65 protein-coding genes and 1 tRNA gene (2 of these 66 only partly in view) are annotated in these 57,671 nt (G+C 36.3%); 55 read left to right on the top strand and 11 right to left on the bottom strand.

Annotated elements, in window-relative coordinates:
* On the top strand, positions 1-428 hold the 3' portion of the coding sequence (locus M1D66_RS05735) for a phosphatidylserine decarboxylase (protein ID WP_242555047.1). 361 nt of this gene lie to the left of the window's left edge; 428 of the gene's 789 nt are visible here — the last part of the coding sequence; its start codon lies beyond the left edge, outside the window; its stop codon occupies positions 426-428.
* A 185-nt stretch (positions 429-613) separates the two neighbouring features.
* Here M1D66_RS05735 and sda read toward each other — a convergent pair whose 3' ends face one another.
* On the bottom strand, positions 614-769 hold the full coding sequence (sda, locus tag M1D66_RS05740; protein WP_000850094.1) for a sporulation histidine kinase inhibitor Sda: 156 nt from the start codon (positions 767-769) through the stop codon (positions 614-616).
* Positions 770-1,015: 246 nt separating this feature from the next.
* On the opposite strand from sda, the gene M1D66_RS05745 reads away from it, so the two are divergent.
* The 8 genes from M1D66_RS05745 (at position 1,016) to M1D66_RS05780 (ending at position 6,151) form a co-directional block, all read left to right on the top strand.
* Entirely contained in the window at positions 1,016-1,528 is a 513-nt protein-coding gene (locus M1D66_RS05745) for a YqeG family HAD IIIA-type phosphatase (RefSeq protein ID WP_000765314.1), read from the top strand.
* 3 nt (positions 1,529-1,531) lie between these two features.
* Positions 1,532-2,638 carry a ribosome biogenesis GTPase YqeH gene (gene yqeH, locus M1D66_RS05750; RefSeq protein ID WP_000140799.1) on the top strand — a complete coding sequence of 369 codons (1,107 nt, stop codon included), beginning with the start codon at positions 1,532-1,534 and terminating at the stop codon, positions 2,636-2,638.
* Positions 2,639-2,653: 15 nt separating this feature from the next.
* A complete protein-coding gene (aroE, locus tag M1D66_RS05755; protein WP_000812076.1) occupies positions 2,654-3,487 on the top strand; it encodes a shikimate dehydrogenase in 834 nt (277 codons plus the stop codon).
* A 5-nt stretch (positions 3,488-3,492) separates the two neighbouring features.
* A complete protein-coding gene (gene yhbY, locus M1D66_RS05760) occupies positions 3,493-3,786 on the top strand; it encodes a ribosome assembly RNA-binding protein YhbY (protein ID WP_000955224.1) in 294 nt (97 codons plus the stop codon).
* 137 nt (positions 3,787-3,923) lie between these two features.
* Positions 3,924-4,493, top strand: coding sequence for a nicotinate-nucleotide adenylyltransferase (gene nadD / locus M1D66_RS05765; protein ID WP_001226048.1), 570 nt, complete (start codon positions 3,924-3,926; stop codon positions 4,491-4,493).
* Positions 4,483-5,052, top strand: coding sequence for a bis(5'-nucleosyl)-tetraphosphatase (symmetrical) YqeK (gene yqeK, locus M1D66_RS05770; protein ID WP_144596910.1), 570 nt, complete (start codon positions 4,483-4,485; stop codon positions 5,050-5,052). The genes nadD and yqeK overlap by 11 nt, the downstream gene beginning before the upstream one ends.
* Positions 5,049-5,405, top strand: a complete 357-nt coding sequence (gene rsfS, locus M1D66_RS05775; protein WP_000998173.1) for a ribosome silencing factor — start codon at positions 5,049-5,051, stop codon at positions 5,403-5,405. Before yqeK ends, rsfS begins: the two co-directional genes overlap by 4 nt.
* Complete coding sequence (locus tag M1D66_RS05780) at positions 5,402-6,151, top strand: class I SAM-dependent methyltransferase (RefSeq protein ID WP_000873069.1); 750 nt, start codon at positions 5,402-5,404, stop codon at positions 6,149-6,151. The genes rsfS and M1D66_RS05780 overlap by 4 nt, the downstream gene beginning before the upstream one ends.
* Before the next feature lie 173 nt (positions 6,152-6,324).
* Here the strand turns inward: M1D66_RS05780 and comER are convergent, their stop codons facing one another.
* The gene (gene comER / locus M1D66_RS05785; protein WP_001020554.1) at positions 6,325-7,152 is read right to left on the bottom strand and encodes a late competence protein ComER; all 828 of its coding nucleotides are present in this window, start codon (positions 7,150-7,152) and stop codon (positions 6,325-6,327) included.
* 77 nt (positions 7,153-7,229) lie between these two features.
* Between comER and M1D66_RS05790 the strand changes: the two genes are divergently transcribed.
* The 3 genes from M1D66_RS05790 to M1D66_RS05800 all read left to right on the top strand — a co-directional run bounded on the left by M1D66_RS05790 (position 7,230) and on the right by M1D66_RS05800 (position 10,786).
* A complete protein-coding gene (locus M1D66_RS05790) occupies positions 7,230-7,829 on the top strand; it encodes a helix-hairpin-helix domain-containing protein (protein ID WP_000989937.1) in 600 nt (199 codons plus the stop codon).
* 63 nt (positions 7,830-7,892) lie between these two features.
* Positions 7,893-8,450 (top strand): ComE operon protein 2, encoded by a 558-nt coding sequence (locus M1D66_RS05795; protein WP_000439769.1) that lies wholly within the window; start codon positions 7,893-7,895, stop codon positions 8,448-8,450.
* 14 nt (positions 8,451-8,464) lie between these two features.
* Complete coding sequence (locus M1D66_RS05800) at positions 8,465-10,786, top strand: DNA internalization-related competence protein ComEC/Rec2 (RefSeq protein ID WP_144596908.1); 2,322 nt, start codon at positions 8,465-8,467, stop codon at positions 10,784-10,786.
* A 31-nt stretch (positions 10,787-10,817) separates the two neighbouring features.
* Here M1D66_RS05800 and M1D66_RS05805 read toward each other — a convergent pair whose 3' ends face one another.
* Complete coding sequence (locus M1D66_RS05805) at positions 10,818-10,952, bottom strand: YqzM family protein (protein WP_000997609.1); 135 nt, start codon at positions 10,950-10,952, stop codon at positions 10,818-10,820.
* Positions 10,953-11,298: 346 nt separating this feature from the next.
* Here M1D66_RS05805 and holA point away from each other — a divergent pair, with 346 nt between their 5' ends.
* Positions 11,299-12,309 carry a DNA polymerase III subunit delta gene (gene holA, locus M1D66_RS05810; protein ID WP_001279916.1) on the top strand — a complete coding sequence of 337 codons (1,011 nt, stop codon included), beginning with the start codon at positions 11,299-11,301 and terminating at the stop codon, positions 12,307-12,309.
* Positions 12,310-12,392: 83 nt separating this feature from the next.
* On the opposite strand, the gene rpsT is transcribed toward holA, so the two are convergent.
* Positions 12,393-12,650 carry a 30S ribosomal protein S20 gene (rpsT, locus tag M1D66_RS05815; RefSeq protein ID WP_001274011.1) on the bottom strand — a complete coding sequence of 86 codons (258 nt, stop codon included), beginning with the start codon at positions 12,648-12,650 and terminating at the stop codon, positions 12,393-12,395.
* A 180-nt stretch (positions 12,651-12,830) separates the two neighbouring features.
* Between rpsT and gpr the strand changes: the two genes are divergently transcribed.
* From gpr to M1D66_RS05885, 14 genes are all read left to right on the top strand, one after another.
* The gene (gene gpr / locus M1D66_RS05820; protein ID WP_000662618.1) at positions 12,831-13,934 is read left to right on the top strand and encodes a GPR endopeptidase; all 1,104 of its coding nucleotides are present in this window, start codon (positions 12,831-12,833) and stop codon (positions 13,932-13,934) included.
* Positions 13,931-14,296 carry a YqxA family protein gene (locus tag M1D66_RS05825; RefSeq protein ID WP_086386128.1) on the top strand — a complete coding sequence of 122 codons (366 nt, stop codon included), beginning with the start codon at positions 13,931-13,933 and terminating at the stop codon, positions 14,294-14,296. The genes gpr and M1D66_RS05825 overlap by 4 nt, the downstream gene beginning before the upstream one ends.
* 210 nt (positions 14,297-14,506) lie before the next feature.
* On the top strand, positions 14,507-16,330 hold the full coding sequence (gene lepA, locus M1D66_RS05830; protein WP_001030949.1) for an elongation factor 4: 1,824 nt from the start codon (positions 14,507-14,509) through the stop codon (positions 16,328-16,330).
* A 130-nt stretch (positions 16,331-16,460) separates the two neighbouring features.
* Positions 16,461-16,835, top strand: a complete 375-nt coding sequence (locus tag M1D66_RS05835; protein WP_001293539.1) for a winged helix-turn-helix transcriptional regulator — start codon at positions 16,461-16,463, stop codon at positions 16,833-16,835.
* 51 nt (positions 16,836-16,886) lie between these two features.
* Positions 16,887-18,026, top strand: a complete 1,140-nt coding sequence (gene hemW, locus M1D66_RS05840; RefSeq protein ID WP_000249433.1) for a radical SAM family heme chaperone HemW — start codon at positions 16,887-16,889, stop codon at positions 18,024-18,026.
* A 133-nt stretch (positions 18,027-18,159) separates the two neighbouring features.
* Positions 18,160-19,176 (top strand): heat-inducible transcriptional repressor HrcA, encoded by a 1,017-nt coding sequence (hrcA, locus tag M1D66_RS05845; RefSeq protein ID WP_000954941.1) that lies wholly within the window; start codon positions 18,160-18,162, stop codon positions 19,174-19,176.
* Positions 19,177-19,290: 114 nt separating this feature from the next.
* Positions 19,291-19,857, top strand: coding sequence for a nucleotide exchange factor GrpE (grpE, locus tag M1D66_RS05850; RefSeq protein ID WP_000392711.1), 567 nt, complete (start codon positions 19,291-19,293; stop codon positions 19,855-19,857).
* A gap of 26 nt (positions 19,858-19,883) precedes the next feature.
* Positions 19,884-21,719 (top strand): chaperone protein DnaK, encoded by a 1,836-nt coding sequence (gene dnaK, locus M1D66_RS05855; RefSeq protein WP_000034700.1) that lies wholly within the window; start codon positions 19,884-19,886, stop codon positions 21,717-21,719.
* Positions 21,720-21,923: 204 nt separating this feature from the next.
* Positions 21,924-23,039, top strand: coding sequence for a chaperone protein DnaJ (gene dnaJ, locus M1D66_RS05860; protein WP_000043947.1), 1,116 nt, complete (start codon positions 21,924-21,926; stop codon positions 23,037-23,039).
* A 28-nt stretch (positions 23,040-23,067) separates the two neighbouring features.
* Positions 23,068-24,006 (top strand): 50S ribosomal protein L11 methyltransferase, encoded by a 939-nt coding sequence (gene prmA / locus M1D66_RS05865; RefSeq protein WP_000872101.1) that lies wholly within the window; start codon positions 23,068-23,070, stop codon positions 24,004-24,006.
* Positions 24,007-24,150: 144 nt separating this feature from the next.
* On the top strand, positions 24,151-24,900 hold the full coding sequence (locus M1D66_RS05870; protein WP_121868074.1) for a 16S rRNA (uracil(1498)-N(3))-methyltransferase: 750 nt from the start codon (positions 24,151-24,153) through the stop codon (positions 24,898-24,900).
* A 6-nt stretch (positions 24,901-24,906) separates the two neighbouring features.
* Entirely contained in the window at positions 24,907-26,259 is a 1,353-nt protein-coding gene (gene mtaB / locus M1D66_RS05875) for a tRNA (N(6)-L-threonylcarbamoyladenosine(37)-C(2))-methylthiotransferase MtaB (RefSeq protein ID WP_000108679.1), read from the top strand.
* Between the two features lie 320 nt (positions 26,260-26,579).
* Complete coding sequence (gene rpsU / locus M1D66_RS05880) at positions 26,580-26,753, top strand: 30S ribosomal protein S21 (protein ID WP_000048061.1); 174 nt, start codon at positions 26,580-26,582, stop codon at positions 26,751-26,753.
* Between the two features lie 15 nt (positions 26,754-26,768).
* A complete protein-coding gene (locus tag M1D66_RS05885; protein WP_000054562.1) occupies positions 26,769-27,212 on the top strand; it encodes a GatB/YqeY domain-containing protein in 444 nt (147 codons plus the stop codon).
* A 135-nt stretch (positions 27,213-27,347) separates the two neighbouring features.
* Here the strand turns inward: M1D66_RS05885 and M1D66_RS05890 are convergent, their stop codons facing one another.
* Positions 27,348-27,974: a DUF4253 domain-containing protein gene (locus M1D66_RS05890; protein WP_242283163.1), complete on the bottom strand. Its 627-nt coding sequence runs from the start codon at positions 27,972-27,974 to the stop codon at positions 27,348-27,350.
* A 425-nt stretch (positions 27,975-28,399) separates the two neighbouring features.
* Between M1D66_RS05890 and yqfC the strand changes: the two genes are divergently transcribed.
* From yqfC to M1D66_RS05985, 19 genes are all read left to right on the top strand, one after another.
* Positions 28,400-28,693 carry a sporulation protein YqfC gene (gene yqfC, locus M1D66_RS05895; protein ID WP_000732269.1) on the top strand — a complete coding sequence of 98 codons (294 nt, stop codon included), beginning with the start codon at positions 28,400-28,402 and terminating at the stop codon, positions 28,691-28,693.
* A gap of 161 nt (positions 28,694-28,854) precedes the next feature.
* Positions 28,855-30,054 (top strand): sporulation protein YqfD, encoded by a 1,200-nt coding sequence (gene yqfD / locus M1D66_RS05900; RefSeq protein ID WP_000792498.1) that lies wholly within the window; start codon positions 28,855-28,857, stop codon positions 30,052-30,054.
* Positions 30,055-30,057: 3 nt separating this feature from the next.
* The gene (locus M1D66_RS05905; protein WP_000840501.1) at positions 30,058-31,017 is read left to right on the top strand and encodes a PhoH family protein; all 960 of its coding nucleotides are present in this window, start codon (positions 30,058-30,060) and stop codon (positions 31,015-31,017) included.
* A gap of 194 nt (positions 31,018-31,211) precedes the next feature.
* Positions 31,212-33,356 (top strand): HD family phosphohydrolase, encoded by a 2,145-nt coding sequence (locus M1D66_RS05910; protein ID WP_000091509.1) that lies wholly within the window; start codon positions 31,212-31,214, stop codon positions 33,354-33,356.
* Positions 33,353-33,823, top strand: coding sequence for an rRNA maturation RNase YbeY (gene ybeY, locus M1D66_RS05915; protein WP_000054684.1), 471 nt, complete (start codon positions 33,353-33,355; stop codon positions 33,821-33,823). The genes M1D66_RS05910 and ybeY overlap by 4 nt, the downstream gene beginning before the upstream one ends.
* Complete coding sequence (locus tag M1D66_RS05920; RefSeq protein WP_000715466.1) at positions 33,820-34,173, top strand: diacylglycerol kinase family protein; 354 nt, start codon at positions 33,820-33,822, stop codon at positions 34,171-34,173. Before ybeY ends, M1D66_RS05920 begins: the two co-directional genes overlap by 4 nt.
* Before the next feature lie 99 nt (positions 34,174-34,272).
* Positions 34,273-34,671 carry a cytidine deaminase gene (locus M1D66_RS05925; RefSeq protein WP_001086285.1) on the top strand — a complete coding sequence of 133 codons (399 nt, stop codon included), beginning with the start codon at positions 34,273-34,275 and terminating at the stop codon, positions 34,669-34,671.
* Positions 34,664-35,569, top strand: coding sequence for a GTPase Era (gene era / locus M1D66_RS05930; protein WP_001080230.1), 906 nt, complete (start codon positions 34,664-34,666; stop codon positions 35,567-35,569). Before M1D66_RS05925 ends, era begins: the two co-directional genes overlap by 8 nt.
* A 176-nt stretch (positions 35,570-35,745) precedes the next feature.
* On the top strand, positions 35,746-35,889 hold the full coding sequence (locus tag M1D66_RS05935; RefSeq protein ID WP_000883924.1) for a YqzL family protein: 144 nt from the start codon (positions 35,746-35,748) through the stop codon (positions 35,887-35,889).
* 33 nt (positions 35,890-35,922) lie between these two features.
* Positions 35,923-36,669, top strand: a complete 747-nt coding sequence (recO, locus tag M1D66_RS05940; RefSeq protein ID WP_000487015.1) for a DNA repair protein RecO — start codon at positions 35,923-35,925, stop codon at positions 36,667-36,669.
* Between the two features lie 107 nt (positions 36,670-36,776).
* Positions 36,777-37,409, top strand: coding sequence for a transcriptional regulator CcpN (ccpN, locus tag M1D66_RS05945; RefSeq protein WP_000583756.1), 633 nt, complete (start codon positions 36,777-36,779; stop codon positions 37,407-37,409).
* A 29-nt stretch (positions 37,410-37,438) separates the two neighbouring features.
* Positions 37,439-38,251, top strand: coding sequence for a pyruvate, water dikinase regulatory protein (locus M1D66_RS05950; protein ID WP_000368944.1), 813 nt, complete (start codon positions 37,439-37,441; stop codon positions 38,249-38,251).
* A 367-nt stretch (positions 38,252-38,618) separates the two neighbouring features.
* Positions 38,619-38,750, top strand: a complete 132-nt coding sequence (locus tag M1D66_RS05955; RefSeq protein ID WP_002024806.1) for a hypothetical protein — start codon at positions 38,619-38,621, stop codon at positions 38,748-38,750.
* Positions 38,751-38,886: 136 nt separating this feature from the next.
* A complete protein-coding gene (locus M1D66_RS05960; protein WP_000479733.1) occupies positions 38,887-39,030 on the top strand; it encodes a hypothetical protein in 144 nt (47 codons plus the stop codon).
* Between the two features lie 81 nt (positions 39,031-39,111).
* On the top strand, positions 39,112-40,908 hold the full coding sequence (dnaG, locus tag M1D66_RS05965; protein WP_000528223.1) for a DNA primase: 1,797 nt from the start codon (positions 39,112-39,114) through the stop codon (positions 40,906-40,908).
* Positions 40,909-40,967: 59 nt separating this feature from the next.
* The gene (rpoD, locus tag M1D66_RS05970) at positions 40,968-42,095 is read left to right on the top strand and encodes an RNA polymerase sigma factor RpoD (protein WP_000764065.1); all 1,128 of its coding nucleotides are present in this window, start codon (positions 40,968-40,970) and stop codon (positions 42,093-42,095) included.
* A 387-nt stretch (positions 42,096-42,482) separates the two neighbouring features.
* A complete protein-coding gene (gene cccA, locus M1D66_RS05975) occupies positions 42,483-42,839 on the top strand; it encodes a cytochrome c550 (RefSeq protein WP_000828141.1) in 357 nt (118 codons plus the stop codon).
* Between the two features lie 165 nt (positions 42,840-43,004).
* Complete coding sequence (locus M1D66_RS05980) at positions 43,005-43,712, top strand: tRNA (adenine(22)-N(1))-methyltransferase (protein ID WP_001006542.1); 708 nt, start codon at positions 43,005-43,007, stop codon at positions 43,710-43,712.
* Complete coding sequence (locus M1D66_RS05985; RefSeq protein ID WP_242555048.1) at positions 43,709-44,830, top strand: Nif3-like dinuclear metal center hexameric protein; 1,122 nt, start codon at positions 43,709-43,711, stop codon at positions 44,828-44,830. Before M1D66_RS05980 ends, M1D66_RS05985 begins: the two co-directional genes overlap by 4 nt.
* Before the next feature lie 40 nt (positions 44,831-44,870).
* Here the strand turns inward: M1D66_RS05985 and M1D66_RS05990 are convergent, their stop codons facing one another.
* Positions 44,871-45,821: a 4-hydroxy-3-methylbut-2-enyl diphosphate reductase gene (locus tag M1D66_RS05990; RefSeq protein WP_000706662.1), complete on the bottom strand. Its 951-nt coding sequence runs from the start codon at positions 45,819-45,821 to the stop codon at positions 44,871-44,873.
* Between the two features lie 89 nt (positions 45,822-45,910).
* On the bottom strand, positions 45,911-46,645 hold the full coding sequence (vrrA, locus tag M1D66_RS05995) for a VrrA/YqfQ family protein (protein ID WP_000484166.1): 735 nt from the start codon (positions 46,643-46,645) through the stop codon (positions 45,911-45,913).
* Between the two features lie 181 nt (positions 46,646-46,826).
* On the opposite strand from vrrA, the gene M1D66_RS06000 reads away from it, so the two are divergent.
* Both M1D66_RS06000 and M1D66_RS06005 read left to right on the top strand, forming a co-directional pair.
* Positions 46,827-48,137, top strand: coding sequence for a DEAD/DEAH box helicase (locus tag M1D66_RS06000; protein ID WP_000194017.1), 1,311 nt, complete (start codon positions 46,827-46,829; stop codon positions 48,135-48,137).
* Positions 48,138-48,305: 168 nt separating this feature from the next.
* The gene (locus M1D66_RS06005) at positions 48,306-49,202 is read left to right on the top strand and encodes a deoxyribonuclease IV (RefSeq protein WP_242555049.1); all 897 of its coding nucleotides are present in this window, start codon (positions 48,306-48,308) and stop codon (positions 49,200-49,202) included.
* 19 nt (positions 49,203-49,221) lie between these two features.
* Here the strand turns inward: M1D66_RS06005 and M1D66_RS06010 are convergent, their stop codons facing one another.
* Positions 49,222-49,476 (bottom strand): DUF2624 domain-containing protein, encoded by a 255-nt coding sequence (locus M1D66_RS06010; protein WP_001048954.1) that lies wholly within the window; start codon positions 49,474-49,476, stop codon positions 49,222-49,224.
* Between the two features lie 148 nt (positions 49,477-49,624).
* Here M1D66_RS06010 and M1D66_RS06015 point away from each other — a divergent pair, with 148 nt between their 5' ends.
* The 4 genes from M1D66_RS06015 to M1D66_RS06030 all read left to right on the top strand — a co-directional run bounded on the left by M1D66_RS06015 (position 49,625) and on the right by M1D66_RS06030 (position 52,714).
* Positions 49,625-50,503, top strand: coding sequence for a YitT family protein (locus M1D66_RS06015; RefSeq protein WP_242555050.1), 879 nt, complete (start codon positions 49,625-49,627; stop codon positions 50,501-50,503).
* Between the two features lie 180 nt (positions 50,504-50,683).
* Positions 50,684-51,454 carry a metal ABC transporter ATP-binding protein gene (locus tag M1D66_RS06020; RefSeq protein ID WP_001059661.1) on the top strand — a complete coding sequence of 257 codons (771 nt, stop codon included), beginning with the start codon at positions 50,684-50,686 and terminating at the stop codon, positions 51,452-51,454.
* Positions 51,454-52,287, top strand: coding sequence for a metal ABC transporter permease (locus M1D66_RS06025; protein WP_000613815.1), 834 nt, complete (start codon positions 51,454-51,456; stop codon positions 52,285-52,287). The genes M1D66_RS06020 and M1D66_RS06025 overlap by 1 nt, the downstream gene beginning before the upstream one ends.
* Positions 52,288-52,300: 13 nt before the next feature.
* Positions 52,301-52,714, top strand: a complete 414-nt coding sequence (locus M1D66_RS06030) for a Fur family transcriptional regulator (protein ID WP_001054516.1) — start codon at positions 52,301-52,303, stop codon at positions 52,712-52,714.
* 79 nt (positions 52,715-52,793) lie between these two features.
* Here M1D66_RS06030 and ispG read toward each other — a convergent pair whose 3' ends face one another.
* The 3 genes from ispG to yqgB form a co-directional block, all read right to left on the bottom strand.
* Positions 52,794-53,897, bottom strand: a complete 1,104-nt coding sequence (ispG, locus tag M1D66_RS06035; RefSeq protein ID WP_153577907.1) for a flavodoxin-dependent (E)-4-hydroxy-3-methylbut-2-enyl-diphosphate synthase — start codon at positions 53,895-53,897, stop codon at positions 52,794-52,796.
* A 164-nt stretch (positions 53,898-54,061) separates the two neighbouring features.
* Complete coding sequence (yqfZ, locus tag M1D66_RS06040) at positions 54,062-54,427, bottom strand: protein YqfZ (RefSeq protein WP_000825414.1); 366 nt, start codon at positions 54,425-54,427, stop codon at positions 54,062-54,064.
* Between the two features lie 73 nt (positions 54,428-54,500).
* A complete protein-coding gene (gene yqgB / locus M1D66_RS06045) occupies positions 54,501-55,259 on the bottom strand; it encodes a protein YqgB (protein ID WP_000021897.1) in 759 nt (252 codons plus the stop codon).
* 241 nt (positions 55,260-55,500) lie between these two features.
* On the opposite strand from yqgB, the gene M1D66_RS06050 reads away from it, so the two are divergent.
* The 3 genes from M1D66_RS06050 to M1D66_RS06060 all read left to right on the top strand — a co-directional run.
* A tRNA-Ile gene (locus M1D66_RS06050) sits at positions 55,501-55,574 on the top strand.
* A 221-nt stretch (positions 55,575-55,795) separates the two neighbouring features.
* Entirely contained in the window at positions 55,796-56,407 is a 612-nt protein-coding gene (gene sodA / locus M1D66_RS06055; RefSeq protein WP_001052031.1) for a superoxide dismutase [Mn], read from the top strand.
* 116 nt (positions 56,408-56,523) lie between these two features.
* Positions 56,524-57,671 carry the 5' portion of an MFS transporter gene (locus tag M1D66_RS06060; RefSeq protein WP_000871384.1) on the top strand. 130 nt of this gene lie beyond the right edge of the window, so the window shows 1,148 of its 1,278 coding nt (coding positions 1-1,148); its start codon is at positions 56,524-56,526; the stop codon falls past the right edge of the window.

A 57,671-nucleotide genomic window follows, 5' to 3' on the forward strand; every position in this document is an offset into this window, starting at 1 on the left:
CGCGATATGCAGGCGGTACATATATGGTAATTTATTTGAGTCCAAGTCATTATCATCGCATTCATAGTCCGCTTTCTGGTTCTGTGACTGAAAGATTTGTACTCGGTAGAAAATCATATCCGGTAAATGCAGCTGGTATGGAATACGGGAAAGAACCACTGTCAAAAAATTATCGTTCTGTTACAGAAGTAAGCAGTGATGGCGAGCATATGGCTCTTGTAAAAGTAGGGGCCATGTTTGTTAATAGTATTGAGCTTTTGCATGAGAGAGACACTGTTCAAAAAGGTGAAGAAATGGCATACTTTACATTTGGTTCAACAGTTGTGTTATTGTTTGAAAAAGATATGATAGAAGTAGTGCAGGAATTAAAGAGTGGACAAGAGCTTCGTCTTGGTGAAAAAATAGCTACTCGCTTAGCTCATAAATAAAGAAAAGCTTTTATAACCGTAAGTAAGAGTTATGGGCAAAGATACTTAATGATGAAATCCCCTAGATGGGAGTACTTGTTTATTCGAGAGCCATCGTAGGATGGCTCTTTTTACAGGGCATCCAATAAATTATCCTTTAACTGGTTAATTGGTAAGGGCTGATTAAACTTTCACTTTATATGTAATCAAGATGATTTGACAAGCTTGTCCTCTAATGAGCGTCTAATGATTTCTTGTTTTATAAGTAAAATGAAGTCGGGATTTAATTTTAGTTCTTTTGCTTTATAATAAGACTCAGTGAGTAACTCAGTGGATAACTGTTCCATATGTTTTGTTTTCAAGGTGAGTCACCTCCTAATAATATAAGGATTGATTCGTTGATGCATTTAATGTACCAAAAAAATATGACAGTCACAAACGAGTGGTTATCCACATACCTAGGTGGATAAAGTGTGTATAGTTTGTTAGTAAATTCCAAATTAACTGAAAAATTAATGTGGAAAATGTGTACAATTTTATCCACAGGTTATATATCGAAAAATGTTGTCGAAAAATTTTATGAAAAATCCTCAAAGAGGTGAAAGAAATTGAAACTATTTTTACCAAATGAATATGTGAAAAATGTATATCATGTTCAACCAGAAGATTTAAAAAAACGTGGGATTAAAGGCGTTATTACTGACTTAGATAACACTTTAATTGAATGGGATCGTCCCAATGCAACACCGCAACTTGAAAAATGGTTCTTGGAAATGAAAGAGCAAGGCATTCAAGTAACGGTCGTTTCAAATAATAATGAGCAACGTGTAAAAGATTTTGCTGATCCATTAGGTATTCCATTTATTCATAGTGCACGTAAACCATTTGTTCGCGCATTTAAGCGTGCGATACAAGAGATGCGTTTGCAGCCAGATGAAGTTGTAGTAATTGGAGATCAGTTACTGACGGACGTGCTTGGTGGCAACCGAGTAGGCCTTCATACAATTTTAGTTGTACCGGTAGCACAAACGGACGGATTAGTAACGCGCTTTAATCGAAAAATTGAACGAAGAATTATGAAAAATATGAAGAAAAAAGGTTTAATTAACTGGGAGGAATAAAGTTTGACTGAAACAATTAAATGTATTGGTTGCGGTGTAGAAATTCAAACAGAAAATAAAAACGAAGTGGGGTATGCTCCTGCCTCATCTTTAGAGAAAGAACAAGTTATTTGTCAACGTTGTTTTCGCTTGAAGCATTACAATGAAATTCAAGATGTATCGTTAACAGATGATGACTTCCTACGCATTTTAAATGGAATTGGAAAATCAGATGCATTAGTAGTCAAAATTGTAGATATTTTTGATTTTAATGGTAGCTGGTTACCTGGCTTACATCGTTTCGTAGGGAATAATAAAGTATTACTTGTTGGAAATAAAGCTGATTTAATTCCAAAGTCAGTAAAACATGATAAAGTAAAACATTGGATGCGCTATAGTGCAAAGCAGCTAGGATTAAAACCAGAAGATGTCTTTTTAATTAGTGCAGCGAAGGGACAAGGAATCGCTGAACTAGCAGATGCTATTGAGTATTATCGCGGCGGCAAAGATGTTTATGTTGTTGGATGTACGAATGTAGGGAAATCGACATTTATTAATCGTATGATTAAAGAATTTAGTGATGAGACTGAAAATGTAATTACAACATCTCATTTCCCAGGAACAACACTTGATTTAATTGATATTCCATTGGACGAAGAGTCTTCTTTATATGATACGCCAGGTATTATTAACCACCACCAAATGGCTCATTATGTTGGAAAGCAAAGCTTAAAGCTTATTACACCAACAAAAGAAATTAAGCCGATGGTATTCCAATTAAATGAAGAACAAACGTTATTCTTTAGTGGATTGGCACGTTTTGATTATGTAAGTGGTGGTCGTCGTGCATTTACTTGTCACTTCTCGAATCGCTTAACAATCCATCGTACAAAGCTTGAGAAAGCAGATGAATTATATAAAAATCATGCCGGGGATTTACTAAGCCCACCAACGCCAGAAGAATTAGCAAATATGCCTGAGCTAGTGAAATACGAATTTAATATTCGTGAACCTAAAACGGATGTTGTATTCTCTGGATTAGGATGGGTTACTGTGAACGAACCAGGAGCAAAAATTGTTGCACACGTACCAAAAGGAGTAAGTGTTTCACTACGTAAATCTTTAATTTAATATGGAGAGGGATTTATGAAACAATTATATGGTGTAATCGGAAATCCAATTGGACATTCATTATCACCCGTTATGCATAACGATGCATTTGAACACTTGAATATGGATGCCCATTATCATGCGTTCCTTGTTGAAGAGGAATTGCTAGGGGAAGCAGTAAGAGGTTTAAAAGCATTAGGTATTTCAGGATTTAATGTAACAACTCCGCACAAGGTTGCTATTATGGAGTATTTGGATGAGATTGACCCATTGGCAAGGAAAATCGGTGCAGTAAATACAGTGGTTCATAAGGATGGAAGATTAATTGGCTATAACACAGACGGGATTGGTTTTGTTCGAGCGCTGCAGTCAATTAGTAATGAACCACTTCAAGGGAAACGTATTTTGTTACTTGGTTCAGGTGGTGCCAGCCGAGCTATTTATTTTTCTCTTGCTGATGTAGGTGTAAAAGAGATTGATGTAGCCAATCGTACAGTAGATAAGGCGAAGGAACTTATTGCTGCACGTACGGCCGATGTTAATTCTGTTGCTTTGTCGTTAGAAAAAGCGACAGAAGAACAAGGAAATTATGATATTATCATTCAGACGACAACGATAGGTATGCATCCACACGTAGAACATACGCCATTACAAATTTGTTCGTTAAAAAAAGGAACGATTGTATCAGATATAATTTATAATCCATTTGAAACGAAAATTTTATGTGAGGCAAAAGAGCAAGGTGCAATCATTCAAAATGGTATTGATATGTTTGTTTATCAAGGAGCACTTGCATTTGAAATGTGGACAGGACGCACGCCAAATATCGAGAGAATGAAACAATTAGTTATAGAAAAGCTTGGAGGCTAACATATATGTTAACAGGAAAACAAAAAAGATTTTTACGTGCACAAGCACATCATTTAACACCAATTTTTCAAGTAGGAAAAGGCGGAGTAAATGAAAATATGATTAAACAAATCGCAGATACTTTAGAAGCTCGTGAGTTATTTAAAGTAAGTGTATTACAAAACTGTGAATTTGATCGCCGTGAGGTTGCGGAAGAACTTGCAAAAGGTGCACGTGCTGAAATCGTTCAAGTAATTGGAAGCACAATCGTTTTATACAAAGAATCAAGAGAAAATAAACAAATTAAGCTTCCTCGATAAAAAGACTAGCATGCGCTATTTTTATCGTTTATGCGTAATGATGTAGAGAGCGAAACCAATTGAACTTTTATTAATAGCAACTCTCTTCATTCCTAACCGAGGAGAGTTGCTGTATGTAAAAGGAAGGGGCGTTTCTTTTGAGAAAAATTGGCATCATTGGCGGTACATTTGATCCGCCTCACTATGGACATTTGCTAATTGCAAATGAAGTATATCACGCTTTGAACTTGGAAGAAGTATGGTTCTTGCCAAACCAGATTCCGCCACATAAACAAGGGCGGAATATTACAAGTGTAGAAAGTCGTTTACATATGTTAGAGCTCGCGACTGAGGCAGAAGAGCACTTTTCTATTTGTTTAGAAGAGCTAAGTAGGAAGGGCCCATCTTATACGTATGACACTATGTTACAATTGACGAAGAAGTATCCGGATGTGCAGTTTCACTTTATTATTGGTGGGGATATGGTTGAGTATTTACCGAAGTGGTATAACATTGAAGCTTTACTTAATCTTGTAACGTTTGTTGGAGTTGCAAGACCTGGGTATACATTGCATACACCATATAAGATTACTACAGTGGAAATTCCGGAATTTGCAGTTTCTTCATCCTTATTACGTGAGAGATATAAGGAGAAGAAAACGTGTAAATATTTACTTCCTGAAAAAGTACAGGTATATATCGAGAGGAATGGGTTGTATGAATCCTGAGAATGCACTGCATATTGTCAAACAACGAATGCATGAAAAACGTTATATACACACAATTGGTGTAATGGAGACAGCGATTGAGCTTGCTAAGTTATACGGTGTGGACGAGAAAAAAGCAGAGATGGCAGCTATATTCCATGATTATGCGAAATGTAGAGCAATTTCAGAGATGGAAGAAATTATTAAACGTGAAGATTTGCCGAAAGACTTACTTTGCTATAACAAAGAGTTATGGCATGCACCTGTTGGGGCATACTTAGTAGAAAAAGAAGTAGGCATTACGGATTCTGAAATTTTGCAAGCTATTACATATCATACAAGTGGTCATGAGAATATGACGATGTTAGATAAAGTGATTTATGTAGCTGATTACATTGAACCTGGGCGAAAGTTTCCAGGAGTGGAAGAGGCTCGTAAACTCGCATATACGGATATAAATCAAGCTTTATTATTTGCGTTAAAGAGAACAATTCAATTTTTAATGGAAAAAAATCAGACGATTTATCCATTAACATTCCAAACATACAATGCAGTTATCAAGGAGGAAATGAGTAAATGAACGATAAAGATTTATTAGTATTAGCGGCAAAAGCAGCTGATGATAAGAGAGCAGAAGATATGGTTGTCCTAAATATGCAAGGTATTTCACCAATTGCAGATTATTTCATTATTTGTCACGGAAATTCAGACAAACAAGTGCAAGCAATTGCACGTGAAATTAAATCAAAAGCACATGAGTTCCAAATCGACGTACAACGTATGGAAGGGTTTGACGAAGCACGTTGGGTATTAGTTGATCTTGGAGATGTAGTTGCTCATGTATTCCATAAAGATGAGCGTAATCACTATAATTTAGAGCGTCTATGGGGCGATGTGCCGCGTGAAGATATTACAGAAGAGTTAGGCCAATGAAATACGAACAATTTGCATTGTTGTACGACGAACTAATGAATGATGTCCCTTATGATAAATGGGTGGAATTTACAGAGGAAAGCCTGCAGCAGGCAGATATGAAAGAGGCAAAAATTCTTGATGTAGCATGCGGTACGGGTAATGTAACCCTGCCGCTTGTGCAAAAGGGTTACGATTTAATAGGTGTCGATCTTTCAGAAGAAATGTTAACAGTCGCTCAGCAAAAACTAGGAGGAGAGGGATACTTTATTCCTTTTTATCAACAAGACATGCGAGAGCTTGATGTTCCAGGTGAGTTTGATTGTGTAACCATCTTTTGTGATTCATTAAATTATGTATTGCAAGAAGATGGAGTACAAGAAACATTTAGAAGAGTATTTCACCATTTACGTCAAGATGGTTTGTTTTTATTTGATGTACATTCTTTATATAAAATACATCATGTATTTCAAAATGAAACGTATACAGTGAATGGAGAAGAAATATCTCTTATTTGGAATTGCTTCCCTGGTGAAGAATCAAATAGTGTAGAGCATGATTTAACATTCTTTGTTCAAGATCCAGAAGAAGATGTGTACCATCGGTTTGACGAATGTCACGTGCAACGTGCATATCAAGTGGAAGAGTTAACGAAATGGCTTGAAGAAGCAGGTTTTACAGTGCTTCGTGTAACAGGTGATTTTGAGCGACTTGAAGTTACAGAACAAACAGAGCGTATTTTCTTCATGGCGAAGAAAAACGGATAAAAACAAAAGCAACCGAGAAGGTTGCTTTTGTTTTATAAAGAAGATGTATTTTTAGTTCTAGCATAATCTGAAGATTATATGAGTAAAGTGCGGGAATAGTAGTTGAAGTGAAAATGTATTGTAAAAAAAGTAAGTATTTATAAAAAGGATTTGGAATGAAAATGACGTATTTATTATGTGTGTTTATTGAATTGCTGATCAACGCATTCTAAATCTTCATCAAATTTTTCATGTGTTCGCTCGATTAACTTATGGAACATATCTCCAACGTGCTCTTCTAAAACCCGAATGCCTTCCCCAGTAACGCCGCCTTTCACGCAAACCTTTTCTTGTAAGGTAGGTAATGTGAAGATTTCTTTTTCAAGTAATTTCCCCATCCCCACGACCATTTCACTTACTAAAGTAGTAGCCTCTTCGTGTGTAATATTTGTTTTATCTACAGCAGCGTTAATGAAGCATTGTAGTAAATAACTAAAGAAAGCAGGACCGCAACTTGCTATATCAGATGAAACGCGCGTTATATCTTCTTCTATTACAAGAGGTGTAGAAATGTTTTTGAATAGACGAAGTAGTTTTTGTTGCCATTCTTCAGAGCAATTATCTCCAAATGTAAATAGTGAGGCGCCAGAGAGCGCGCGATTTGTGATACTTGGAATGATACGCGCGACGTGGCAAGGTACGAGAGTCTCTAATTGTGATGGAGATATTGGACTTGTAATAGAAACTAAGCACGTTTCATCAGAAAAATGTTCAGCGTATTTTTTTAGGATAGGGTATATATCTATCGGCTTGACACAAATAAAAATAAGTTGTGATTGTTCGATTACTTCCGGGATTGTTTTTGCTATATGAACAGAAGGGTATTTTTCTTTTATATGATATGCTTTTGCAGGCGTCCGATTAATGATTGTAAGGCACGAAGGTTTGACAGCACGGGTTTCTAAAAATGCATCGATTAGTATATTCCCCATGTTTCCTGTCCCTATAATTCCTATGTTCAAAGTTTCATCCCTCCTTCGTAACAGCTTTCTCCTAAACAATATGAATGATGTTATAAATTTATGATTAGAGGTGTAAAATGATGTGGGATTTTCCGAAAAAGTGGTTAGGTTTAGTAGCTATTATTGGAACTTTACTTTTTCTTGTTTTTTGGAAAACGAATCAGAGTGTAGAACGAACGCCTATTACAATGAATGTACAAGAGAAGGAAATTGAAAAAAAGGGTAAACCGAAAATATCGGATACAAAGGAACAGAAAAGAACAATTATAATTGATGTGAAAGGAGCGGTTAGTAAAGAAGGGGTATATGAAATGAAGGAAGGAGATCGCGTAAAGGATGCGGTTCAAAAGGCTGGTGGTTTTTTATCAGAAGTAGATATGAAAAAAGTGAATTTAGCACAAATTGTACAAGATCAAATGCTTCTTTATATACCGAGTAAAAATGAATCAGAACAAGGGGTGCTTACTTCTTCTAAGGAAGATGGCAAGATTCGAATAAATACAGCGGCGAAAGAACAACTAGAAAAAATTACAGGGATTGGCTCTCGAAAGGCAGAAAGTATTTTGAAATATCGAGAAGAACATGGTCCGTTTCAGAAAATAGAAGATTTATTAGAGATTGATGGGATTGGTGCGAAGTCTCTTGAAAAGATAAAAGATCAAATTATTATTCCGTAAAAGATTGACGAAGTTTTTCTTCTTTCGCTACACTACAAGTAGACAAAAAAGTAGGTGAAAAATATGGAACGAATTTCATGGGATCAATATTTTATGACGCAAAGCCATCTACTATCTTTGCGTAGTACATGTACAAGGCTTGCGGTAGGAGCGACAATCGTTCGCGATAAACGAATTATTGCTGGTGGATATAATGGTTCAATTAAAGGTGGCGTACATTGTATAGATGATGGTTGTTACGTAATCGATAATCATTGTGTTCGGACAATTCATGCCGAAATGAATGCTTTATTACAATGTGCCAAGTTTGGTGCGAAAACAGAGGAAGCAGAAATTTACGTTACGCATTTCCCTTGTTTACAATGTTGTAAGGCAATTATTCAAAGTGGTATTACAGCGGTTTATTATGCGCAGGATTATAAAAATCATCCATACGCCATAGAGTTATTTGAACAAGCGAATGTAACAGTGAAACACGTTCCGCTAGAATATGATATTGCTGCATTAGAGGATCAAAAACGTTATACAGAGTTGAAAGAATTATTTGCGTCTTTAGAAAAAGATAATTTATCAATGGAAGAATTACAGCATGTATTCACGAAAGCAAAAATGATGCTATAAGGAGTGAGTATAAGTTGCAAGAACAATGGGGGTATGTTGCAATCTCGTTTATAATAGGGATTGCAATTGCCTTTTCCTCGTCACTTTTATTGATAGTTTTTTGCTTCTTTTTAAATGTTTTCTTCTGTTTATATCGCACTTCGCGTAAAACCTTCATTCTTTGTATTGTAGCGTGCTTTAGTAGCGTTATATATACTTCCTATGTTCAAGTATGGAATAAGCCTCTAGGGAAGCCCTATGCAGTTACAAGAGGGGTTATACAAAACACACCGCTTGTTAATGGGGATCGCCTATCTTTTCAATTTGAAGATCAGAATAAAAATATAGTGCAGTTAAGTTATAGAATAAAATCAGCTTTGGAAAAGAAAAAAATGCAACAATTATACGCAGGGATATCATGTGTATTCGAGGGTGAGAGGAAAGAACCAGAAACAGCTCGGAATTTTCATGGTTTTAATTACCGTGATTATTTATACAAGCAACATATTCATTTCACATTTGAGGCTACATATATTTCTGAATGCTATAAAACATCACTGTCGCTCACGCAATGGATTCTTCTTTTAAGGCAACAAGCAATCTCGAAAGTTACAGAAATGTTTCCAGAGCAATCAGGTGCTTTTATGAATGCATTACTATTTGGTGATAGACAACAAATGACGTTTGAAGTGGAAGAGCAATATCAACAATTTGGTCTTGTACATTTGTTAGCAATTTCAGGTTCGCACATTGTATTGTTGATGGTGATAGTATATTTTATTTTGCTAAGAAGTGGTGCGACGAGGGAGGTAGCAACAATTTTCCTTATCATTTGTATTCCTTTGTATATGGTTTTAGCAGGGGCTTCACCCTCTGTTATAAGAGCTTCTATAACAGGAGTTTTGATGTTGATTGCTTTTATGTGCTCGATTCGTTTATCTAGTTTAGATGCTTTAAGTGTCACAGCTATATGTATGCTTATATATGACCCTTATCTTGTTTTTAATATTGGATTTCAGTTTTCTTTTGTAGGCAGCTTCGCTTTACTTTTGTCTGCTCCGTTATTGTTAGGGAGTAGCAACGGAGTAATCCGGAATTCTATTTATATTTCTATCATTTCACAGCTCGTTAGTACTCCGATTTTGTTATATCACTTTGGTTATTTTTCTCCATATAGCATTCTCCTCAATCTCTTATACGTTCCGTTTTTATCTATCATTGTATTACCATGTAGCATTATTATTTTACTGTGTATGCCAATTGTCCCGTTTCTCGCAAAAGGATTTGCCGATGTATTATCAATAGGTTTGAGTATGTCTAATGATTTTCTAAGTTATTGTGAAAGTTTACCATTTACCCAGCTTATCTTCGGGGAAACGCCCTTCAATCTTGTAGCTGTATATTGCGCGAGTATTGTCAGCATATTGATGGTTTGGGAACGGAGAGCGCCGAAAAAAATGGTTTGTATAGTTGCGAGTGTATTTCTTTTTATTAGCACATGTCATTATATATATCCATATTTTAGAGGGAGCGGAAGTGTAACATTTATTGATGTTGGACAAGGTGATGCAATATTAATTCGCCTTCCGTATGATAAAGGGATTTATCTTATTGATACAGGTGGAACGCTTCGTGTGAATAAGGAAGAATGGCAACAAAAAAAGCATGAATTTTCTGTTGGAAATGATGTTTTAATACCCTTTTTACAAAAAGAAGGTATTAAAACAATTGATAAATTAATCGTAACGCATGGAGATGCAGATCATATAGGTGCTGCGCAAGAATTATTATCATATATACCTGTAAAAGAAGTGGTATTTGGCCGAAAGGGAAAAGATGCAGTATTAGAAAAAGTAGTCAAGAAACAGGCATTAGAAAAGGAAATGAAAATAACTGAAGTGGGGGAAGGGGAGAGTTGGAGTGTAAATGAAGCGGAATTTTTTGTTTTAGCTCCAAAAGGAAAAGAAAAAAGCGAAAATAACGCTTCAATTGTAATATGGGCAAAATTTGGAGGGTTGAAGTGGCTATTTACAGGCGATTTGGAAGAAGAAGGGGAAAAGATTTTAGTAGAGGCATATCCAGATTTACAAGTAGATGTTTTAAAAGTTGCTCATCATGGGAGTAATACGTCATCTATAGAGCCTTTTTTGAACGTCATACAGCCTCGTGTAGCGATTATATCTGTTGGTAAGCAGAATAGGTATGGACACCCGCATAAAGAAGTGATAGAGCGTTTTGAGAAGATGGGGAGTGCGATATGGCGCACGGACAAGCAAGGTGCTATTTCCTATGTTTTTAAAGGGGAAAATGGAACCTTTAAAAGTAAAATCACATATGATAAAACACATAATAGATGAAAAAGAGAAGACTGCCATGAAGTGGCAGTCTTTAAGAACCGATAAATTTAATAACAGTTGCAATGATGAAAAGTGTTGCGAAAAAACCAAATGAGACGATAAATCCTACCCCTGAATCAATAGCGTCATTGCGTTTACTTTGAACGTTTTGTTCAAAATCATTCATTTAGAATCCCTCCCCAACATTCCACTTTAGTATAGAATATTGTCAGAAAAAAATCTACAATTTCCATATGAAGAGAAAACGAGCTTTTTTGCTACTTTTAAATCATGAAGTAATGTGAGTTTTTCGTTTCCAAGCATGTTAACAGTTGGCACTTATACTCAAATTTTTATTGCGAATAATAAAGGGAAGGTGATTACCGCACACCAATAAGAAACCCGGGGCTTATTGCGTGGCGTTTAATATAAATAAAGGGACGGGTTATAAAGCCTGTTCCTTTGTACTTGTAAAACAAAAGCTAGGGCATTAGTATAAATATATATTGCCAAGTTAGGGAGTAGGAAAAAGTATGAGTGATATACATAAAAAAATTAAAAAGAAACAGTTTGCTCCGTTATATTTACTATATGGAACGGAAGCTTTTTTTATAAATGAAACGATAAAGCTTATTACGACAGAAGCACTTGAAGAAGAAGATCGAGAGTTTAATGTTGTGACATACGATTTAGAAGAAGCGTATTTAGAAGATGTGGTTGAGGATGCGCGTACGCTTCCTTTCTTCGGAGAACGGAAAGTACTGTTAATAAAATCACCGCTATTTTTGACTTCGCAAAAAGAAAAGTTAGAGCAAAATATAAAAATTTTAGAAGAATACATTGGTGAACCTTCTCCATTTTCTATTCTTGTTTTTGTTGCGCCTTACGAAAAACTTGATGAGCGAAAAAAAATTACAAAACTATTAAAGAAAACAGCAGATGTAGTAGAAGCAAATGCGATGCAAATACAGGATGTTCAGAAATGGATTGTTGCTCGTGCAGATGAAGTGCATGTGCATATTGATAACGCGGCTGTTAGTTTGTTGCTAGAGCTTGTGGGAAGTAATGTAACAATGTTGGCGAAGGAAATGGACAAGTTAACGTTATACGTTGGTATGGGTGGAGAGATTACGACGAAACTTGTTGCAGAGCTTGTGCCAAAATCCGTTGAGCAAAATGTATTCGCTTTGACAGAAAAAGTGGTGAAAAAAGATATTGCAGGTGCAATGCAAATTTTGGATGGATTATTTACGCAGCAGGAAGAACCGATTAAATTGCTTGCGTTATTAGTGAGTCAATTCCGCTTGTTGTATCAAGTGAAAGAGCTACAGCAACGTGGTTATGGACAAAATCAAATTGCGTCTCATATTGGTGTACATCCGTATCGCGTGAAGTTGGCAATGAATCAAACGAAGTTTTTCTCTTTTGAAGAATTAAAAAAAGTGATTATAGAATTAGCGGAAGCTGATTATAGTATGAAGACGGGAAAGATGGATAAGAAACTTGTGCTCGAGTTTTTCTTAATGCGATTAAATCATATGTGATGACACAAAAAAGTTCATGTACTAAGTACATGAACTTTTTTGTATATAAAAAAACGATCCAAATGGATCGTTTTTTAAACGCCTTACGCGTTTACTTGTTTCGCTAAGCGAGATTTTTGACGAGCTGCAGCGTTTTGGTGGATAAGACCTTTACGAGCTGCTTTGTCAAGTTTTTTAGAAGCAGTTTTGAAAGCTTCTTTAGCATTTTCAAGATCGTTATTAGTAACTAAAGCTTCTACAGTTTTAACAGCAGAACGCATGTCAGACTTGATAGAAGCGTTATGTGCACGACGCTCTTCGCTAAGTTTAGCGCGTTTGATAGCAGATTTGATGTTTGCCATACTTTTCACCTCCCTGGTGCAATCGAATGACTCGATTCTTACATAGAACAAGTGATATTCTATCAAACGGTGAAGAGAATTGCAATAGTATATCCATGAAATTTCACGTAAAGGAAAGAATGACCTTATATAACTTTGGGAAATCTAACGATATTTACTATGAATTACGGAGGAGATACGATGAAAGAACCATTAGATTTAAGTAAATATAGCATTAGAACTGACCTTGCTGTAGAAGCCCATCAAATGTTGCAAGAAAGCCAAGAGGAACAAAAAGGGATACAGGGAGTTATTGTAAAAGAGAGAGAAGAAGAGGGGACTATAATTACAAAAGTAACAATTGATGAAGCTGCCTCTGAAGCGATGGGGAAAAAGCCTGGAAATTATTTAACGCTTGAAGTTCAAGGTATACGTCAGCAAGATACAGAACTTCAACAAAAAGTGGAGCGTATTTTTGCAAAAGAATTTTCTAATTTCTTAGAAGAGGTTGGCGTTACAAAAGAAGCAAGCTGTTTAATTGTAGGTCTTGGGAATTGGAATGTAACACCAGATGCTCTTGGACCGATAGTTGTAGAAAATGTATTAGTAACGAGACATTTGTTTCAATTACAGCCTGAAAGTGTAGAAGAAGGGTTTAGGCCTGTTAGTGCAATTCGGCCGGGGGTAATGGGAATTACAGGGATCGAAACGAGCGATGTTATTTATGGGATTATTGAGAAGACGAACCCGGACTTTGTAATTGCGATTGACGCATTAGCTGCCCGTTCTATTGAACGAGTAAATAGCACGATACAAATTTCTGATACTGGAATTCATCCCGGATCGGGGGTTGGGAATAAACGTAAAGAACTAAGTAAAGACACATTAGGTATCCCTGTAATCGCGATTGGTGTTCCGACTGTGGTCGATGCTGTTTCGATTACAAGTGATACGATTGATTTTATTTTGAAACATTTCGGCCGAGAGATGAAAGAAGGAAATAAACCTTCACGCTCTTTGTTACCAGCGGGATTTTCATTTGGAGAAAAGAAAAAATTAACGGAAGAAGATATGCCGGATGAAAAGAGCAGAAATATGTTTTTAGGTGCTGTTGGTACGTTGGAAGAAGAAGAAAAAAGAAGGCTGATTTATGAAGTGCTATCTCCTCTTGGTCATAATTTAATGGTAACCCCAAAAGAAGTAGATACTTTTATTGAGGATATGGCGAATGTAATAGCGAGTGGTTTAAATGCGGCGCTGCATCATCAAATTGATCAAGATAATACGGGAGCATATACACATTGAGGGGAACAGATGATTATCGTTTGAGTCGCTTTACGCTTTTGTGTATATGTAGTGTGGCTTTATGTTTACTTATGATGATAGCAGGAGTGGCACTTGCTAATCATGGTTTGAAAAGTATGAAAGGCTATCAGCAATTGTCATATGAACAAATAGCTCATATGACAGGGACAGAAAGTACAGGTGCTGAATCAGAAATTTTGGGTAACTCGTTTTCGGCCTCAGAAAAACAACAACAGTTAGAACGTTTAAGAAGTTTTAATGTTGTAGAAGGAATTGGGATGGCAGTAGCAAGTGTAGCTTATGAAATGACGAAGTTCGGAACGGATATCGTTGTTGGGAAAATAAAAGGAATTTTTAGCTAAGAGTAACATGGGAGGCGGTTGTTTTACTGGTTTGTAAGACAGCCGTTTTAAAATTTGAAAAGGGTTTGTCTCTTATGGTTTATTCGCATAAGATATAGATAGAATGATTTGTATCGTAAGCAGCACGAGTTTTCATTGAATCTTTGTTGCTCTATTGATATAATCAGTGCTAGTGTATATTGGCGAGACTATTAGGAGTTGAGAACATAGATGAATAAAGAAGAAAGAGCAAAAAGACAGTCCAAAATTCGTAATTTCTCTATTATTGCTCATATTGACCACGGAAAATCAACGTTAGCAGACCGTATTTTAGAGAAAACAAACGCGTTAACACAACGTGAAATGAAAGCTCAGTTGCTTGACTCTATGGATTTAGAGCGTGAGCGTGGTATTACAATCAAATTAAACGCAGTACAATTAAACTATAAAGCAAAAGATGGTGAAGAGTATATTCTTCATTTAATTGATACACCAGGACACGTCGACTTTACGTACGAAGTATCTCGTAGTTTAGCGGCTTGTGAAGGCGCGATTCTTGTAGTAGATGCAGCGCAAGGTATTGAAGCGCAAACGTTAGCAAACGTATACTTAGCGCTTGATAATAATTTAGAAATTTTACCAGTTATTAATAAAATCGACTTACCGAGTGCGGATCCAGAACGTGTACGTCAAGAGGTAGAAGATGTAATTGGTTTAGATGCATCAGAAGCGGTACTTGCTTCTGCGAAAGCTGGAATTGGTATTGAGGAAATTTTAGAACAAATTGTTGAAAAAGTACCAGCTCCGGCGGGTGATTCAGAAGAGCCGTTACAATGTATGATTTTCGACTCTTTATATGATCCATACCGCGGTGTAATTGCTTATATCCGTGTTGTAAATGGAACAGTAAAAGTTGGCGATAAAGTACGTATGATGGCAACGGGTAAAGAATTTGAAGTAACAGAAGTAGGTGTATTTACACCGAAAACTACGCAACGTGACGAGTTAACAGTAGGTGATGTAGGTTTCTTAGCAGCATCGATTAAAAATGTTGGTGACACACGCGTTGGTGATACGATTACACATGCGAAACGTCCAGCTGCAGAGCCGTTAGCAGGTTACCGTAAGTTAAACCCGATGGTATTCTGTGGTCTGTATCCAATTGACTCTGCTCGTTATAACGATTTACGTGATGCATTAGAAAAATTAGAGTTAAACGATTCTGCCCTTGAGTTTGAACCAGAAACATCTCAAGCGCTAGGATTTGGTTTCCGTTGTGGTTTCTTAGGACTTCTTCACATGGAAATCATTCAAGAACGTATTGAACGTGAATTTAAGATTGACTTAATTACAACAGCGCCAAGCGTTATTTATAAAGTTTATTTAACTAACGGTGAAGATGTTATTGTTGATAACCCATCTAATATGCCAGATCCACAGTCTATCGATCGTGTAGAAGAGCCGTTTGTGAAGGCTTCAATTATGGTTCCGAATGACTATGTTGGAGCTGTAATGGAGATTTGCCAAGGTAAACGTGGAACGTTTATTGATATGCAATATTTAGATGAAACGCGTGTTACATTAACATATGAAATCCCGTTATCGGAAATCGTATATGACTTCTTTGATCAATTGAAATCAAATACGAAAGGGTATGCATCATTTGACTACGAGTTAATTGGCTATAAACCATCTAAACTTGTGAAAATGGATATTCTTTTAAATAATGAACAAGTGGATGCTTTATCATTTATCGTACACCGTGATTCAGCGTATGACCGTGGTAAAGTAATCGTAGAGAAATTAAAAGAATTAATTCCGAGACAACAGTTCGAAGTGCCAATTCAGGCGACTATCGGAAATAAAGTTGTAGCACGTTCTACAATTAAAGCGATGCGTAAAAACGTACTTGCAAAATGTTACGGCGGTGACATTTCTCGTAAGCGTAAACTTCTTGATAAGCAAAAAGAAGGTAAAAAACGTATGAAGTCTGTTGGCTCTGTAGAAGTACCGCAAGAGGCATTCATGGCTGTACTGAAAATGGATGACAACTAATATTTGAAATAAAAAAGAAGTCGTTTGTGCGGCTTCTTTTTTCTGTATAATTACTTTTTAGACATCTGAGCAGCTCTCATTTACAATAATGAGAGAGCTTTTTAGTTCATATAGAGTTAGGAGATTGTTAATGTCCGAAAATATTCGAAAAGATATTCAAGATAAAATACAAAATGGTAATTTTAATTGTGAAAAGGAATTGACGCTTTCTATTATTAGTGGAAAGTGGAAAGTTGTGATACTGTGGCATCTTGGTGTGGAAGGGCCGCATCGTTTCAGTGAATTACAACGGTTATTCCCAAGCATTTCTCATAAAGTTTTGTCGAACCAATTAAAAGAGTTAATGGAAGATGGGATTGTTGATCGGACAGTATATCCCGAAATTCCTCCTCGCGTTGAGTATTATATGACGGAACTAGGCATGTCACTTTTACCGATCGTTGAAATGATGTATGATTGGGGAAAAATGCGAATGGAACAAATTCGTAATACGTTAGAGAAGTAGAGAACCCTCCGGAGTGCGGAGGTTTTCTTTTTAGAAAGGTAGGAGTTATATTTGGTACAAGCTGCATACATTCATATTCCGTTTTGTCAGCACATTTGTCACTATTGTGATTTTAATAAAGTGTTTATTGAACGCCAACCGGTTGATCAATATTTAGATTATTTAGAGAAGGAAATAATAAATACGGTTCAAAAAGTTCCATTTGATAGTATGAAAACGATTTTTGTGGGTGGGGGAACTCCGACAGCGTTAAATATGGAACAGACAAAAAAATTACTCGAGATTATTAATCGTCATTTGCGTCCGTTCGCCCCGAATTGTGAATTAACATTTGAAGCGAATCCAGGAGATCTACCGAAAGAGAAGCTAAATGTACTGCTAGAAGGTGGAGTAAATCGAATTAGTTTTGGTGTGCAAACGTTCCGTGATGAACTTCTTGAGAAGATCGGGCGCAAGCATACGAGGGAAGATGCATTCCTCGCGATTCGAGAGGCACAGGAAGTAGGCTTTAAAAATATTAATGTAGATATTATTTATGCTTTGCCAGGACAGACGATAGAAGATGTAAAAGAAACATTAGATATTGCTTTTACGCTTGGTGTACAACATTTCTCGGCATATTCATTAATTGTGGAGCCAAAAACAGTGTTTTATAACTTAATGAACAAAGGGAAATTACGTCTTCCGGGTGAAGACCATGAAGCGAAAATGTATGAAATAGTAATGGATGAAATGGAGAAACACGGTTATAACCAGTATGAAATTAGTAATTTCTCAAAAGGTGACAATAAAAGTAGACATAATCTCACATACTGGAATAATGAAGAGTATTATGGATTTGGAGCTGGAGCTCATAGTTATGTGAACGGAGAACGTATTCAAAATGTTGGTCCCCTGAAGCAATATTTTAATAAAATTGATGAAACAGGATTTCCGTATTTAGATGTTCACAAAGTGACGGAGAAAGAAAGAATGGAAGAAGAGCTGTTCTTAGGGCTTCGAAAAACAAAAGGTGTTTCTAAAACGGCGTTCCGCAATAAATTTAATGTAGAGATGGATCAAGTTTTCGCGAAGCAGTTACAAAGCAACCAAGAGCAGGGATTGCTTGAAGAGGAAGATGGACATGTGCGTTTAACGCGAAAAGGAAAATTATTAGGGAATGAAGTATTCCAATCATTTTTGATTGACTAATTAAATGTTCCATAGGCGTGAAAAAGTTTCATTATTTCGTGACGTTTCCGTTGACAATTGAATGTCAATTTTGGTAAGTTATTAATAGATTTAGCACTCAAAGACAAAGAGTGCTAACAGAGGTGATGATGAGATGCTTACGGAACGTCAGCTCTTAATTTTACAAACAATTATTGATGACTTTATTGGATCAGCGCAGCCCGTTGGGTCTAGAACGTTGGCTAAAAAAGATGAAATCACATTTAGTTCAGCTACTATTCGAAATGAAATGGCGGACTTAGAAGAATTAGGCTTTATTGAAAAAACGCACAGTTCTTCTGGACGTGTTCCTTCTGAGAAAGGCTACCGATTTTATGTAGACCATCTTTTAGCGCCGCAAAACTTACCGAACGCTGAAATTGTACAAATTAAAGATTTATTTGCTGAAAGAATTTTTGAAGCGGAAAAAATTGCACAGCAATCTGCTCAAATTTTATCAGAACTTACGAATTATACGGCAATTGTTCTTGGACCGAAGTTAAGTACAAATAAACTTAAAAATGTACAAATTGTGCCGCTTGATCGTCAAACTGCAGTCGCTATTATTGTAACCGATACAGGGCATGTACAAAGTAAAACGATTACCGTTCCGGAATCTGTTGATTTATCAGATTTAGAAAAAATGGTTAATATTTTAAATGAAAAGCTATCTGGCGTACCGATGGAAGAACTTCATAATAAAATCTTTAAGGAAATTGTTACAGTTTTACGTGGGTATGTTCATAATTACGATAGTGCAATAAAAATGTTGGATGGTACATTTCAAGTTCCGTTATCGGAAAAGATATACTTTGGAGGAAAAGCAAATATGCTTTCGCAGCCAGAGTTCCATGACATTCAAAAGGTTAGATCTTTACTTACCATGATTGATAATGAAGCCGAATTTTATGACATTTTGCGTCATAAACAAGTCGGGATTCAAGTGAAAATTGGTAGGGAAAACTCTTCGACTGCTATGGAGGATTGTAGTTTAATTTCTGCAACATATTCGATCGGCGAAGAGCAACTTGGAACAATTGCTATTTTAGGTCCTACGAGAATGCAATACTCTCGTGTAATTAGTTTGTTACAGTTATTTACGAGACAATTTACTGATGGGCTTAAAAAGTAAATGAGAGTAATACATTCGCTCAAGTGATGAAATTTTCATTGCTGTGTGTAATATATAATGCTTAGGTAATCATGCTATGCATGATACCTAATACCTTTTAAGGAGGTGAATATTGTGGAAGAGCGTAACGAACAAGTGGTAGAAGAAGTAAAAGAAGCGCAAGTTGAAGAAGCTGTCACGCCAGAAAACAGTGAAGAAACTGTAGAAGAAAAAAGTGAGGCTGCTCTTTTACAAGAAAAAGTAGATGAGTTACAAGCGAAACTAACGGAAACGGAAGGTCGCACATTACGTCTACAAGCTGATTTTGAAAATTATAAGCGCCGTGTCCAAATGGATAAACAGGCTGCTGAAAAATATAGAGCACAAAGTCTAGTTTCAGACATCTTGCCAGCTCTTGATAATTTTGAAAGAGCAATGCAAGTGGAAGCGACTGATGAGCAAACGAAATCCTTGTTACAAGGTATGGAAATGGTGCATCGTCAATTGTTAGAAGCGCTGACTAAAGAAGGTGTGGAAGTGATTGAAGCTGTTGGTAAACAGTTTGATCCTAATGAACACCAAGCTATTATGCAAGTGGAAGATAGTGAATTTGAATCAAACGCGGTTGTGGAAGAATTCCAAAAAGGTTATAAATTAAAAGACCGTGTGATTCGCCCATCAATGGTAAAAGTAAATCAATAATTTACATAAAACTAGGAGGATTCGCCATGAGTAAAATTATCGGTATTGACTTAGGTACAACAAACTCTTGTGTAGCTGTTATGGAAGGTGGAGAACCAAAGGTTATCCCAAATCCAGAAGGGAACCGTACAACACCTTCTGTTGTAGCTTTCAAAAATGAAGAACGTCAAGTTGGGGAAGTTGCAAAGCGCCAAGCAATTACAAACCCAAATACAATCATGTCTGTTAAACGTCATATGGGTACAGACTACAAAGTAGAAGTTGAAGGTAAAGATTATACACCTCAAGAAATTTCTGCAATCATTTTACAAAACTTAAAAGCTTCTGCTGAAGCATACTTAGGTGAAACAGTAACGAAAGCTGTTATTACAGTACCTGCATACTTCAACGATGCAGAGCGTCAAGCAACGAAAGATGCTGGTCGTATCGCTGGTTTAGAAGTTGAGCGTATCATTAACGAGCCAACAGCAGCAGCACTTGCTTACGGTTTAGAAAAACAAGACGAAGAACAAAAAATCTTAGTATATGACTTAGGTGGCGGTACATTTGACGTATCTATCCTTGAGTTAGCAGACGGCACATTCGAAGTTATTTCAACTGCTGGTGACAACCGTCTTGGTGGCGATGACTTTGACCAAGTTATCATCGATCACTTAGTAGCTGAGTTCAAAAAAGAAAATAACATTGATTTAAGCCAAGATAAAATGGCGCTTCAACGCTTGAAAGATGCAGCTGAAAAAGCGAAAAAAGATCTTTCTGGTGTAACACAAACTCAAATTTCATTACCATTCATTAGTGCTGGAGCTGCTGGTCCATTACACTTAGAATTAACGTTAACAAGAGCGAAATTCGAAGAGCTTTCAGCAGGTCTTGTTGAAAGAACATTAGAGCCAACTCGTCGTGCATTAAAAGACGCTGGTTTTGCTCCAAGCGAATTAGATAAAGTTATTCTTGTTGGTGGATCTACTCGTATCCCAGCTGTACAAGAAGCTATTAAACGTGAAACTGGTAAAGAGCCATATAAAGGTGTAAACCCTGATGAAGTTGTAGCATTAGGTGCTGCAGTTCAAGGTGGCGTACTTACTGGAGATGTAGAAGGCGTTCTATTATTAGACGTAACTCCACTTTCTTTAGGTATTGAAACTATGGGTGGCGTGTTCACGAAATTAATTGAGCGTAACACTACAATTCCAACAAGTAAGTCACAAGTATTCTCGACAGCTGCTGATAATCAACCAGCAGTAGACATTCACGTATTACAAGGTGAGCGTCCAATGTCAGCTGACAACAAAACGTTAGGTCGTTTCCAATTAACTGACCTTCCACCAGCACCACGTGGTATTCCACAAATCGAAGTAACATTCGATATTGATGCGAACGGTATCGTTAACGTACGTGCGAAAGACTTAGGAACAAGCAAAGAGCAAGCTATTACAATCCAATCTTCTTCAGGTCTTTCTGATGAAGAAGTAGAACGTATGGTACAAGAAGCGGAAGCAAATGCTGACGCTGACCAAAAACGTAAGGAAGAAGTTGAACTTCGTAACGAAGCTGACCAACTTGTATTCCAAACAGACAAAGTTGTAAAAGATTTAGAAGGTAAAGTAGATGCAGCTGAAGTTGCAAAAGCAACAGAAGCGAAAGAAGCATTACAAGCTGCAATTGAGAAAAACGAGCTTGAAGAAATTCGTGCGAAAAAAGATGCTTTACAAGAAATCGTACAACAATTAACTGTTAAATTATACGAGCAAGCTCAAGCAGCTGCTGGTCAAGCAGAAGGTGCGCAAGGTGCACAAGACGCTGGCGCGAAGAAAGACAATGTAGTTGACGCTGAGTTTGAAGAAGTAAAAGAAGACAAGTAATTCAACTGTAAACATAATAAGTAAGATGACAAAAAGTCAAAGTCAAGCGTGCCTTGACTTTGGCTTTTTTCACGAATGAGAAGCGATGTGTGAGGATCTTAAGTTTTTCGCTTTGCATACTGTAAGTGAGGAAACTTTGTTGCAAAGCACTTTCTTTCGGTGTTAAAATTACGTTTATGTGAAAGATTCGGGGGTTGTAAATTTATGAGTAAACGAGACTATTATGAGGTCCTTGGACTTAGCAAGGGCGCTTCAACAGATGAAATAAAAAAAGCGTATCGTCGTTTGGCTAAAAAATACCATCCAGACGTAAGCAAAGAAGAAAATGCAATTGAAAAGTTTAAAGAAGTACAAGAAGCATATGAAGTGTTAAGTGATGATCAAAAGCGTGCGCAGTACGATCAATTTGGTCATGCTGGTGCAAATCAAGGATTCGGTGGATTTGGCGGCGGAGGAGACTTCGGCGGTGGCTTCGGTTTTGAAGATATATTTAGTTCTTTCTTTGGCGGTGGCGGCGGCAGACGTCGTGATCCAAATGCTCCGCGCCAAGGTGCTGACTTACAATATCAAGTCACTTTAGATTTTGAAGAAGCTATTTTTGGTAAGGAATTAAATGTGGAAATTCCAGTAGAAGATCCATGTGATACTTGTAAAGGTAGTGGAGCAAAACCAGGAACTTCAAAAGAAACATGTAAACATTGTTCAGGTTCTGGTCAAGTGAGTGTTGAACAAAACACACCGTTTGGTCGTATCGTAAACCGTCAAGCTTGTGGTCATTGTTCAGGAACTGGACAAATTATTAAAGAAAAATGTACGACATGTCACGGTTCAGGTAAAGTTCGTAAACGTAAAAAAATCAATGTTAAAATTCCAGCGGGTATCGATAATGGTCAACAAATTCGAGTGTCTGGAAAAGGTGAAGCCGGCGTAAATGGCGGACCAGCAGGAGACTTATATGTTGTCGTTCATGTAAGAAATCATGAATTCTTCGAGCGTGAAGGAGATCACATTATTTGCGAAATGCCATTAACATTTGCGCAAATGGCGCTTGGTGATGAAGTGGAAGTTCCTACTGTTCATGGTAAAGTGAAGCTGAAAATTCCAGCAGGAACACAAACTGGAACAGAATTCCGCTTAAAAGGAAAAGGTGCTCCGAATGTACGTGGATACGGCCAAGGAGATCAATATGTAGTCGTTCGTGTTGTTGTACCGACGAAATTGACTTCACAGCAAAAAGATTTATTACGTGAATTTGCAGGACAAGAAGAGCAGGATGATAGTTTATTCGGAAAGCTTAAACGTGCTTTCAAAGGGGAATAATGGAAATAAAAAATGGAGTTGGTAAATTGTGAAATGGTCAGAAATTAGTATTCATACAACAGAAGAAGCAGTAGAAGCTGTCTCTCATATTTTACATGAAGCTGGTGCTAGTGGAGTTGCGATTGAGGATCCAGCGGAGTTAACGAAAGAGCGCGAGCAACAATATGGTGAAATTTATGCATTGAACCCAGATGAATATCCGGCGGAAGGTGTATTAATAAAAGCGTATTTCCCGCAAACGGATTCTTTACATGAAACAATTGCAGGTGTAAAATCATCTATTGATGTGCTTCCATCTTACGACATCGAAATTGGTACTGGAAATATTACCGTTAACGAAGTCAATGAAGAAGATTGGGCTACTGCTTGGAAAAAATATTACCATCCAGTACAAATTTCTGATACATTCACAATCGTACCGACTTGGGAAGAATATACACCATCTTCTCCTGATGAAAAAATCATTGAATTAGACCCGGGTATGGCGTTTGGTACAGGAACTCATCCAACAACAACGATGTGTATCCGTGCTTTAGAAAAAACAGTACAGCCAGGTGACAATATTATTGATGTAGGAACAGGTTCTGGTGTACTTAGTATTGCAGCAGCAAAATTAGGTGCGTCTTCTGTTCAAGCGTATGATTTAGATCCGGTTGCGGTTGAAAGTGCAGAAATGAATGTACGTTTAAATAAAACAGATGATATCGTGTCTGTTGGACAAAATAGTCTTTTAGAAGGTATTGAAGGTCCAGTTGATTTAATCGTAGCTAACTTATTAGCAGAAATTATTCTATTATTCCCTGAAGATGCAGCAAGAGTTGTGAAGTCAGGTGGATTATTTATTACATCGGGCATTATTGCTGCGAAGGAAAAAGTAATTTCTGAGGCGCTAGAAAAAGCTGGATTTACAATTGAAGAAGTGTTACGAATGGAAGATTGGGTAGCAATTATTGCACGAAATGCGTAATATAGATTTTAGTCTATAATGAAAAGGGGAGTCTCTCACTATAAGGTGAGGGACTTGCCGTTTGTTATATGAAAAATGATAACGTTTCGTTCTTTTCGTAAGTGTTGACTTACGAAAGGAACGAAACTCTACTAAGGTGATTATATGCAACGTTATTTTGTAGAAGAGAAATATGTAAATGAGACAAGTATTCGCATTGTAGGTGATGACGTACATCATATCGCAAGAGTGATGCGTATGTCAGCTGGTGATTATATTTATTGCTGTGTAAATGGAAAAACAGCAGTATGTTCAATTGATGAAATTACCAGTGAATTTATTAATACGGCTATTGTAGAATGGGTAGAGGCGTCAAGTGAACTTCCTGTTTTCGTGACGATTGCAAGTGGACTGCCAAAAGGAGACAAGCTAGAGTTAATTTTTCAAAAAGGAACTGAGCTTGGGGCAGCTGCATTCTTACCATTTCAAGCATCTCGCTCTATCGTAAAATGGGATGCGAAAAAAGCTGATAAAAAAGTTGAGCGTTTAAGAAAAATTGTGAAAGAAGCTGCGGAACAATCACATAGAAGTGAAATTCCAGAAGTACATGCTCCGGCATCATTTAAGCAATTGCTTTCAATGAGTGGTGAGTATGATGCTTGTCTTGTTGCTTACGAAGAGGAAGCAAAACAAGGCGAGAAATCTAATTTTGCGAAAGCTTTAACGACAATGAAACCAGGTCAAAAGCTATTGATTGTATTTGGCCCAGAAGGCGGTTTAGCTGAGGAAGAGATTACAGCGCTTCGTGAACATAAATTTGTACCATGTAGTTTAGGACCAAGAATTTTAAGAACAGAAACGGCGCCGTTATACGCGTTAAGTGCTGCTTCGTATCATTTTGAATTGATGGGGTGATGATCAATGTCAACTGTTGCGTTCCATACGTTAGGTTGTAAAGTAAACCACTATGAAACAGAAGCCATTTGGCAATTGTTTAAACAAGGTGGTTATGAAAGAACAGAATATGAAAAGAAAGCTGATGTATATGTTATTAACACATGTACAGTAACGAATACTGGGGACAAAAAAAGCCGTCAAGTAATCAGACGTGCTGTGCGTCAAAATCCAGATGCAGTTATTTGTGTAACGGGATGTTATGCACAAACATCTCCAGCTGAAATTATGGCGATCCCGGGTGTGGATATTGTAGTTGGTACACAGGATCGTGAAAAGATGTTAGGTTACATCGAAGAATTCCGTAAAGAGCGTCAACCAATTAATGCTGTCCGCAATATTATGAAAACACGTGTGTACGAAGAACTTGATGTACCTTATTTCACGGATCGTACACGTGCGTCTTTAAAAATACAAGAGGGTTGCAATAACTTCTGTACATTCTGTATCATTCCTTGGGCGCGCGGTTTAATGCGTTCTCGTGATGGAAAAGAAGTTATTAAACAAGCGCAACAATTAGTGGATGCAGGCTATAAAGAAATCGTATTAACGGGTATTCATACAGGTGGATACGGCGAAGACATAAAAGATTATAACTTAGCTGGATTACTTCGTGATATGGAAGCGGAAGTAGGCGGATTAAAACGTCTTCGTATTTCTTCTATTGAAGCGAGTCAAATTTCAGATGAAGTAATTGAAGTGTTAGATAAATCTGAAGTAGTTGTACGTCACTTGCATATTCCGTTGCAATCTGGTTCTAATACTGTATTAAAACGTATGCGTCGTAAATATACGATGGAATTCTTCCAAGAGCGTTTAGATCGTTTGAAAGAAGCGTTACCAGGCCTTGCGATTACATCTGACGTAATCGTTGGTTTCCCAGGTGAAACAGAAGAAGAATTCATGGAAACATACAATTTCATTAAAGAGAACCGCTTCTCTGAGTTACACGTGTTCCCTTATTCAAAACGTACAGGAACACCTGCAGCACGCATGGAAGATCAAGTTCCTGAAGATGTGAAGAACGATCGTGTTCATCGTTTAATTGAGCTATCTAATCAATTAGCGAAAGAATATGCATCAGCGTTTGAAGGTGAAGTGCTTGAAATCATTCCAGAAGAGCAATTTAAAGACGGCGACCGTGAAGGGTTATATGTAGGGTATACAGATAACTACTTGAAAATTGTATTTGAAGGATCAGAAGAATTAATTGGTAAGCTAGTGAAAGTGAAAATTACGAAAGCTGGCTATCCATATAACGAAGCGCAATTTGTTCGTGTTCTTGAAGATGATGTGAAAAAAGAATCAGCTAGCGCATAAAAAGAGCGTGCAACCGGAAACGGTTTGCATGCTTTCTTTATTTGAAGCGGTTAAGTAATAGAAGGTGGGGAGGCGTTTCATGCATCCCTGTATGAAAAAAGATGAAATGATAAAAATATAGTTGTCTTCATCAGTGAAGGATACTAGTTATTTGCATAACTTTTGAAAAGGAAATGCTTCTATTCTTCTTTTATTCTGCCAAATAGTTGACCTGAAGTGATAAAATGTATTATAATCGTAAAAGACATGCTGAAGAAGTGTTTCTTTTTGCATGCTGAAGTTAGTATGTAAGTGTGATGTTTCGGAGGGAGGGAAAGAGAATGTCAAAAACAGTCGTTCGTAAAAACGAGTCTTTGGAGGATGCACTTCGCCGTTTTAAAAGATCGGTTTCTAAAACTGGTACACTTGCTGAAGCAAGAAAGCGCGAGTTTTATGAAAAACCAAGTGTAAAACGTAAGAAGAAATCTGAAGCGGCAAGAAAGCGTAAATTCTAAGAGAGGGTGTAAGTTATGAGTCTTCTCGGTCGTTTAAACGATGATATGAAACAAGCGATGAAGAATAAACAAAAAGAAAAATTAACCGTTATTCGTATGGTTAAGGCTGCTTTACAAAATGAAGGTATTAAACTGCAACATACTCTTACTGAAGAAGAGGAAATAACAGTTTTAGCTCGTGAAGTAAAACAGTATAAGGACTCCCTCCTTGAATTTAAAAAAGCTGGTCGTGAAGACCTTGTTAATAAACTGCAAAGTGAAATTCAGATTTTAAGCGCATATTTGCCAGAGCAATTAACTGAAGAAGAACTAGTTGATGTAATCAAGCAAGTTATTTCTGAAGTTGGTGCGACTTCTAAAGCAGATATGGGTAAGGTGATGACTGCTGTTATGCCGAAAGTAAAAGGTAAAACAGACGGATCACTTGTGAATAAGCTGGTTATCCAGCTATTAGCATAAAAAAACGTCTCATTTCGTATGAGACGTTTTTTTATTGTTCTTATTAAGGAGAAACGCTATATTGCTTAAAAAGCGTTTCTGTAAGTGATAGAAACGCCTCTGGTATGTAAAAAAAGGTAACGGCCTTAGTTATGATTAATCCCACCATAAAAAAAGCTTTTTCGTTTCCTTAATTTCTTCGACTAACTCCTCAATGCTTTCTGTTCCTTGTTCCACTATATCTGGACAAAATTCATACATTTCTTGCGCGAAAGATTGCATTTCTTCGTCTGTAGGTAACGCGCTAAAAATGGCATCAACCCAGTCATGATCTGCACCGATTATGATAAAAGGATAGCGATCATTCCATTTTCTTAGTTTAAAAATAATATCTATATTGCTAACTTCGTAATTAACGCCATTTGTTTGTTGGATTGTAAGGATATCAAATTGGTCATTTCCTTGTGTAATTGCAATTCTACACTCACTCTTACTTCCTTGACTAAAACTTCTTTCGCAAATAAAAGCTAAGTATCCAAGTTTCTGAACCTCAGATTGAAGTTTTATAACTTGCTGTTCAGCAGAATCCTCAAAGGTAACGAAAGAGACTCCGGCTATTTTAGATTTTGAATCAGTTGCATAAAAGGGCTGGATGCTGCTGTTAGTAACTTGTTTTATAACATTCAAAATTTCTTGACTAAATCCAATTTCCTTTCGTATTTCCTCGCTTATTAATTCATTTTTTTGTTTTTTAATGAATCCTAATATTTTTTTGAAATTCATATAACAACCACCTATAAAATATTCTTACTTACACCGCAAAATTCAGAGTGGAGCAATTTCCTTTTTCGGATTTTATCTCATTTGTCTAATGAATGACAACTACTTATTCTATGGTCAGTATGTCACGTCCAGAACGAATTGTAACAGGTTTTTTCAAGTTTCCAACTTCTTGCTAGGCTCAATTTCTTAATGTAACTTGTACTGATATCCTGTAGGGGCGCATATTCTTGTATTAATACTTCTATTATTAAAGGTAACATCCTCTGATCCATCATTGTCCTGACAAATATGATTTCATATAGCGACTGTTTTAATTAACATGATATGAACTCTTGCAGAATATAGTTATGTTAGTGAAGTCGTTATAACACGATAGGCACTTGTGAAGAAATACATATATATGGGATGAGAGGGGGTCTTTCGAGATGAAGAAATTAGAACAAATGAAAAATTGGTTGACAAAACAAGTAGACCTACCAGTGGATGTATTAATGGATCTACCTCGGATTACTCTTGTTGGGCAAATACATATTTATATAGAAAATCATCGGGGGTTATTAGTGTTTTCAGATAAAGAAGTGCGATTGCTTTTAAAACACGGTCAATTATTAATTAAAGGACAATCCTTTGTTATTAAAACGATTCTTCCAGAAGAGCTTTTACTCGAGGGGATAATTGAGCAAGTAACATTTTTAGAAAATGAAAAAAAAGGTGATTGAAGTGAAACTTCCATTTGTGAAGTTTTTCTTCTTTATCCTGTAAAAGTTCCGTTGATAGAGACTGATTACAGTTTTACTCTGTTTTATTTTAGTACGAGCTATTTTAATGCTTCAAATAAAAAGTAGTATATCTACTTTTAGAAAGGTAGTGAAGGTGGTAAATGAAAAATAAATGGTTTATAAAGTGGCTTGGATATGTAAAAGTGCGAATTGAAGGTAGAGGAGCGGAACGGTTTGTTAATGAATGTGTACGGAGGAATTTATTAGTTTGGGATGTTAAAAAGATAGCTGATGAAACGTTAGTTTTTTGTATGTTGTTACGCGATGTGAAAAAAATAAAACCAATTTATAGAAAAAATGAATGTAAATTATATTTTATTGGACGTTATGGTTTTCCTTTTTGGAATAAACGTTTAATTAAAAACAGTGGATTTTTAATTGGTTTTTTAATTTTCTTTTTTGGTGTGATTGCAATGTCAAATATGGTTTGGAAAATTGAAATTACAGGAGCTAAACCTGAAACAGAATATATATTGATGAAAGAATTGGATAAAATGGGTATTAAAAAAGGGAAACTACAATTTCAAATGCCGAATGTAGAAGATGTGCAACGCCATTTGACAGATAATATTAATGCCATTACTTGGGCGGGACTAGAAGTAAGGGGAACGACTTATCATTTTAAAATTGTTGAAAAAAACGAACCGAAGAAAGAAAAGGAACAAAGGCCACAAAATTTAGTAGCAAAAAAAGAAGCGATTATTACAAAAACGTTTGTAGAAGTTGGAAAGCCGGTTGTACTGAAAAATGATCATGTAGAAAAAGGACAGATTCTCGTATCGGGAATATATGGTAATGAGGAAAGTCCGACGATTGTTTCAGCGAAAGGTATTGTATATGGCGAAACGTGGTATACATCTAAGGTGGATGTCCCGTTAAAGACGCAATTCCAAGTGTATACTGGTAATGTATACAATGAACATTTTCTTAAATTCGGGGATACGAAAATAAAAATATGGGGATTTCAGCATGATAAGTATAAACGCTCTCGTACTGAAAGTGTAAAGCATGATGTGAAATTATTTGGTTTTACACTGCCGATTGCATATGAAAAAGATGTTGTGAGAGAAGAAGAAGAAGCGAATCGAGAATATACAGAAAAGCAAGCGCTGAAAGTAGCGAAGGAGATGGCCGAAAAAGAACTAAAGAAAAAATTGGATGAACATGCTATGATTGTAAGTGATAAGATTTTGAGTAAAGAGGTTGAGGCGGATCAACTAAAAGTCACATTGCATTATACTGTGGTTGAAAATATTGCAGAGCCACAACCAATATCCGAATCCGATATTCAAGGAGACTGAGTAATGGCAGAACAATTAGTAGAAATGAACCAACAATTGGAAAATGCTAACGAAGCAATCGCTCTTTTTGGAGTTAATGATGCGCATTTAAAAGTAATTGAACGAGAACTGAATGTATCGATCGTAACTAGAGGAGAAACTGTTCATGTATCTGGGGCAGTTGAAACGGTGGCACTCGTAGAAAAAATCTTACAGCAATTACTTGTTGTAATTCGTAAAAGTATATCAATTTCAGAGAGAGATGTTGCGTATGCGATTCAGCTTGCACAACAAGGGAAAATTGCTCAATTTGAAGAGTTATATGAGGAAGAAATTTTCAAGACTGCAAAAGGTAAATCCATTCGTGTAAAAACAATGGGGCAAAGAAGATATATTCATGCGATGAAGAAGAATGATATTGTCTTTGGGATAGGGCCTGCAGGAACTGGAAAAACATATTTAGCTGTAGTAATGGCTGTGAGGGCTTTAAAACAAGGATATGTAAAGAAAATTATTTTAACAAGACCTGCTGTAGAAGCTGGAGAAAATTTAGGTTTTTTACCAGGGGATTTGAAAGAGAAGGTAGATCCATACTTACGCCCGTTATATGATGCTTTACATGATATTCTTGGACAAGAATATACGCAGCGTATGATGGAGCGAGGAGTAATTGAAATAGCTCCGCTTGCTTATATGAGGGGGCGTACGCTTGATGATTCATTTGTTATTTTAGATGAGGCTCAAAATACAACGGGTGCTCAAATAAAAATGTTTTTAACAAGATTAGGTTTTAGTTCTAAAATGGTTATTACAGGGGACCCTTCACAAGTAGACTTGCCAAAAGGGGTAAAATCAGGGCTATCTATAGCTGCTAATATTTTATCTGGTGTATCAGGTCTGTCATTTATTACATTAGAACAAACGGACGTTGTGAGACATCCATTGGTGCAACGTATTATTGAGGCATATGATAAAATGGAATGATCCTATTTGTCAGGATCATTTCTTTTTGTATGATAAGGTTGGCGAACGTCATATTTTTTACTATCATGAAAGATAAGGAAAATAAACTATTGGTACTAGTGTATAAAATATTGCCTCAAAGTATCGTTTGGTAGAAGAAATGAAAGCTATAAATAGTTTCACTTTATTTCTGGAGAGGAGAAGGTATTGAAATCATGTCAAGATCTCAAGAAATTTCTAAGTGGTTTCGTAATTTACAACATTCGAAAAAACTAAGTTGGATTTCTTACGTTGTGTTAGGAGCAGTGCTGTTTTTTGCGCTTATGAATAATGTAAAACCAGAACAATTAGATGTTAATATGTATTCTATTGCGAAAAAGACAATCCATTCTCCTATAAAAATTGAAGATAAAGTTACAACGGATAAAAAGAAAAAAGAAGCCGCTACAAAAGTTGAAGATCAATATACATATAAAAGTGAGTATAAACAAAACAAAGTTGATATTGTGAATGACGTCTTTGCTAAAGTGGATGAAGTGGTGCAAGAGATTAAAGCTGTTGGACCGGATGATCAAAAAAAGATGACTGATGCTGAGAAAGTGGACAAGTTAAAAAAGAAACTACCCGCTGACTTAACGAAAGAGTTATCTGATTCAAACTTACTGAATTTGATTAATGCAGATCCGAGCCAATTAGTATTAGCGAAAGATGCTGCGGTCACAGCGATTAATAGTATCATGACTGAGCATATTAAAATGGACGAATTGAAAGATGCGAAAGAACGATATGTAAGTGAGATGAATAGTGTTAATGTTGATAATGGTTTAAAAGAATCAATTAAGGCGCTAGGAAGATATGCAATTTCAGCTAACTATTTTTATGACCCAATCTTAACGAAAGAGAAGAGAAAAGCAGAGGAAGATTTAGTTCCACCTGTTTATATTCTTCAAGGACAAGTTCTTGTTAGAGAAGGTGAAACAATTTCAAGTGATGTGTATAATCAGTTGAAATTAGTTGGTTTGTTAGAAAAAGGGAACGGTTTTCAACCTTATGTTGGATTAGCGGTACTCATTGGTGTGTTACTATACTTTATGCATAAACAATTTGAATTATTTTTAAAGAGAAAAAGAGAAGATAGACCGTATGTTTTAGCGTATATTACAATTTTGTCTATCACAATCGTCTTAATGAAAATCATTAGTTTGTTTCAAAAACTTGAATACGCAGGGATTGCATATGTTGTCCCAGTTGCGATGGGAACAATACTTGTAAAACTAATGATTGGTGATCGATTTGTCTTTTTAACGAGTATGATTTTTTCTGTATGCGGAAGTATTATGTTTAATGAAGGAGTAACGAGTACATTAAATTATAGTGTAGGGATTTACGTATTGTTAAGTTCGTTATCGGTTAGTATTTTCTTGCGAGAAAAAAATCGTCGTACAATGATTTTACAAGCTGGTATACTCGTTTCTGTATTAAATGTAGTCGTATTGGCGGCGCTCTTATTATTACGTAATGGGAATTTTTCGCCTCTTGAAATTGGTACGCAATTATTAATGGCTTCACTTTCAGGGATTATATCATCCGTTTTGGCTATGGGGATTTTACCATATTTAGAAAGTGGACTTGGAATCGTATCAAGTATGAAGCTTATGGAATTATCAAGCCCAAATCATCCACTTTTACGCAGAATTTTGTTAGAAGCGCCAGGGACATATCATCATAGTGTAATGGTAGCGAATCTTTCTGAGGCTGCTTGTGAAGCAGTCGGGGCAAATGGTGTATTAGCGCGTGTAGGGGCATATTATCATGATGTAGGAAAAACAGTACAACCGCAATTCTTTATTGAAAACCAAATGGGAATTGAAAACCCGCATGATAAATTAGATCCTGTAACAAGTAAAGATATTATAATTGCTCACGTAACGGATGGAGTAAGAATGCTCGAAGAATATCATATTCCACAAGAAATTATTGATATCGCTGGGCAACATCACGGTACAACGTTACTGAAATATTTTTATTATAAAGCTATTAAAGAAGATAAAGAAAAATATACAGAAGAGATGTTCCGTTATCCAGGTTCAAAAGCAACTTCGAAAGAATCGGCAATTGTTGGTATTGCTGATAGTGTAGAAGCTGCGGTACGTTCTATGAATCACCCAACGCCAGAACAAATTAATAATTTGGTGCAAAGTATTATTAAAGATCGACTGCAAGACGGTCAATTTAGTGAATGTGATTTGACGTTTAAGGAACTACAAATCGTTGGAAAAACGTTGTGTGAAACGTTAAATGGTATTTTCCATTCGCGTATTACATATCCGGAACCTCCGGAAGAAAAGGAGAAAGAATGAGTTTGTTAATTGATTTTATTGATGAAACAGAAGAAGTAAAAGAAGAGTATATGAGTTTAATTCGTGAAGTGTTAGAAAAAGCAGCTCAAATGGAAAATATCGAGGATGGTGCGGAGGTATCGGTGACATTTGTAGATAATGAGCGCATTAGAGAAATTAATCGTGATTACCGAGATAAAGATCAACCTACAGATGTAATATCCTTTGCCATGGAAGAGATGGGAGAAGGAGAAATGGAGATTGTTGGTGCAGAGATGCCGCGCATGTTAGGGGATCTTATTATCTCTATTCCAAGGGCGAAAGAGCAAGCTGAAGAGTACGGACATTCTTTCGATCGTGAACTTGGATTTTTGGCGTTACATGGCTTTTTACATTTACTTGGTTATGATCACATGACAGAAGAAGATGAAAAAGAAATGTTCGGAAGACAAAAAGAAATTTTAGAAGCTTTTGGATTAGGACGATGAAAAAAGGAAAACTTATAGATAGTTTTGGATATGCTATAGCTGGTATATTCTTTTGTTTTCGTCATGAACGAAATATGAAAATCCATTATTTAGCCGCAGTTATTGTTATATGCTGCGGCTTTTATTTCCATATTACGAAAATAGAGTGGATGATATTACTTGTTGTAATAGGGAGTGTAATGAGTTTAGAGATGGTAAATACGGCTGTGGAAAAAACGGTAGATTTAGCGACTGCCGATATTCATCCGTTTGCAAAAATTGCAAAGGATGTTGCGGCAGGAGCGGTTTTATTGTTTGCAATTATAGCTGTTATAATTGGTGCTATTATCTTTTTACCGTATATGGTATAGTTGCATTCCGAAGCTTTTATTAAGCTTTGGAAGTGCTGTAAGGGCCTTTAATGAGAGAGTGTATCTCTTCATAGCTGTGAACAGGAAGGATGCGGGAATATGAATAGTAAACAATTAATTCTAGAAGCAATCGAAGCGCGTAAACAAGCGTACGTACCATATTCTAAATTTCAAGTAGGTGCAGCATTATTAACGCGCGGTGGAAAAGTATATCGTGGATGTAATGTTGAGAATGCATCATATGGCTTATGTAATTGTGCTGAAAGAACAGCTTTATTTAAGGCGGTTTCTGAAGGAGATAAAGAATTTGTAGCCATTGCGGTTGTAGCAGATACAAAGCGCCCAGTACCTCCTTGTGGAGCATGTCGACAAGTTATGGTAGAATTATGTAAACAGGATACGAAAGTATACTTATCAAACTTACATGGTGACGTTCAGGAGACGACAGTCGGAGAGTTGTTACCAGGAGCATTTTTAGCGGAGGATTTACATGAATAGAAAAGGTTATAAATCAGGTTTTGTCTCTATTATTGGCAGACCGAATGTTGGAAAATCTACATTTTTAAACCGTATTATTGGCCAGAAAATTGCTATTATGAGTGATAAGCCACAAACGACTCGTAATAAAATTCAAGGTGTATATACAGAAAATGATGCACAAGTTATTTTCATTGATACACCAGGAATACATAAACCTAAACATAAATTAGGCGACTTCATGGTAAAAATGGCTCAAACGACATTAAAAGAAGTTGATATTGTTCTGTTTATGGTTAATGCAGTTGAAGGATTTGGTCGTGGTGAGGAATTCATCATTGAGAAATTAAAAGAAACGAAACAACCAGTATTTTTAGTCATTAATAAAATTGACCAACTTCATCCAGAGCAATTACTAGAGTTAATTGATCAATATCGTAAACTACATGAATTTGCAGAGATTGTACCAATTTCTGCGTTAGACGGTAATAATGTGGACGCTTTAATTGGAACAATTAAAAAGTATTTACCAGAAGGACCACAATACTATCCAGAGAATCAAGTAACGGATCATCCGGAGAGATTTATTATTGCAGAGCTTATTCGTGAGAAAGTACTACATTTAACACGTGAAGAAGTGCCGCATTCTGTGGCTGTTGTTATCGATGCGATTCAAAAGCGTGAGGGCGGGGCAGTTTATATAAATGCAACGATTGTTGTTGAACGTGCATCACAAAAAGGAATCATCATCGGAAAACAAGGGAAAATGTTAAAAGAAGTTGGTAAGCGAGCTCGTTTTGATATTGAAGCGCTACTTGGTTCTAAAGTATTTTTAGAAGTATGGGTAAAAGTGCAAAAAGATTGGCGTAATAAAATGTCTCAGCTTCGTGACCTAGGTTTCCGCGAGGATGAGTACTAAAATAGAGTAAAGTTGTAATCAGTGGATGGTTGGTTCATCCACTGATTATTGGTTTTTATGAACTTTGATAAATTAGGAAAAATTTTTCTCACATGAAAATGGACAAAATGGGTCAATTTAATAACAACAAAGGAAATTGGTTTATAGGCTACGCTTATTGAGAAAGGTGGATTCTTATGCTAGATTTTACCTGGAAGTTTTTCTCCAAAACAGGAAGCATTGAAACGTACTTGCTTTTGAAAGAAATGGAAAAAGACGTAAACGATGAGATGGATCAACATGAAGAGGAGCTAGCGCATCTAGACTCTCCAATTTCTTGACCCGTTTTGTTCAAACCTTGGATGGTGACGAACATGTTTCAAAAAGTTGAGGGCATCGTTATCCGTACGACAGATTACGGAGAAACGAACAAAATTGTTACAATATTCTCAAGAGAACTTGGTAAGGTAAGTGCAATGGCAAGAGGGTCAAAAAAACCGAAAAGCCGATTAGCATCTGTGTCGCAATTAATGACACATGGCCATTTTCTAATTCAAATGGGATCTGGGCTTGGAACATTGCAACAAGGCGAGATTATTTCAACTATGAAAGAAATTCGCGAGGATATATTTTTAACTGCTTATGCATCATTTATTGTTGAGTTAACTGATAAAGCAACAGAAGATAAAAAACATAATCCGTATTTATTTGAAATGTTATATCAAACGTTGCATTATATGTGTGAGGGTGTTGATCCAGAAGTATTATCATTAATTTATCAAACGAAAATGCTTCCGGTATTAGGGATGCGCCCGTACTTTGATACATGTGCGATTTGTCATCAAGAAACAGACTTTGTCGCCTTCTCCGTAAGGGAAGGCGGTTTTCTGTGCTCACGTCATGCAGAGCAAGACCCATATCGTATACCGGTAGGAGAAGCTGTTCATAAATTATTACGCCTTTTCTTCCATTTCGATTTACATAGGCTCGGAAATGTATCGGTAAAGGATAGCACAAAAAAACAAATGCGTTTAGTATTGAATACATATTATGATGAATATTGCGGAATTTATTTGAAATCAAGACGTTTTTTAGAACAACTTGATAAGTTTCAAATATAATTTTGGGCCGTATACGGTCCTTTTTACATACTTTCTTTTTCGAATAGCATATTTAGTATATAATATTTAAGAGATAGTATAACTTTTTTCGTTGTGCATTAAAGGTGGTGATTATCATAGAGCTGAATAAACGGCAAGAACATATCATTCAGATTGTAAAAGATCACGGTCCTATTACAGGGGAATCAATTGCAGCGCAATTGGGTCTAACACGTGCGACGCTAAGACCAGACTTAGCAATTTTAACGATGGCTGGTTATTTAGAAGCACGTCCACGCGTAGGTTATTTTTATACGGGTAAAACTGGGGGGCAGCTATTATCTGAAGCTGTTAAGAAAATTAAAGTACAAGATTATCAATCTAGACCGGTTGTAATTGATAAAAATGTTTCCGTATACGATGCAATTTGTACGATGTTTTTAGAGGACGTTGGTACATTGTTCGTTGTAGATCAGATGACTCTATTAGTTGGTGTTGTGTCTCGTAAAGATTTATTAAGAGCGAGCTTAGGAAAGCAGGATTTAACCTCTCTTCCGGTTAATATTATCATGACAAGGATGCCAAACATTGCGATGTGTCGTAGAGAGGATTCTTTATATGATATTGCGATGGAATTAATAGAAAGACAGATTGATGCAATGCCAGTTGTAAAAGATACAAAACAAGGTTTAGAAGTGATTGGGCGAATTACAAAAACAAATATTACACGTGCGTTTGTAAATTTAGTAAATAACGAATAAGTGTAATTTGTTTAAAGTGAGGTAATGTAATGGATAATAAAATCGTATATGTCGTATCTGACTCTGTAGGAGAAACGGCTGATTTGGTTGTTCGAGCAGCAATGGGGCAATTCCCGTTTGCTCCTGATATTAGACGTGTACCGTATGTAGAAGATACAGGGACATTAAAAGAAGTGATTTCGATTGCTAAGAGTAATCAAGCACTTATATGTTTTACGTTAGTTAAGCCTGATATGCGCCAGTATTTAGTAACAGAGGCTGCAAAAGAAGGGGTAGAGGCATACGATATTATCGGCCCTCTTATTGATCAAATTGAAGAAATTACGGGGCAAGTGCCGAGATATGAGCCAGGTGTTGTCCGTAGGTTAGATGAAGAATACTTTAAAAAGATTGAAGCGATTGAGTTTGCTGTGAAGTATGATGACGGCAGAGATGCACGAGGTATTTTAAAAGCAGATATCGTGTTGATTGGTGTTTCGCGTACATCAAAAACACCACTTTCCCAATATTTAGCTCATAACAAACGCTTGAAAGTTGCGAATGTACCACTCGTGCCAGAAGTTGACCCACCTGAAGAACTATATCAAGTGGCAAAAGAAAAATGTTTCGGTTTGAAAATTACGCCAGATAAGTTAAATCATATTCGAAAAGAACGATTAAAATCACTTGGATTAAGTGATGGAGCAACATATGCAAATATTAATCGTATTCAAGAAGAAATTGATCACTTTGAGGAAGTAATTAGTAAAATAAATTGCCAAGTAATCGATGTATCGAATAAAGCGATTGAAGAAACAGCAAATATTATTGTGAATGCAGTGCAAAACCAAAAAATGTTTTAGCACATTTACCAAAGGTGAATGTGCTTTTTTCGCTCATGTGAAATATGATACCTATGGATTTTGTAATAGATTGTAGTGTAATGGTTATACTTATACTCCTTTGTCTTTTAGTATATTCAAGGTGTGAGTTTGTCATCCTGAAATGTAAGATGAAAAAATAAAGGGATATGTAGCGTAGTTGAAGAAAATATATTATAATAAAAAATTGTGATAAAAACCTATATTTTACGTTTAGACTTTAATTTTTCAGAATAAACTAGGGATAGGATTTACGAAAAAGACATGTAATTACGTTAAATCGACAAAATCTATACAAGAAAACGCACATTATGGAAGGATTCACAGAAGGGATGTAGAATACAGAAATATGCAAAACATCAACAACATATTAGTTGGTGTAGATGTATATCCCGTGAAGGCTGAAATTGTGCAAGTTGGAGCGGAATTTCATGTCGGAATTTTGTTTGTCGCATCATATGCTCATCCTTTAAGGAAATAGCAAGGCAATTGGATCATTGTAGATACTGAACAAAATGGAGTTGATTGTTATATGGATCAACATGAAAAAGTTACAGATCTCAAGATCAAACAGTATATGTGGCTTGCTACTCTTCTTGTAAAAAGGTGTATATGTATTGTTTCTAAGAGATACATTTGTAACAGATGAGCAAATGTATACAATTTTATATAGCAAGTATGTATATGCGATTTATGCAGATAAAGGACCTATAGGAAAGGTTCAAAATCGTTTATACAATGTAATCGGCAACACTTTCTAACAAGTTTAGAAAAATATTGTCGAATTATAAAGGAATTTTTTAATTTATATCGAATACAAAATACGACACGGAGATGGAGTTATGGGGAACAGAATTCCCGAAGAAGTTGTTGAACAGATTCGGACATCATCCGATATTGTAGAAGTCATTGGTGAATACGTTCAACTTAGAAAACAGGGGCGTAACTATTTCGGCCTTTGTCCATTTCATGGTGAGAATTCTCCTTCATTCTCTGTTTCATCTGATAAGCAAATTTTTCATTGCTTCGGATGTGGAGAAGGTGGAAATGTATTTTCCTTTCTAATGAAAATGGAAGGACTGGCGTTTACCGAGGCTGTTCAAAAGCTAGGCGAAAGAAATGGAATTGCGGTTGCAGAGTACACATCAGGACAAGGACAACAAGAAGACATATCTGATGACACTGTCATCATGCAACAAGCTCATGAATTATTGAAAAAGTATTATCATCATTTATTAGTAAATACGGAAGAGGGAAATGAAGCACTTTCATATTTATTAAACCGTGGTATTACGAAAGAGATGATTGAGAAGTTTGAAATTGGTTATGCATCACCTGCTTGGGATGCAGCGACGAAAATTTTACAAAAAAGAGGTTTATCGCTGTCTACTATGGAACAAGCTGGCCTTCTAATAAGAAGTGAGAAGGATGGTAGTCATTATGATCGCTTCCGTGGAAGAGTTATGTTCCCGATCTATACGTTACAAGGTAAGGTGATAGCGTTTAGTGGAAGGGCGTTAGGAGATGACACTCCGAAATATTTAAATAGTCCTGAAACACCGATTTTTCACAAAAGTAAATTGTTGTATAACTTCCACCAAGCAAGACCATTTATTAGAAAGCGTGGGCAAGTGGTTCTTTTCGAAGGATATGCCGATGTACTAGCTGCGGTAAAGAGTGGTGTGGAAGAAGCTGTTGCGACAATGGGAACAGCTTTAACTGAAGAACAAGCAAAACTTCTGCGACGTAACGTTGAAACTGTTGTTCTTTGCTATGATGGTGATAAAGCAGGGCGAGAAGCGACGATGAAAGCAGGGCAATTATTGCTAAAAGTTGGTTGCCAAGTGAAAGTCACATCCTTGCCAGATAAGCTTGATCCTGATGAATATGTGCAACAATATGGGACTACTGCTTTTGAAAATCTTGTGAAATCAAGTGTGAGTTTTGTTGGTTTTAAAATAAATTATTTGCGTTTAGGGAAAAATTTGCAAGATGAGTCTGGCAAAGAAGAATATGTGAAAAGTGTTTTAAAAGAGTTATCGTTGTTACAAGATGCGATGCAGGCAGAGTCATATTTGAAGTCATTATCGCAAGAATTTTCGTATTCAATGGAAACACTTTTGAATCAATTGCACCAATATCGCAAAGAACAAAAGGTACAGCAAAAACAAATAAAGCAGGTTGCTAAACCGTCTCAAGTCGTTCAAACAAAACCGAAGTTAACAGGTTTTGAAAGAGCGGAAAGAGAAATTATTTACCATATGTTGCAAAGTGCAGAAGTAGCTGTTCGTATGGAATCCCATATAGAAGATTTTCATACAGAAGAACATAAAGGGATTTTATATGAACTATACGCATATTATGAAAAGGGAAATGAACCTTCAGTCGGAACATTTTTAAGTTGGCTCTCTGATGAAAAGTTGAAAAATATTATCACTGATATTTCGACGGATGAATTTATTAATCCAGAATACACAGAAGAAGTGTTACAAGGCCATTTGGAGACGCTTAGACGGCATCAGGAAAAACTTGAAAAGATGGAGATCATCTTTAAAGTGAAACAAATGGAAAAAACAGATCCTGTAGAGGCTGCTAAATATTATGTAGCATATTTACAAAATCAAAAAGCGAGAAAATAGCTTTTTTGATAAAGTTTTAGTATAATGAATGTTTGTATCTCGCGTAAGGAGGGGAACAGATGGCTGACAAACCAGCTCGTTCTAAACAAATTGAAACTGAAATGACCCTTGAGCAAGTGAAAGAACAACTCACTGAGCTCGGAAAAAAACGTGGCGTTCTTACATATGAAGAGATTGCAGAACGCATGAATGGATTTGAAATTGAATCCGATCAAATGGATGAATACTATGAATATTTAGGTGAACAAGGCATTGACTTAGTTGGTGATAATGACAACGAAGAAGGCCCTAATAATCGCCAAATTTCAAAAACAGAAGAAGAGTTTGACCTCAATGATTTAAGTGTACCACCAGGGGTTAAAATCAACGATCCTGTTCGTATGTATTTAAAAGAAATTGGTCGTGTAGACTTACTATCTGCAGAAGAAGAAATTCGACTTGCAACGCGTATTGAAGAAGGCGATGAAGAAGCGAAACGTCGTCTTGCAGAAGCAAACTTACGTCTTGTAGTAAGTATTGCAAAGCGCTATGTAGGCCGTGGTATGCTTTTCTTAGACTTAATTCAAGAAGGTAATATGGGTCTAATTAAAGCTGTTGAAAAGTTCGATTATCGTAAAGGTTTCAAATTTAGTACGTATGCAACTTGGTGGATTCGCCAAGCTATTACACGTGCCATTGCAGACCAAGCGCGAACAATTCGTATTCCAGTTCATATGGTTGAAACGATTAACAAGTTAATTCGTGTACAACGCCAATTATTACAAGATTTAGGTCGTGAACCGTCTCCTGAAGAGATTGGTGAAGAAATGGATCTTGCTCCAGAAAAAGTACGTGAAATCTTAAAAATTGCACAGGAGCCAGTTTCTCTTGAAACACCAATTGGTGAAGAAGATGACTCCCATTTAGGTGACTTTATTGAAGACCAAGAAGCAACATCGCCTGCGGACCATGCAGCCTATGAATTGCTAAAAGAACAATTAGAAGATGTGTTAGATACGCTAACAGATCGTGAAGAAAATGTTCTACGTCTTCGTTTCGGTTTAGATGATGGACGAACTCGTACGCTTGAAGAAGTTGGGAAAGTATTCGGCGTAACGAGAGAGCGTATCCGTCAAATTGAAGCAAAAGCACTTCGCAAATTAAGACATCCAAGCCGTAGTAAGCGTCTTAAGGATTTCTTAGAATAGGTTATTTTTTTAAGTTTACTTCACCATTGTGAAGTAAACTTTTTTATTTTGTTAATTTTTGTTAAAATTTAGCTATCGGCAACGATTACAATTTCTTGTAATTTATTTTACAGAATTGTCTTTTGATTTGCAAATGCTCATTTTTCGATTTTTCGATTAATTTTGTTTATTCTATACAAAAATATATGTAGAAAAGAGAAAAATATGATGAGAAACGTTAATAATTATCGAAATAATAAGCGATATGACAATAAAAAACAATAAACTGAATTTATGGAATATTTTTAACAAGTGGTAGTTTACTCTTTTCTGATAGAGCGTTTTCAAGTACAATGGAAATGACTGAATCATCTAACTATTTAGGGGTATAGAGGGGGGAGAAGAGATATGAAACGTAATCCGCTGATTCCGTTCGCTCTTATTGCAGCATTGGGTATTATCGTTATGTTTGTATTTTCATTTCAGGGGCTAAATAAATCTAAAGAGTTAGCTGATGCAAAAAATGGCGGGAAGCCAGCACAAACGGCATCAAAACCAGAAGATATTGTGAAGCAAAGCTGTACGAGCTGCCATGGTGATCAGTTACAAGGGGCAGTTGGACCTAACTTGCAAAAAATTGGTGGGAAACTTTCAAAGGATGAAATTAAAGAAATTCTTTCGAAAGGAAAAGGCAATATGCCTGCCAATATAGTTCCAGCTGATCAAGCCGCTAAAGTAGCTGATTGGTTATCGAAGAAAAAATAAAGTTCCGTATGACAAGCCTTTTGCTTATGCAAAGGGCTTGTTTTTCTATATTTTCTAAAATACGATGAATGATAGAGCAGTGAATTGTTGTTATGGGCTTGCAACAACTACTATAAATTCATTATCATGGAGACAGACTGACAAGAGAAGGAGTAATGGAAATACATGAATGAAGTAAAGCTTTCAAAACGATTAGAAGAAGTTGTACGTGAAATACCAGTAGGATCTACAGTCGCTGATATTGGATCGGATCATGCGTATTTACCGTGTTATACAATTATAAATAATATTGCTACAAAAGCAGTTGCAGGAGAGGTCGTAGATGGACCATTTCGCTCTGCGCAAGCAACTGTAGCTGAAAGTGGTTTACAAGATAAAGTAGATGTGCGTAAAGGGAATGGATTAGCTGTTATCGCACCAGGAGAAGTAGATGTAATTACGGTTGCCGGAATGGGCGGAGCGTTAATTCGTGACATTTTAGAAAGTGGTAAAGAAAAATTAGAAGGTGTAACACGTTTAATTTTACAGCCTAATATTGCAGCGCATCATATTCGTGAATGGTTTATTGAGAATGGTTGGGAGCTTATCCATGAAAAAATCGTAAAAGAAGATGGGAAAATTTACGAAATTTTAGTAGGGGAGCGAGGAAATGTTGCAGCGCCTTACTCTGAAAATAAACAAGCTGAATTGTTTATGGGACCATTTTTAATAACAGAAAAAAGTGAAGCCTTCGTTGAAAAATGGGAAGGAGAATTAAAAAACTTCCAAAATATTTTAAAACAGTTAGAACGTGCAGCTGATTCTGAAGAAACAAAAGCGAAGCGTGGGGAAGTAGAAGCGAAAATGAAAATGATAGGGGAGGTTTTATCATGAGTAAAATTCCAAATGGCCATGAAGTTATTTCTTTATTTGAAAGTATGTATCCGAAGCATTTGGCGATGGAAGGAGATAAGATTGGCCTGCAGATTGGAGCGCTTAATAAACCCGTGCGGCACGTATTGATTGCGTTAGATGTAACGGAAGAAGTTGTGGATGAAGCAATTCAATTAGGGGCAAATGTCATTATTGCTCATCATCCTTTAATTTTTAACCCGTTAAAAGCGATTCATACAGATAAGGCGTATGGGAAAATTATTGAAAAGTGTATTAAAAATGATATTGCAATCTATGCAGCGCATACAAATGTGGATGTTGCTAAGGGCGGGGTAAATGATTTACTTGCTGAGGCGTTAGGATTGCAAAATACAGAAGTTTTGGCACCGACATATGCAGAAGAAATGAAAAAAGTTGTTGTGTTTGTGCCAGTCACTCATGCAGAAGAAGTAAGGAATGCATTAGGAGACGCAGGTGCTGGTCATATCGGCAATTATAGCCACTGTACGTTTAGTAGCGAGGGTACAGGCGCATTTGTACCTCAAGAGGGGACAAATCCTTATATCGGGGAAACTGGACAGTTAGAACGTGTAGAAGAAGTGCGAATCGAAACGATTATTCCAGCTTCATTACAGCGGAAAGTGATTAAAGCAATGGTAACGGCGCACCCTTATGAAGAAGTAGCATACGATGTGTATCCGCTTGATAATAAAGGTGAAACGTTAGGCCTAGGAAAAATAGGATACTTACAAGAAGAAATGACGCTTGGTCAATTTGCAGAACATGTGAAACAATCATTAGACGTGAAGGGCGCAAGAGTTGTCGGTAAGTTAGACGATAGAGTGCGTAAAGTAGCTGTACTTGGTGGAGATGGTAATAAATATATAAACCAAGCGAAATTTAAAGGAGCAGATGTATATGTAACTGGTGACATGTACTATCATGTTGCTCATGATGCGATGATGCTCGGTTTAAATATAGTTGACCCAGGACATAATGTTGAAAAAGTAATGAAACAAGGTGTACAAAAGCAATTACAAGAAAAAGTGGATGCAAAGAAACTCATTGTACACATTCATGCTTCGCAGTTACATACAGATCCATTTATATTTGTATAAGAAAAATAAAAACCGTTGCTCATGCAAGCAACGGTTTTTATTATTGTTCTTTTTTCACTTTCACGCGAGGTAATATTTTTTGTAACGGTACTTTTCGAACTCTTTCCCATGTAGCGGGATTCATTGGGTTATATTGCTCTAAGAAAGCGATAACTTCTTTCGTAATTGGCGTTGGAGTAGAAGCACCTGCTGTAACAGCTACGTTTTCTACACCTTGTAGCCACTCTAATTGAATTTCGCTTACATCAGCAACTCGATATGCTTTTGTACCCGCGATTTCTTGTGATACTTGTGCTAAGCGATTTGAATTGTTACTTTTCGGATCACCAACAACAATTGTTAAGTCTGCAACATCAGCTTGTTTAGCGACAGCTTCTTGGCGAACTTGAGTTGCTAAACAAATTTCTTTATGGAATTCTGCTGTTGGGAATTTTTTTTGAATGTCCTCCATTAAATGTTGAACATCCCATTGACTCATCGTTGTTTGATTTGTTACTAAAATTTTATCTGTTGGGATTTCTAATGTTTTTAAATCATCGGCTCTTTCGATAAGGTGAACGATGTCAGGTGCAATACCAACTGCGCCTTCTGGCTCTGGATGATTTTTTTTACCGATATAAATGACATGATACCCTTCCGCTTTCTTAGCTTCGATAAGGTCATGCGTCTTGGTAACATCTGGGCAAGTAGCATCGATTGTTGTTAAACCTTTTTCTTTTGCGCGTTGTTTAACTTCTGGAGAAACACCGTGTGCAGTGAAAATAACAGTACCAGAATCAATTTTATCTAAAATTTCTAAGCGACTTGGACCGTCTAATGTGATGATTCCATCTTCTTCAAAAGCGTCTGTAACATGTTTATTGTGAACAATCATACCTAAAATATAAATGGGTCTCGGCAATGATTTATCTAATGCGGCGTTACGTGCAATTACCATTGCATCGACAACACCGTAGCAATAACCACGAGGGGAAATTTTAACAATTTTCATATGAGTAATCCTCTCCTTCTAAACAAGGGATACTTTTGTGCATAGTCTTTTACATTATAAAGGAGGAGTGGATAGAAAACAAAGGATTGTTACACATATAGTTTTGGTTTTGTTGCTGTTTGTTGAACTGGTTCTTTCGGTAACTCTTTTTCTATTACAGGTTCAATCACTATTTTCTTTCGTTTTCGTTTCTTTTTTTGAGGTGCAGGAGGCGGACTTTCTACCTCAACTGGCTCTGTTACATTTTCCGTTTGATTTTCTTCCGTGCTTTTTCCAGAGGTGAGGATTTTAACAATGCTTGGTAGACTACGCATAATAGGACCATACTGTTCGACGACAGGACCTACAGATTGAACGACTTGGGATACTTTTTCGATGTTATTTATCATATTAGTTGGATTCGAAATTAAGTTCGAAAAAAAACTGCCGATGCCACTGCTTGCTGTTGCCGCAGTTGTAGTTGAGCCGCCGCGCGTTTCATTTGATTCATACATTTGAGGCGGTATCATTTGCTCAGGATGTTGCTGCATGTATGGTTGATATTGTGGATGTTGCTGCGGATATTGTTGCTGGTATTGCTGCGGATATTGCTGATGATATTGCGGCGGTGGTGGTTGCTGATGCATCATTGGTTGCCCTTCCATTTGTCGGTAAGGTGGAACCATTTGCATAAACGGCTCGGTTGGATCGTGTTTTTTAAAAAGCTTAGCAAGAAAACCTTTCTTTTTTTGTGCCATTGGTGGTAGTTGTGGAATTGGATATGGTGTATAAGGTTGCTGCCCTGGATTCGGATACATTTGCCTTGTAGGGGATTTCGGAAACATGTGAGAAATCCTCCTTTCTTCAGTTAGGTATATACACATACAATATGCAATAAAAGGGAAGAAGGTTAGTTTTTGAAGTGAAAACCTAAACTAAAGATGGATTTTACTTGTAGATTTCGATATAATGTAGACTTGACTGATTTGTGCGCGCAGTAGAAATTTTAGAAAGAAGGTGTAACTTATGACACAACAAACTTTTACACAGTATGATTTTAAACCATTTTTAATAGATGCAGTTCGTGAACTACGCTTTACAGAGCCGACAGGAATTCAGCAGAAAATTTTCCCAGTCGTGAAAAAAGGTGTAAGTGTAATTGGACAATCCCAAACAGGTTCTGGGAAAACACATGCATACTTACTTCCTACATTAAACAGAATTAATGCAAGTCGTGAAGAAGTACAACTTGTTATTACAGCGCCTACTCGTGAGTTAGCACAACAAATTTACGAAGAAATCGTGAAATTAACAAAGTTTTGTGCGGAAGACCAAATGATTACAGCACGTTGTTTAATTGGTGGAACTGATAAACAACGTTCAATTGAGAAATTGAAAAAACAACCTCATATCGTAGTTGGGACACCAGGACGTATTAAAGACTTAGTTGAAGAACAAGCGTTATTTGTTCATAAAGCAAATACGATTATTGTCGATGAAGCAGACTTAATGCTTGATATGGGATTCATTCATGATGTAGACAAAATTGCAGCACGCATGCCTAAAAACTTGCAAATGTTAGTTTTCTCTGCAACAATTCCTCAAAAACTAAAACCGTTTCTGAAGAAATATATGGAGAATCCAGAGCATATTCATATCAATCCAAAACAAGTTGCAGCTGGAAACATTGAACACTATTTAGTGCCTTCTAAACATCGTAATAAAATTGATTTAGTGCATAAAATGCTACTTCAATTTAAACCGTATTTAGCAGTTGTTTTCACGAATACGAAAAAGATGGCAGACCAAGTTGCTGATGGATTAATGGAACGTGGCTTAAAAGTTGGACGAATTCACGGGGATTTATCACCACGTGATCGTAAAAAAATGATGAAACAAATTCGTGACCTTGAATTCCAATATATTGTTGCGACTGATTTAGCAGCACGTGGTATTGATATTGAAGGGATTAGCCATGTTATTAACTATGAGCTACCATCAGATTTAGATTTCTTCGTTCACCGCGTTGGAAGAACAGCACGTGCAGGGCATTCTGGTATTGCAGTGACGATTTATGATCCAGCAAACGAAGAAGCGTTAGATAGCTTAGAAAAACAACGTCATATCGAGTTTAAACATGTAGATTTACGTGGAGATGAGTGGGCAGATTTAGGTGAGCGTCGTCGTCGTAAGAGCCGTAAAAAACCAAATGACGAACTTGATGTTATGGCAACGAAAGTTATTAAAAAACCGAAAAAAGTAAAACCAAACTATAAACGTAAACTTGCAACAGAACGTGACAAAGTGAAGAGAAAATATAGCAATAAAAAAAGATAAGGGGTTTCCCTTATCTTTTTTTAATCCCGCTAATTTAAATGAAGAGTATAGTCTGTCTAAATAGTCATATGAATTTGTGTAGTGCGTCTTTTGTGAACAAACAATTCACTACATATTTCTACAAATTATGCTATCATTATATCTATTGTATATTGAAGAGGTGATTGTATGTTAAAGATTGGATCTCATGTTTCCATGAGTGGTAAGAAAATGTTATTAGCAGCAAGTGAAGAGGCTGTTTCATACGGTGCAACAACGTTTATGATTTATACAGGTGCACCGCAAAATACACGAAGAAAACCAATTGAAGAATTGAACATAGAAGCAGGAAGAAAACATATGGAGCTGAACGGAATTGAGGAAATTATCGTCCATGCGCCGTATATTATTAATGTTGGGAATACGACGAAGCCAGAAACATTCCAATTAGGCGTAGACTTTCTTCGCATGGAAATTGAAAGAACATCGGCATTAGGTGTAGCGAAACAAATTGTTCTTCACCCAGGAGCGCACGTTGGTGCTGGAGCAGATGCTGGTATTCAACAAATTATTAAAGGGCTTAATGAAGTATTAACGCCAGAACAGACGGTTAACATTGCGTTAGAGACGATGGCAGGAAAAGGAACAGAATGCGGTCGTAGCTTTGAAGAAATTGCAAAAATTATTGCTGGTGTAAAATATAATGAAAAGCTATCTGTATGCTTTGATACGTGTCATACGCACGATGCAGGATATGATATTGTAAATGACTTTGACGGCGTATTAAACGAATTTGATAAGATCGTTGGTATAGATCGTTTACAAGTACTTCATATTAATGATAGTAAAAATGTACGCGGAGCAGGAAAAGACCGTCATGAAAACATTGGATTTGGTCACATTGGGTATAAAGCATTGCATCACATTGTACATCATCCACAGTTAATGCATGTACCAAAAATTCTTGAAACACCGTATGTAGGGGAAGATAAAAAAGATAAGAAGCCACCATACAAATTGGAAATCGAAATGCTGAAAAACGGCACTTTTGATGAAGGGCTTCTTGAAAAAATTAAAGCGCAATAAGGAGGGGGAAATCCCCTCCTTATTTTAGTAGTTGCTGAAATAATGTATTTACTTGTTGGGCAGTGGCAGGGGAAGTTACTTTTGCGATTTGTTTTAAAAGCTCTAGTCGCTCGTTGTTATCGTAAATATTAATATTTTTACCCTTCATAAGTAAAACGATTTGATCAGCTTGTGCGGCTGTAATGGGAACTTCATATTCTTTGCTATATTTTAATAGCTCTTTTGTAGAAATATGATTTAATTTTTTATTAACAATTTGTTTAATGAGGTTCATCTTATTATCCTCCTTCACGCGTTCTTCTATCGAAATATATGAGCATATAGCTTGTACATATTCGTGTGGAGTTTCTTTTTCATGAGGAAAAGAAGCGTATGTTATAATATAAGGACAAAACTACAGAAAAAGAGTAAAGGGAGGACTTATGGAGCGAAAGCAACATCGAAAAGAAAGTGTTATTCATCTCATTTATCGTTTAGTTATGATTATTTTTGGAGCAGCATGCGCGGCGGTAGCAATTGAACTATTTTTAATGCCAAATAAAATTATTGATGGTGGAATTATTGGTATTTCTCTTATATTAGATTATCTTACTCCTAACATTTGGTGGTTAAGTTTTTCTACTTTAGTCGTTGTTCTCAATATCCCATTTATGTATTCCGGTTATAAGCAAATTGGAAAAACATTTATGTTATCTTCGACATTTGGTATTGTAGCGTTAGCTTTCATTGAGTCAACGTTACATGCGGTACCGCCATTTACAACAGAACCTATTTTAGCGACAGTGTTTGGTGGTCTTATTTTAGGTCTTGGTGTAGGACTTGTAATTCGTCATGGTGGATCGCTAGATGGAACTGAAATTATGGGGATTTTATTAACGAAGAAATTACCATTCTCTGTTGGTGAATTCGTAATGTTTGTGAACTTATTTATTTTTGCATGGGCAGCATTTGTGTTTGGTGTGGAACAAGCGATGTATTCTGTTATGACGTACTATATCGCATTTAAAACGATCGATACAGTAATTCAAGGGCTAGATGAAACGAAGGCGGTTTTAATTGTATCTGATCAATATGAGGAAGTATCAAACGCGATTTTGCATCGTCTTGGCCGTGGAACTACAAAGCTTGTAGCGAAAGGTGGTTACACGGATAAAGAAAAAGAAGTTATTTATGCAGTTGTAACGCGTCTAGAAGTGACGAAGTTAAAATCAATTGTGCATGAAATTGATGAAAATGCATTTGTTACGATTATGAGCACGCAAGAGACAAATGGTGGTAAGTTTAAATCGGCTATTCACTAAAAAGTTTATAGGAATATTTTTCGGAAGCAGAGAATTTTTCTCTGCTTTTTGTTATAATAGTAAGGTTTCTTGAAAAAATAGATATATTTTAGGCAGATTGGTTTACAACTATAATAAGCTGTACTATAATTCAAATAGATATAAATCGGAATCATTCTGAATTAAAATAGGTGAGATGCTATGAATAATATATTAGAAATTGAAGGTTTAACATTCCGATATGAAGATCGGAATGTGTTAGAAAATATTAATTTGCAAGTTCCGAAGGGAGCTTTTTTAGGTTTAGTGGGACCGAATGGTTCAGGTAAATCAACTTTACTTAAGTGTTTATTAGGTGTTTTAAAGCCAAAAGAAGGAAGCATTCGCGTGTTTGGCGTTGATAGTAAGAAGTTTAAGGAATGGAACAAAGTTGGTTATGTATCCCAAAAGGCAAATAGTTTCAATTCTGGTTTTCCAGCAACTGTTTCTGAAGTTGTGTCAATGGGACTTGTTTCGAAAAAAGGGCTTTTTCGCTTTTTCACAAAAGAGGATAAGAAAAAGGTAGAAAAAGCAATTGCTGATGTAGGGATGAGTGAGTTTCAAGATCGTAACATTGGAGAGCTTTCTGGTGGACAGCAACAGCGTGTATTTATTGCTCGTGCGCTCGTTAGTGATCCTGAATTGCTTATTTTGGACGAGCCTACTGTTGGAATCGATGTGAAAAATGTGGAAAGTTTTTACGAAATATTAGAGGATTTAAACAAAAGGCTCGGGATCACATTAATTCTTGTTACTCATGATATGGGAGCTGTTACCGAAAAAGTAACACATGTTGCATGCCTAAACCAACATCTACATTTCCATGGAAATGTAGAGAAGTTCCGAGAGTTAGAAGATGCAGAAATGTCCGTCTTATATGGACATCATGTTCATCGTTTAGAACACGAACATGAGCATCACGGGAGGATATAATGATACAAGATTTTTTACAATATGACTTTTTACGTAATTCTTTATACGCTGGTATTTTAATTGGACTTGTTGCACCGCTAATTGGTGTGTTTGTTGTTATTCGTCGTTTATCTCTTATTGCGGATGCATTAAGTCACGTGACGTTATCGGGTATTGCAGCAAGTTTATTACTTGAAAAAACCATTTTTACAGGGGGATTTTTAAACCCCTTATATATGGGGATGATTTTCTCGATTGGTGGAGCGCTACTAATCGAAAAGTTACGAACTGTATATAAGCACTATCAAGAATTAGCAATTCCAATTATCCTTTCGGCAGGGATGGGGGTTGGAGTTATTTTCATTTCACTTGCAAATGGATTTAACACAGACTTATTTAGTTATTTATTTGGTAGTGTCAGTGCTGTAACAAGTACAGATTTAATTATTATTGGGATTGTAGCAATTGTTGTTGTTGCGACAATTATTTTATTATATAAAGAGCTGTTTCTATTATCATTTGATGAGGAATACGCAGTATCAACTGGTTTAAGAGCGAAATGGATTCACTTTATTTTCATTATATTAGTTGCTCTTGTCATTGCAGTATCAATGCGTGTAGTGGGGGTTCTTCTTGTATCATCATTAATGACGTTACCAGTTGCAGCAAGTATTCGTATTGCTAAAGGATTTAAACAAACAATTTTCTTTTCCATTTTATTTGGTGAAATTGCAGTAATTGGTGGAATGTTTGCTTCGTATCAACTTGATCTAGCGCCAGGTGGTACAATTGTTATGATAGCAGTTCTTATTTTAATCGGTGCGATTTTATGGAAGAAGAAAAAAACTGCATAAAGTAGGGATAGGTATGAATCTAACAGAAGCTTTACGCCTAATGAAAGAAAAAGGATACAAACATACTGGAAAAAGAGAAGAGATGCTCAGATTATTTGCAGCACATAATCGTTATTTAACTGCGAAAGACGTTTTAGAGCATATGAAGGACGATTATCCAGGGCTTAGTTTTGATACGATTTATCGTAACTTAACAGTTTTTGCTGAGATTGGTGTTTTAGAACAAACGGAATTAAATGGTGAAAAACATTTTCGTTTTACTTGTTCTATTATGGAACATCATCATCATTTTATTTGTTTGGATTGTGGGGGAACGAAAGAGATTACTTCCTGCCCAATGGATTTTATGAATAAAGATTTTACCGGTTATGAAGTAACGGGTCATAAGTTTGAAATATATGGTCGTTGTCCAAAATGTGCAAAGTAAAAGCTCGTCGGTTATATAACTGACGAGCTTTTTTACGTAGAAAAGAAGGTTGCTCACAAATATTGTGGCAACCTTCTTTTTATTGTTCTTGTGTCTCTTTTTCTTTTTCTCGTTCAGCAGCCATTTCAGCAGCAATTACGTCGATTTCTTTTTTCAGTTCTTCTACCATTGTTTCTTCTGGCACTTTACGAACGACTTGCCCTTTACGGAATAATAATCCCTCTCCACGTGCACCGGCAATACCGATATCAGCTTCACGAGCTTCACCAGGGCCATTTACAGCGCAACCAAGTACTGCAACTTTAATTGGTACTTGAAGTGTAGAGATGTATTCTTCCACTTCGTTAGCAATGCTAATTAAATCGATTTCAATACGACCACAAGTTGGACAAGAGATAAGTGTTGCTGCATTAGACGCAAGACCGAATGATTTTAATAATTCGCGAGCAACTTTTACCTCTTCAACTGGATCAGCACTTAATGAAATACGTAGTGTATTTCCGATGCCTTTATTTAAGATTGCTCCAAGACCAGCAGCACTTTTTACAGTTCCGGCAAACAATGTTCCAGATTCTGTAATACCTAAATGTAATGGATAATCAAAAGCACGAGCAGCTTTCTCGTATGCTTCGATTGCTAAGTTAACATCAGAGGCTTTCATAGATACGATAATATCGTGGAAATCTAAGTCCTCTAAAATTTTAATATGATGCAAGGCGCTCTCAACCATACCATCTGCAGTTGGGTACCCGTACTTTTCTAAAATGTGTCGCTCTAATGAACCAGCGTTTACACCGATACGGATTGGAATACCGCGCTCTTTTGCTGCATTTACAACAGCTTCTACTTTATGGCGACGACCAATATTACCTGGATTGATACGTACTTTATCGATGCCACCTTCAATTGCTTTTAAAGCAAGGCGATAATCAAAATGAATATCAGCAACAAGTGGAATGTTGATTTGTTTTTTTATATCAGCAATAGCATCTGCTGCGCGTTCATCTGGAACGGCAACGCGGACGACTTGACAGCCGGCTTCTTCTAAACGCTTGATTTCAGCAACTGTTGCTTCAACATCATGTGTTTTTGTTGTTGTCATACTTTGTATAATTAATTCATTATTACCGCCGATTGTTAAATTACCGACTTTAACTGGACGTGTTTTTGTACGATGAGTCATTTCATTCACGAATAGATCGCTCTCCTTATAAAAGAAGTTTCTTATTTAGTCCCTCATATCAATGATAGTATACGTGATATAGGGCTATAGAAACCGAAGTACTCGGTTTCACTTTTACTATTGTATCAGCGCCTTTATGTAATTGACAAGGATTAAGTGATAGCTTATTGATATAACGGGAATTTATAAGACTTTCCAATTTGTATTTTTGTAGCAGAGGTACTTTTGTTTAATTGTTTAAAGTCGTCAATGACTTTTTCTATGGAAGGAATTTTTTTCTTGTTAATTTGTTCTGTAATAGAAAGAACTGTCTCACCAGTTTTTACTTCAATTGTTTTATAAGATACATCCGTTTCTTTTTCTGTTTTGTTCGCTTTATTTTGTTGACTGTCTGTGTTTTCTTTTTTAATTGTTTGAGCAGCAGTTGTTTTTTTATATGAACTTAACATCGGTAAAGTACCGATTTTTATATCGTAATAAAATATATAACCGAGAACAAGCACGAATAGGAATATACCTAATCTCTTCATATTCTTCACTCCTTTGCTAGGAATATATGCTTGTCCAAAAAAAAAATGCCTATTTAGGCATTTTTTTTCGTTCTTATTTTTCTTTCGGTTTTGGAACTTCTTTAATTGTTAAGTACAGAACAATTAAAACAACTGCGATATAGATGAATGTTGATCCAGGTACGACAATCTTGCATGCATCCATAATCATAAAGAAGATTGTTGGAATTGTGTAGCTGTATGCAGTTAGTGTCCAAACTTGTTTATAGGATAGTTTACGTTGACCGCTCATAGCAGAACCGATGAACGCAAGTAAAGTCACGCCTACAAAAGTTATGAATAATTGGAATAGGTACACTAAGAATCCAATAACAAATAATAAAATTGGATAAATATTATCGAATAAAGAAATGAATTCTTGTAGATCTTTTTTCTCAAGAGATGCACCTAACAAATCGTTATAAGAATACGTTTGTGTTTGACCATTTCCCATAGAGACTACTTTATCTTTTAAAACAAATAAACCTGTTTTATTTTGATATTTTTCTAGGTCTGTTGAATTTGGATCAAATACGAAAAGTGTATTTCCTTCTTCTTTTTCAATAGGTTGATCAATATCGGCTTTTAGTTCGCCATTTTCGATTTTAAAATCAGGTAAATCTTTATCGATGACTTGATTTACCATGCCAACACCATCCTGGATAAAACTACCGTACAAAAAAGTTCTTGGAATAGTAGTAATTAAGCAAAGTAGCATAATATACAAAATGGTTTTACCGATTTTTTGAAAACGGAATAGCGCCATATCTTTAGGCGAGTATATGCTTTTTACGAATTGGGTAAATATGGACATAGATTCACTTCCTTTATGTATGTATAAAATCATTGTAACGTAGGAATCTAGAGAATCTCAAGATATATTATATTTACATATAGTGGAGATAACTAAATTTCTTTTATTAACTTTCTTCTTTTAAATAAGAAAAATACAATTGACACTTTTCTTTTCTATATGGTAAATTTATCTTACATTTCTTAAAGAGCATATCCGATAGGAATTCCTTTATTTGATATGTTGTTACATACATAATTGTGGACCCTTAGCTCAGCTGGTTAGAGCAGACGGCTCATAACCGTCCGGTCGTAGGTTCGAGTCCTACAGGGTCCATATCCATTTCGCATGTTTATTATGTTAGCAGGAAGCTTCCTTGTAGAAGGAAGCTTTTTTTACGGAATATATGAGCATTTTAATTGAAAAGAAGTGGGAATTTTGCTACTTTAATGATAGCAAGACAATGTGATTTATTTGTTTGCACCCTATGGCAATTAGGGTAGAATGAAGTTGTATGTCACTTAAGTGGCAATACATAAACTGGGAGGAATATAACAATGGCAAAACACGAATTACCAAATTTACCTTATGCGTATGATGCTTTAGAGCCTCACTTTGACAAAGAAACAATGAACATCCATCATACAAAACATCACAACACGTACATTACAAACTTAAACGCTGCTTTAGAAGGTCATGCAGAATTAGCTGACAAAAGCGTAGAAGAATTAGTTGCAAACTTAAACGAAGTACCAGAAGCAATCCGTACAGCAGTACGTAACAATGGTGGCGGACATGCTAACCATACATTCTTCTGGACAATCCTATCTCCAAACGGCGGAGGACAACCTGTAGGTGAACTTGCAACTGCAATTGAAGCAAAATTCGGTAGCTTCGATGCATTCAAAGAAGAATTCGCAAAAGCTGGCGCAACTCGCTTCGGTTCTGGTTGGGCTTGGTTAGTAGTAAACAATGGTGAGTTAGAAGTAACAAGCACTCCAAACCAAGATTCTCCTTTAACTGAAGGTAAAACTCCAGTTATCGGTTTAGATGTTTGGGAGCATGCTTACTACTTAAACTACCAAAACCGTCGTCCAGACTACATCGGCGCATTCTGGAACGTTGTAGATTGGAACGCTGCTGAAAAACGTTACCAAGAAGCAAAATAATCGTAATAAATATAGAAAAAGCTAGGGGAGAGCTCCTAGCTTTTTTCTATGCTTTCCTTTTACATAATTGGGCTTGTCTTTGGAAGACTAGAACATGAAGTAAAGGAGAGTTGTGTATGAAATGGAAACATATAATTGGTGACGTTGAAGTGAATCGGGATTTAGTGTTATTGCTCCTTATAGGAGGTTTATACACGCTCGCAATTTCTTTATCGAATACGTTTGTAAATATTTATTTATGGAAACAAACACAAAATTATGTGAATCTTGGCTTGTATAATTTAGCCAGCGTGGTATTACAGCCTCTCACATTTCTTGTAGGGGGAAAATTAGCGAAACGTATCGATCGCTCGATTTTATTACGAATAGGAGTAGGGACGCTCGCAATTTTTTTTATTGTTGTCTTAGTAGCAGGGAAAAGTGCTTCTCAGTATATTTTATTAATGGGGGCTCTTTTAGGAGTAGGATACGGTTTTTACTGGTTGGCTTTTAACTTATTGACATTTGAAATTACAGAACCAGAAACAAGAGATTTCTTTAATGGGTTTCTTGGACTTCTTACATCCTTCTCTGGAATGATTGGACCAATAGCAGCAGGATACACAATTTCACGTATGGAGAAATGGAGTGGCTATACTGTTATATTCTTTCTTTCATTAGTTCTATTTGCAATTGCTGTCGTCTTAAGCTTCTTTTTATCTAAAAGAGAATGTGAAGGGCGTTATGAAATCGTGCAAGTATTGAAAGAACGACGGATTGATAAAAATTGGGGAAAGATTACACGAGCTCATTTTTTCCAAGGATTGAGAGAAGGAACATTTATTTTTGTCATTTCAGTATATGTTTATTTAGCAACTAATAGTGAGTTTGCATTAGGGAAATACAGTTTAGTGAACTCTGCTGTATCCTTTGTATGTTATTACTTAGTTGCTCGTATGTTAAAGAAGGAGTGGCGAAAAAAAGCAATTTTACTTGGAGGCATTATTTTATATGCTGTCGTCTTTTTAGTTATTTTCAATGTTACATACACGAAATTACTTATTTATGCGGCATGTATTGCAATTGCATATCCTATTTTACTTGTTCCGTACGGATCAATGACATATGACGTAATTGGTAGAGCGAAAAATGCGAGAGAATGGCGTGTGGAATATGTCGTTGTTCGGGAGCTGTGGTTAAACGCCGGAAGAATCTGTTCCATTTTAAGTTTTTTATGTGCTGTACTATTCTTTCCACCTGAAAAAAGTTTACCTTACTTATTATG

It is taken from the genome of Bacillus sp. PK6-16, from assembly GCF_056530295.1.

Excerpts from the sequence above, each read along its gene's own strand:
- sodA (WP_001052031.1), top strand. The coding sequence starts at position 55,796 with ATGGCAAAACACGAATTACCAAATTTACCTTATGCGTATGATGCTTTA.
- M1D66_RS05925 (WP_001086285.1), top strand. The coding sequence starts at position 34,273 with ATGAATAGTAAACAATTAATTCTAGAAGCAATCGAAGCGCGTAAACAA.
- mtaB (WP_000108679.1), top strand. The coding sequence starts at position 24,907 with ATGTCAACTGTTGCGTTCCATACGTTAGGTTGTAAAGTAAACCACTAT.
- yhbY (WP_000955224.1), top strand. The coding sequence starts at position 3,493 with ATGTTAACAGGAAAACAAAAAAGATTTTTACGTGCACAAGCACATCAT.
- M1D66_RS05890 (WP_242283163.1), bottom strand. The coding sequence starts at position 27,974 with ATGAATTTCAAAAAAATATTAGGATTCATTAAAAAACAAAAAAATGAA.
- yqfZ (WP_000825414.1), bottom strand. The coding sequence starts at position 54,427 with ATGAAGAGATTAGGTATATTCCTATTCGTGCTTGTTCTCGGTTATATA.
- M1D66_RS05985 (WP_242555048.1), top strand. The coding sequence starts at position 43,709 with ATGAGTAAAATTCCAAATGGCCATGAAGTTATTTCTTTATTTGAAAGT.
- M1D66_RS05805 (WP_000997609.1), bottom strand. The coding sequence starts at position 10,952 with ATGAATGATTTTGAACAAAACGTTCAAAGTAAACGCAATGACGCTATT.
- M1D66_RS05910 (WP_000091509.1), top strand. The coding sequence starts at position 31,212 with ATGTCAAGATCTCAAGAAATTTCTAAGTGGTTTCGTAATTTACAACAT.
- yqfD (WP_000792498.1), top strand. The coding sequence starts at position 28,855 with ATGAAAAATAAATGGTTTATAAAGTGGCTTGGATATGTAAAAGTGCGA.
- rpoD (WP_000764065.1), top strand. The coding sequence starts at position 40,968 with ATGGCTGACAAACCAGCTCGTTCTAAACAAATTGAAACTGAAATGACC.
- rpsT (WP_001274011.1), bottom strand. The coding sequence starts at position 12,650 with ATGGCAAACATCAAATCTGCTATCAAACGCGCTAAACTTAGCGAAGAG.
- M1D66_RS05980 (WP_001006542.1), top strand. The coding sequence starts at position 43,005 with ATGAATGAAGTAAAGCTTTCAAAACGATTAGAAGAAGTTGTACGTGAA.
- M1D66_RS06025 (WP_000613815.1), top strand. The coding sequence starts at position 51,454 with ATGATACAAGATTTTTTACAATATGACTTTTTACGTAATTCTTTATAC.
- M1D66_RS05790 (WP_000989937.1), top strand. The coding sequence starts at position 7,230 with ATGATGTGGGATTTTCCGAAAAAGTGGTTAGGTTTAGTAGCTATTATT.
- vrrA (WP_000484166.1), bottom strand. The coding sequence starts at position 46,645 with ATGTTTCCGAAATCCCCTACAAGGCAAATGTATCCGAATCCAGGGCAG.
- gpr (WP_000662618.1), top strand. The coding sequence starts at position 12,831 with ATGAAAGAACCATTAGATTTAAGTAAATATAGCATTAGAACTGACCTT.
- M1D66_RS06030 (WP_001054516.1), top strand. The coding sequence starts at position 52,301 with ATGAATCTAACAGAAGCTTTACGCCTAATGAAAGAAAAAGGATACAAA.
- M1D66_RS05780 (WP_000873069.1), top strand. The coding sequence starts at position 5,402 with ATGAAATACGAACAATTTGCATTGTTGTACGACGAACTAATGAATGAT.
- M1D66_RS06015 (WP_242555050.1), top strand. The coding sequence starts at position 49,625 with ATGGAGCGAAAGCAACATCGAAAAGAAAGTGTTATTCATCTCATTTAT.
- M1D66_RS06020 (WP_001059661.1), top strand. The coding sequence starts at position 50,684 with ATGAATAATATATTAGAAATTGAAGGTTTAACATTCCGATATGAAGAT.
- M1D66_RS05955 (WP_002024806.1), top strand. The coding sequence starts at position 38,619 with ATGCAAAACATCAACAACATATTAGTTGGTGTAGATGTATATCCCGTG.
- rpsU (WP_000048061.1), top strand. The coding sequence starts at position 26,580 with ATGTCAAAAACAGTCGTTCGTAAAAACGAGTCTTTGGAGGATGCACTT.
- cccA (WP_000828141.1), top strand. The coding sequence starts at position 42,483 with ATGAAACGTAATCCGCTGATTCCGTTCGCTCTTATTGCAGCATTGGGT.
- M1D66_RS05885 (WP_000054562.1), top strand. The coding sequence starts at position 26,769 with ATGAGTCTTCTCGGTCGTTTAAACGATGATATGAAACAAGCGATGAAG.
- ispG (WP_153577907.1), bottom strand. The coding sequence starts at position 53,897 with ATGACTCATCGTACAAAAACACGTCCAGTTAAAGTCGGTAATTTAACA.
- rsfS (WP_000998173.1), top strand. The coding sequence starts at position 5,049 with ATGAACGATAAAGATTTATTAGTATTAGCGGCAAAAGCAGCTGATGAT.
- M1D66_RS05920 (WP_000715466.1), top strand. The coding sequence starts at position 33,820 with ATGAAAAAAGGAAAACTTATAGATAGTTTTGGATATGCTATAGCTGGT.
- M1D66_RS05870 (WP_121868074.1), top strand. The coding sequence starts at position 24,151 with ATGCAACGTTATTTTGTAGAAGAGAAATATGTAAATGAGACAAGTATT.
- M1D66_RS06010 (WP_001048954.1), bottom strand. The coding sequence starts at position 49,476 with ATGAACCTCATTAAACAAATTGTTAATAAAAAATTAAATCATATTTCT.
- M1D66_RS05795 (WP_000439769.1), top strand. The coding sequence starts at position 7,893 with ATGGAACGAATTTCATGGGATCAATATTTTATGACGCAAAGCCATCTA.
- M1D66_RS05990 (WP_000706662.1), bottom strand. The coding sequence starts at position 45,821 with ATGAAAATTGTTAAAATTTCCCCTCGTGGTTATTGCTACGGTGTTGTC.
- M1D66_RS06000 (WP_000194017.1), top strand. The coding sequence starts at position 46,827 with ATGACACAACAAACTTTTACACAGTATGATTTTAAACCATTTTTAATA.
- dnaJ (WP_000043947.1), top strand. The coding sequence starts at position 21,924 with ATGAGTAAACGAGACTATTATGAGGTCCTTGGACTTAGCAAGGGCGCT.
- yqgB (WP_000021897.1), bottom strand. The coding sequence starts at position 55,259 with ATGTCCATATTTACCCAATTCGTAAAAAGCATATACTCGCCTAAAGAT.
- dnaG (WP_000528223.1), top strand. The coding sequence starts at position 39,112 with ATGGGGAACAGAATTCCCGAAGAAGTTGTTGAACAGATTCGGACATCA.
- era (WP_001080230.1), top strand. The coding sequence starts at position 34,664 with ATGAATAGAAAAGGTTATAAATCAGGTTTTGTCTCTATTATTGGCAGA.
- dnaK (WP_000034700.1), top strand. The coding sequence starts at position 19,884 with ATGAGTAAAATTATCGGTATTGACTTAGGTACAACAAACTCTTGTGTA.
- yqfC (WP_000732269.1), top strand. The coding sequence starts at position 28,400 with ATGAAGAAATTAGAACAAATGAAAAATTGGTTGACAAAACAAGTAGAC.
- yqeK (WP_144596910.1), top strand. The coding sequence starts at position 4,483 with ATGAATCCTGAGAATGCACTGCATATTGTCAAACAACGAATGCATGAA.
- M1D66_RS05835 (WP_001293539.1), top strand. The coding sequence starts at position 16,461 with ATGTCCGAAAATATTCGAAAAGATATTCAAGATAAAATACAAAATGGT.
- aroE (WP_000812076.1), top strand. The coding sequence starts at position 2,654 with ATGAAACAATTATATGGTGTAATCGGAAATCCAATTGGACATTCATTA.
- M1D66_RS05950 (WP_000368944.1), top strand. The coding sequence starts at position 37,439 with ATGGATAATAAAATCGTATATGTCGTATCTGACTCTGTAGGAGAAACG.
- recO (WP_000487015.1), top strand. The coding sequence starts at position 35,923 with ATGTTTCAAAAAGTTGAGGGCATCGTTATCCGTACGACAGATTACGGA.
- hrcA (WP_000954941.1), top strand. The coding sequence starts at position 18,160 with ATGCTTACGGAACGTCAGCTCTTAATTTTACAAACAATTATTGATGAC.
- M1D66_RS05905 (WP_000840501.1), top strand. The coding sequence starts at position 30,058 with ATGGCAGAACAATTAGTAGAAATGAACCAACAATTGGAAAATGCTAAC.
- lepA (WP_001030949.1), top strand. The coding sequence starts at position 14,507 with ATGAATAAAGAAGAAAGAGCAAAAAGACAGTCCAAAATTCGTAATTTC.
- M1D66_RS06005 (WP_242555049.1), top strand. The coding sequence starts at position 48,306 with ATGTTAAAGATTGGATCTCATGTTTCCATGAGTGGTAAGAAAATGTTA.
- M1D66_RS05935 (WP_000883924.1), top strand. The coding sequence starts at position 35,746 with ATGCTAGATTTTACCTGGAAGTTTTTCTCCAAAACAGGAAGCATTGAA.
- holA (WP_001279916.1), top strand. The coding sequence starts at position 11,299 with ATGAGTGATATACATAAAAAAATTAAAAAGAAACAGTTTGCTCCGTTA.
- ybeY (WP_000054684.1), top strand. The coding sequence starts at position 33,353 with ATGAGTTTGTTAATTGATTTTATTGATGAAACAGAAGAAGTAAAAGAA.